The organism is Pseudoalteromonas sp. RB2-MNA-CIBAN-0110, assembly GCF_040309305.1.
GTDB classification, from domain to species: domain Bacteria; phylum Pseudomonadota; class Gammaproteobacteria; order Enterobacterales; family Alteromonadaceae; genus Pseudoalteromonas; species Pseudoalteromonas arctica.
In genome coordinates this window covers 1-57,424 of record NZ_JBEOOQ010000032.1, presented here as the reverse complement: position 1 = coordinate 57,424, position 57,424 = coordinate 1, and the positions used below count along the sequence as shown (strand labels likewise).

Here is a 57,424-nt window from a genome sequence, read left to right as displayed (position 1 = left end):
AGCGGGGGTCAATGTTTTATTTCAGCTTTTTGACAATTAAATGAATTTAGTATGAAAGCTATACAAATAAAGGGCTGTAGGATACTTTTAGTTTAAAAAACACTCATAATTTATGTATCAATTGATGATGTATTAGTAAGTTTTAAACTAAGCTGTATGTTAAACAAACAACACACAGCTTTATTTAAAATTAAAGATTTATTTAGATGCTATTTCCCATACGGCAATAGAGCCTGATATTTCATTTCCAACAATTAAGAGTGGATTTCTTGTTGCACTTTGCTCTGCTGAAACGAATACCATTCCCTCAGGCGCTAAATCGCCTGTAATATTAGCTCCTTTGATTAAGCCTCTATTATAGAAGTACTCTTCAAATTGCACATTGTATGGATTAGTAATGTCGTAAACCATAATGCCGCCCATACGTTCTAATCCAACAAAAGCAAATGTACGATCGTCAATTTTACCAATAGTCAGCGCTTCAGGCTCTGCGCCTTTATCATCTGAACGTGAGTCACCTTTGTTTTCATCTTCATTATTGTTAAATGATTCACCATGCACAGATGCTGTTATACGTGCTATATCGTCACCTGAATCAAAAACCACCAGCCCATTGCTATCCCAAATAGTAAAAGAACGTGCACCATAAGCATAAAGCGATTCGTATTGTCCGTCGTTGTTGGTATCGCCTTTTATTGTTGTTACTTTTAAGCGACCAATATCATCATCGTCATTATTTAAGTAATCAAAATTAGTAGCAAGAGTTAAGTCTTCAACGCGGCTTTCATCTATATAAGCTAAGCAGCCATCGTCTTTATCGTAATCAAGTCCGCCCTTTGCTATACAGTCTGCTTCATCCGTTGTATCAAAAAAGTATTCTCTTGCGTCACCTTCGTTGGCAGTAACTATAAAGTTAGCGCCTTTCCAACTAAAGCTTGAGATAGTATCGGGCTGGTACATACCATAGAGCCCTGGGTATGATTTAAAATTCACGCCGCCGTCTTTATCTGAGACATCAAGTTGTAAGCTTGACCAATCTTTAAAGCCGAAGCCCTTTAGCTCAAGACTGTTGTCTTGTAGGTTAACTATTGCAAGTGCATTGTTTTCTTGAATAGATACATAAGCATATTTGTTATCTTTAGAAATGCTAACGTACTCGGGTTCTAAATCCATAGCTACTGTAGTATTTATTAGATTACCGTTAATAGTACGACCATTTGGGTTTGCAAAAACTACCCCTTGCGCTTCTAGTTCGGTTTGTTTGTTGTTATAGGCTTTAAAATCAATATTTATTGCTGTATCGGCTATTACATTATTTGTTATATCGATAATACTAATAGAACCTTCAGGATCTACGCTGTAGTCGCCACTTGGTTCACCTTCGTTAGCAACCACTGCCTTTGCGCCATCATGGGTGAACGTCACCATGTCTGGTAAAAATCCGACTGTAACATTTTTAATAAATACAGGTGAGTCGCCGCTTATATCGTAAAAAGCAATTTGACCTGCATCACCCGTGCTTTCAGCAGCCATTGCCACTGCAAGTAGATTGTTATTTTCATCAATAGCAATGCTGTTTGCATCGCCTTGGGTAAACTCGTTTAAAGGCAACGTAATAACGGATGTTAAATTTGTGGCGTTTATAACCCCTTCGTTATCTTTAACGAGTGCGGCAGTATCAAAGGTGTCGGCGGGTAAAATATTAACAACAGCGTCATCACCTGAACTGTTAATAGCGTAAATCCATTTTTTAGATGCTTGATATGCAACTATTTCAGCTGCACCTTCTGGGCTTTGTGCATTTAATACACCTCTACCCACAAGGTTAATATTTAATGCTGAATTGGCATTTATACCATTTAACCCATTAGTCCCACCTGTGCCTTGTTCTCCCTGTAATCCTTGAGAGCCGTTTTGACCATCGTCACCATCAAGTGAGCAACCAGTAAGAACAGATATAAGTGACAGCGCAATAATTGATTTTTTAAACATGTGATTTTCCTTAGTATTGTATTTGCTAAATATCAACACACAGGCATGACAAGATTATGGCAGTTTTAATACAGCCCCTTAGCCTAAGTAATTAGCTTATACGCTAGCGGAGTTATTAAAATTAAAGCGGCCGTATAACCAAGAATTTTTACAGTAGGGGAATAATCTCGTTTAATTGCAACCCCTAGCAAAGGTCTAAGTACATCAATACGTGTAATACCCCATGTAATAACACCGCAAAAAGACCAAGTCCCTGTAATAATGATGAATGGTTCAGCAACAGGCCCTAAACTTAAAGGCTGTAGTAAAAAACACAAAATAATCAAAATGCTTTGATGCAATAAATAAAAGGGAAACACCCATACATTGAGCTGTTTTAAATAGTAAGTATTAAAATTTAAAAATCGGTGAGCGAACGCGAGTACAAAAAATACACCTACAACACGTTGAATATTGTAGCTAGCGCTTAAAATAAAATGAGGAAGAGTAAACACCTTCTGATAACTTAATATTATAAGTACAAACAAAACCGCAAAACTCAAAGCTAGTAATACCAAGTTTTTATCTAAGCAGTTCCAAAAGTAAGTGTTTTTAGCAAGTATGTATCCTGCGAGTAGCAGTATTAAGCCGTTAGTCTCTCTGATTGAATCGCCAGTTAAGTAATGGCTTGTAAATAGTGTGGCAATAGTGAGCAAGGTAATTAAAAACCCAAATGACATACCCCCCTTAACAAATGTTTTTAAAGGCGCAATAAAGGGCAAGCGTGCAAAAAGAGTTAAAACAATAATGATCAGCATAAATTGCCACAACGAACGCAAATACCATAAGTGATTTACATCCACATTCGGCCACACTCCAGACTGATAATTAATAAAAAGCGTATTGTTCGTCTCTATAAAAGCTAAATAAAATTGCCAATAGCTAATATCAATAACACCTTGCTGTGACATTTCTGCAAACAGCTGTAAAGGCACTATTAACCATAACCCCACCAGCAAGGGTAATAGTAAAAAAATAGAGCGGTATAAGGTGAAATGTAACCAAGACTTAAAGCTGCGTACTTTATCAATCATAAAACGCAGTGCTACGCCCGATATAAACCAAATGAGCAACATGCGCCAAGGTGAAAACACCAACATTAAATATTCAACATACTGTGATGTATAATTACTTTTAAAATGAAATCCCCAGTTTTCGCTATACAACATGCCAATGTGATAAAAAATTAGCGACGCAAATGCGATTACCCTAAGCCAATCAAGATAATATTTACGCGAATTAACTAATGAAGGTTGTTGTACTTGAGTGCTCATGCTTTTACTACTTTATGTATGTTATGCTTTATTCATACCTAAAGCTCTCGCTAAAACTATCTATAAGTGCTTATATTACAAGCAATAGTGATAAAAGGTGGTATACAGGGATAAGCGTGCCACGTCAGCAATAAGCATACATTTATGAACCTACAGCACTTTCAACGTTTTCAAAGCATTTACGCATCAGTATTACTGTGTGCTTACGTATTAATTAATAATACAGTAAACGCTACAACCCAAATAATGGAAGCCCAAAGAGAAGGGGCTTTAACTTTTTTAATGTGGGAGCCATTTGTTTGGGAGTATTCAAGTGCCTTGAGTACTTTGCTTATATTCCCTATTTTAATTTGGTTTTTAAGACACTTATCTTTTAATTGGCAAAATATTACGGCCTCATTAGGTATGTACTTTGGTGCCTCTATTATATTTAGCGTGTTACACGTTGGTATTATGGTAGGGGTTCGTAAATTCATATATTTGTTGAATGATGGGTCTTACAACTTTGGACTTAGCTGGTTTGAGCTTATTTATGAATACCAGAAAGACGCTATAAGCTTTGTGTTTTTCATCGTACTTATCAAAGTATATCAATATGTGGTGCAGCAGTTACTAGGTGAAGCCTCTTCAATTGAAGAAAGTGAGCAGCAAACAACATCGACCATAAACCGCCTATTAGTTAAAAAGCTCGGAAAAGAATTCATTATAAAAATAGAGGATGTTGATTGGCTTGAATCGTCGGGTAATTATGTAAACCTACATATAGGCTCACGTATATATCCGTTAAGGGCAACGCTTACAGCATTAAGTAAACAACTTGAAGTGCAGGGGTTTTGTAGAATTCACCGCAGCCATGGCGTAAAACTCGATAAAGTGGAGTCTATTACACCACTACCCAGTGGCGACAGTGAAATAAAATTAACTACAGGTAAAGTACTTAACTTGTCTAGACGCTATAAAGAGCAATTTAAACTTCAACTAAAATAAAAAAGGCTACCTAAGTAGCCTCTATTGTTATTTTTTAACTGGGCGTTTCCAACCCGTTAAATTACGCTGTTTAGAGCGTGCTATTGCTAATTGGTCATCTTCAACGGTACTGGTGATCACAGAGCCTGCACCAATTGTTGCAGTTGCACCTATATTTACTGGGGCAACGAGTGATGAATTAGAACCAATAAAGGCATTATCGCCAATAATAGTTTTTGCTTTGTTAACACCATCGTAGTTACAGGTAATAGTGCCAGCGCCAATATTCACTTTTTCGCCAATTTCAGCATCACCTAAATAACTTAAGTGGTTGGCTTTAGAGCCTTTACCTAGTCGGGTTTTTTTCATCTCAACAAAGTTACCAATGTGTGAGTCTTCTTCCATTACAGCGCCTGGGCGAAGGCGAGCATAAGGACCAAGCGTACACTTATCTGCAACTGTGGCATCTTCAATCAGCGTATTAGCTTTAATAATAACGTTATCGCCAATGCTACAATTTTTAAGGACACAGTTAGGACCTATTTGTACATTGTTACCAAGCGTGACCGTGCCTTCAAAAATAACGTTTACGTCGATAAGTACATCTTCACCGGTGGTAACTGTTCCTCGCACATCAATACGCGCAGGGTCAGCAAGTGTTGCGCCATTTAACATTAACTCTTCTGCTTGCCATGCTTGGTAAGCGCGCTCTAAGCCTGCAAGTTGTACGCGGTTATTTGCGCCCTCAACTTCCATTGCATGGTCTGGCTGAGCTGAAGTGATTTCTACGCCTTCACTGTGAGCCATTGCAACGATATCTGTTAAGTAGTACTCGCCTTGTGCATTATTGTTAGATAAGTTACCTAACCATGTTTTTAATAGCTTACCGTTAACAGCCATAATGCCTGTATTTACTTCGTTAATAAGTAACTGCTCTGGACTTGAATCTTTTTGCTCAACAATACCAACTAACTTACCACCGGCACGAAGCATTCGACCATAGCCATTTGGGTTTACCAAATTTACCGTTAATACAGCTAAACCATTTTTAGGTGTTGCGGCTAATAAGCGCTCTAGTGTTGATTGTTTTGTTAGTGGTACATCACCGTATAAAATTAATACTGTGTCTTCATCATTAACATAAGAGTTGGCTTGCGCTACTGCGTGGCCAGTACCAAGTTGTTCAGCTTGAAGTACCCAATTTACATTGTTATCGGCAAGTTGTTGTTGTAATAGTTCGCCGCCGTGTCCGTAAACTAGGTTTGTAGTCGTTGCACCTAATGCCATCGCATTATCAATAACGTGCTGCACCATTGGTTTACCTGCAACTTTGTGCAAAACTTTAGGCAGAGCAGAGCGCATACGAGTACCTTTACCCGCAGCAAGAATAATAGTTGTTAGAGCCATTAAAACAATTTCCTTTTTTCGTTGTTTTAGCTAAATAAGTCTTATGTTTGATCAGAAGATTACGTAAATCACTTCTTGTGCAAATACTCAGTAGGTTAGTTTATTAGTACTGAATCTTGACTGAAAAAACACACTTAATTGGATGACGTTATTGTAGCGAGGATTCCGGCAGGATATAAGTGTAAAAGTGTAGATAATAATCGGACTAAGGTATTTAGTGTAAATACAAAAGTAACAGGCACAAAAAAGCCCACTTAAAGTGGGCTTTTTACAAACCGGATAGGCTTACTTGTGACGTAATTGCTGAATTACGCGTAACTGAGCAACTGCTTCTGCCAGTCGCGTAGCCGCTTGCTGATAATCAAACTCAACAGCTGACGAATTCGCCATATGTTCTTCAGCTTCACGTTTAGCTTTTTGTACAGAATCTTCATCTAAATCTTCACCACGAACCGCAGTATCTGCAAGAATCGTGATGTGATTTGGTTGAACTTCTAATGTACCGCCAGCAACATATATCACATCTTCGTGACCAAATTGCTTAACTAAACGTACCATACCAGGTTTAAGGGCAGTTAGTAGTGGAGCATGGCCTAGGTTTACACCCAGCTCGCCTTCACTACCAGATACTTGAATCGATTCAACAAGACCAGAGAACAAACTCTGCTCAGCGCTTACTACGTCAAGATGTACAGTCATAGCTGTCATACTACCCTCCTAGTTACATGCCTTTGGCTTTTTCTTGAGCTTCTTCGATAGAGCCAACCATGTAGAACGCTTGCTCTGGCATATCATCAAATTCACCGTTTAAGATGCCTTTAAAGCCAGAAATTGTATCTTTTAGTGATACGTATTTACCAGACGCGCCTGTAAACACCTCTGCCACGAAGAATGGCTGAGATAGGAAACGTTGGATTTTACGTGCACGAGATACAAGTTGCTTATCTTCGTCAGAAAGCTCGTCCATACCTAGGATTGCAATGATGTCTTTAAGTTCTTTATAACGCTGAAGAACTGTTTGAACGCCACGTGCTGTATCGTAGTGCTCTTGACCAATTACTTGTGGGTCAAGTTGACGTGAAGATGAATCAAGTGGGTCTACCGCTGGGTAGATACCAAGTGACGCGATATCACGTGAAAGTACTACTGTTGCGTCTAAGTGAGCAAAGGTAGTTGCTGGAGATGGATCCGTTAAATCATCCGCAGGTACGTATACCGCTTGGATTGATGTAATTGAACCCGTCTTAGTAGAAGCGATACGCTCTTGAAGCACACCCATTTCTTCAGCAAGTGTAGGCTGGTAACCTACCGCTGATGGCATACGACCAAGTAGTGCAGATACTTCTGTACCAGCAAGAGTATAACGGTAGATGTTATCTACGAAGAAAAGTACATCGCGACCTTCATCACGGAACTTTTCAGCCATAGTAAGACCAGTTAACGCTACGCGTAAACGGTTACCAGGAGGCTCGTTCATCTGACCGTATACAAGCGATACTTTATCAAGTACGTTTGAATCGTTCATCTCATGGTAGAAATCGTTACCCTCACGTGTACGCTCACCAACACCTGCGAATACTGAGTAGCCGCTGTGCTCGATTGCGATGTTACGGATAAGTTCCATCATGTTTACAGTTTTACCAACACCGGCACCACCGAATAAACCAACTTTACCACCTTTAGCAAACGGACATACAAGGTCGATAACCTTGATACCAGTTTCTAAAAGTTCAACTGAACTTGATTGCTCTTCGTATGAAGGTGCTGCACGGTGAATAGACATACGGTCTTCTTCGCCGATTGGACCCGCTTCATCGATTGGCTCACCAAGTACGTTCATGATACGACCAAGTGTTGCTTTACCAACTGGAACTTGAATCGATTCACCTGTATTCATAACTAAAGCACTACGACGTAAACCATCAGTAGTACCCATAGCGATAGTACGCACTACACCGCCACCTAGCTGTTGTTGAACTTCTAGAGTCAAACCAGCTAAATCGCCATCTGTTACTCTTAGTGCGTGGTATACCGCTGGCACGCTATCTTGTGGAAATTCAATATCCACAACGGCGCCGATAATTTGGACGACCTTACCTAAACTCATGTCTATTCCTCTCGTTAATCTTTACCCGAAGCATTAAACTGCTGCTGAGCCAGAACAAATCTCACTAATTTCTTGTGTGATTGCTGCTTGGCGAGCCTTGTTATAAACAAGCTGTAGCTCGTCCATAAGGTCACCTGCGTTATCAGTTGCAGCTTTCATTGCAACCATACGAGCAGCCTGTTCAGAGGCAGCATTTTCTACCACACCTTGGTATGCTTGAGACTCAATAAAGCGTACTAACAAAGACTCTAAAATAGCCTCTGGATTTGGCTCGTATAAGTAATCCCATGTGTGAGCAGATACTTCTTCTTCAGCTTTTGGCAAAGGGAGTAACTGATCTATAATTGGCTCTTGCCTCATGGTATTAACGAATTTGTTATATACCAAGAATAAACGGTCTATTTTGCCTTCAGAAAATGCATCAAGCATAACTTTTACAGGACCAATAACGTCTTGTACTGAAGGTTTATCTCCTAGGCCCGCTTTTTTAGCGAGTAGTTGACCACCAAAACGTTGAAAGAAGCCAGCTGCTTTACTACCTAAAGTAGCAAATTCAGCATCAACACCTTTTTCTTTCCACGCTTTAACATCAAGTGCAACTTTCTTAAACTCGTTTGAGTTTAGACCGCCACACAGACCACGGTCTGTAGAGATAACAATATAACCAACTCGTTTCACTTCACGATCTTTTAAGAACGGGTGAGTAAAATCAAGATTTGCTTGAGCAACACGACCAATTACTTCACGTAATTTGTCAGCGTATGGACGGCTTGAAGCAACGCGTTCTTGCGCCCTTTTCATTTTAGACGCAGCAACCATTTCCATTGCGCTAGTGATCTTTTGAGTATTTTTAATACTCCCGATCTTGCTTTTAATCTCTTTTCCGCTGGCCATGACTCTCTCTCCGAATCAAGGTGTGCTTTAGTTTCCTAAAGCGCACCATTAATAACTAAATTACCAAGTTTGCGTAGACTTGAACTTCGTTAGAAGTTCTTTAAGCTGCGCTTCGATCTCGGCATTCAAGTTACCAGTTTCATTGATTTGAGCCACAAGCTCTGCGTATGTGCTATTTGCATACGAAAGTAAAGCTGCTTCAAAGTCACCGATTTTCGCGATTTCGATGTCTTGAAGGAAGCCTTTTTCAGCAGCAAATAACGACAAAGACATATCAGCAACAGACATTGGCGCGTACTGTTTCTGCTTCATTAGCTCTGTTACACGCTCACCATGCTCAAGTTGAGCACGAGTTGCATCATCAAGGTCAGACGCGAACTGCGAGAACGCAGCTAATTCACGGTACTGAGCTAGGGCTAGACGAATACCGCCACCTAGTTTCTTAACGATTTTAGTTTGTGCAGCACCACCAACACGCGATACCGAGATACCAGCATTTACTGCCGGACGGATACCTGAGTTGAATAAGTCAGTTTCTAAGAAGATCTGACCATCGGTGATAGAGATAACGTTAGTCGGTACGAACGCAGAAACGTCGCCGCCTTGAGTTTCAATGATTGGCAATGCCGTCAATGAACCAGTTTTACCTTTCACTTCACCATTAGTGAACTTTTCAACGTAATCTGCGTTTACACGCGATGCACGCTCTAAAAGACGAGAGTGAAGGTAGAATACGTCACCTGGGTATGCTTCACGGCCTGGTGGACGCTTAAGTAGTAATGAAATTTGACGGTAAGCAACTGCTTGCTTAGACAAATCATCATATACGATTAATGCGTTTTCACCACGGTCACGGAAGTATTCACCCATAGTACAGCCCGCGAACGGTGCTAAGTACTGAAGTGCCGCAGATTCAGAAGCAGATGCAACAACTACGATAGTATTTGCTAGTGCACCATGCTCTTCTAATTTACGAACTACGTTTGCAATAGTAGATGCTTTTTGACCAATCGCAACGTACACACACTTAACGCCTGTGTCTTTTTGATTGATGATTGCATCGATTGCTAGTGCAGTTTTACCTGTTTGGCGATCCCCAATGATAAGTTCACGTTGACCACGACCAACTGGAATCATCGCATCAATAGATTTATAACCAGTTTGAACTGGCTCATCTACAGATTTACGCTCGATTACACCTGGTGCAATTTTTTCTACAGGTTCAAACCCGTCGTTATCTAGAGCGCCTTTACCATCGATTGGAGCACCTAGTGTGTTTACAACACGACCAAGTAAACCAGGACCAACAGGAACTTCTAAAATACGACCAGTTGTATATACTTTTACGCCTTCAGTAAGGTCAGCGTACGGACCCATTACTACTGCACCAATTGAGTCGCGCTCAAGGTTTAGTGCGATAGCATAACGGCTGCCAGGAAGCTCAATCATTTCACCTTGCATACAGTCAGCAAGACCGTGGATGCGGATGATACCGTCAGTAACAGATACAATAGTACCTTCGTTACGAGCTTCACTTACAACTTCGAACTTCTCAATACGTTGTTTGATCAGATCTGAAATTTCAGTGGAATTAAGTTGCATGCTCTTTTTCCCAATTACGATTGTAGTGTTGTAGCTAAGCGGTTTAATTTACCGCGAATAGTACCGTCGATTACAGTGTCGCCAGACCTAATAATAAGTCCACCAACCACTGACGCGTCTTCACTACAATTCAGCTTAACTTTGCGTGCGAAACGTTTTTCAAGTGCCGCTACCAATGACTCTTGTTGCGCAGCAACAAGAGGAGTTGCAGAAATCACATCTACTTCGATTTCTTTATCGTATTCTGCTTTAAATTCAGCAAATAACTGTGCAACTTCAGGTAGAGCTGTCAAACGTCCATTTTCAGCCATCACCTTAACTAGGTTCTGACCTTGTTCGTTGAGCTGCTCAGCACAAAGTTGAATAAATAATTCAGCTTGTGCAGTAGCTGTAGGCATACTCGCTAAAACAGACGATGCTTGCTCATTGCTGGCTACATGGCCTGCAAAGAACAACATATCATTCCAGCTTTCTAGAGTGCCTTTCTCAACGGCAAGTTCAAAAGCCGCTTTAGCGTATGGGCGAGCGATAGTAGTCAAATTAGACATGCTCATACCCTCCTAATTACAGCTCAGCGACAAGTTTTTCAACGATGTCACTATGTGCGGCTTGATTAATTTCACGCTCTAAAATACGTTCTGCGCCAATCACTGCCAGAGTTGCTACTTGCTTACGTAGTTCTTCTGTTATGCGATTACGTTCAGACTCAACTTCAGAGTGCCCTTGAGCAATGATACTTTCACGCTCTTGTTGACCACGAAGTGTTTCTTCGTCAACAATTAGCACTGCACGCTTTTTAGCTTGATCAATGATATCAGCCGCTTGAGCTTTTGCATCTTTAAGCTGTTCAGCAGCTTTCTTTTGCGCAAGTTCTAAGTCTTTTTCGGCTCTATCAGAGGCAGCTAAACCATCTTCGATTTTTTTCTGGCGAGCTTCAATTGCACCGTTTAGTGGTGGCCATACGTATTTCATACAAAATAATACGAACACCGTAAACGCAATCAATTCACCGATAAGAGTGGCGTTTAAATTCACAACCGCTCCTCCTTAAATAGTAAGCTGTTCAAAGAATAAAATTAAAGTACGAACAACAATACCATAGCGATACCAACACCAATCATTGCTACAGCATCGATTAGACCAGCAAGAATAAACATCTTAACTTGTAGCGAAGGTGCAAGCTCAGGTTGACGCGCACATGCTTCAAGGAATTTACCGCCCATGTTACCAAAACCGATTGCTGTGCCGATTGCACCAAAACCGATTAGTAAAGCTACTGCGATGTATTTTAAGCCTGTTAATAATTCTAAAGCTTCCATTTATTTCTCCAAAGTTTCAATTGTAAAGTTAAAAGTAAAAGTAAAATTGTAAATCTAAAAATTAGTGATTATCTGAACTTGCCATGCTTAGGTATACAATCGTAAGCATCATGAATAAGAATGCTTGCAATGTAATAACTAGAATATGGAATACTGCCCAAACAAAGTGCAACGGTAGTTGCATAAAACCGATAGCGCCGATCAAGATGAAAATCAACTCACCAGCATATAAGTTACCAAACAAACGTAGTGCTAATGAAAACGGTTTAGAAACGAGTGCAATCAGTTCAAGTAATAGGTTAAATGGTATCAAAATAATTTGAACGAACACGTTATTTGAGTTGAACGGATGAAGCGTTAACTCTTTAATAAACCCGCCAATACCTTTTATTTTGATTGAAAAGCCAACCATTAGTATAAATACACCCAGCGCTAGCGCTGAAGTCATATTAATGTCAGTCGTTGGTACAATTTTCATGTACACATCGTGTGAATCCATACCAAATGCAGTCTCACCAACGAAACCTGCAAATGCTGGAAGGAAATCAACTGGTATTAAATCCATTAAGTTCATTAAGAACACCCAAACGAAAATCGTTAAGGCTAATGGTGCAATAAGCTTGCTTTTACCATGGAAAGTATCGCGTACGTTGTCGCCAACAAATTCTACGATTATTTCAATAAAACACTGAAATTTTCCAGGTACACCTAGTGTTGATTTTTTAGCGGCACTACGAAAGATCCATAAAAATATAAGACCTAAACCGATAGACCATGCAAGGGTATCTATATGCCATGTCCAGAATCCACTGTCCGTACATGCTTTATTGAAGGCGAGACCTGTATCGGTCGAACACATCTTAGCATTGGTCAAATGGTGCTGGATATGGCCAGATAGAGTAACTTCTTCTGCTGCCATGTTATATCCCAAAAGTTAATGTTTAAAAAAAACGGGTGCGAACAATCCAGTAAAGAGCGCCAGTATATAAGTACTAAAAAAGGGTAATAAAATTACCGGAAAATGCTTCAGTACTAGCGCAAACAATACAATTGTTAGCATAAACTTTAATCCGTTGCCGCGTTTCAACGAGGCATACGCTTGATTTGCTCGACTTGCACCCATATATCTGAATGCATAAAGTGCAAATACAAAGTGCGGAAGTACTGCTACAGCTCCACCAGCGAGTGATGAAAGCGAGGCATTGACTCCCGAACTAAAAAAAATAATTACAGCAGCAACTAATGCTACAACACCCTGAAGGCAAATTAACTTTAATACGGCAAGTCGATATGGACTCGCTAACTTATCAGTCACGTTTAGTTAACCTTTATTGCGTTCTAATTGTTAGGGTGTGAAAACTGGCGAAATTATACTTAATCCTGCCAGTTTTGCAACTTGAGTAGATGCTTTGTAACACGAAATAGCTACAAATGTCCCTTTTTAGACATGTAGAAAACTAATGGTGGGTATTGTCGTGATTGATACGATTTAAAATGCCGTCAAGTTCATCTAGGTTAGTATACGAAATAACCAGTTTACCTTTGCCTTTTTTATTGTAGTTAATCTCTACTTTAGCACCTAGATTTTCAGCGAGTTGTTGTTCTAACTGCTTAACATCTGGATCTTTTTCGGTTATTTCTTTAGCAGGTAAAGGTTCTAAAATTGAACGTACGAGCTTTTCAGTTTCTCGAACTGTTAATGCTTTAGCTACAGCTAAACGAGCAGCATCTGACTGCGCTTCACCTTCAAGGGCTAACAGGCAACGAGCATGGCCCATTTCAATATCGCCATGTTCTAACAGAATTTTTACATCACTATTTAAGTTATTTAAACGCAGTAAGTTAGTTACAGTCGTACGTGATTTACCCACTGCATCTGCTACTTGCTGATGTGTTAATTCAAATTCTATTAGTAAACGATTAAGTGCAACTGCTTCTTCCATGGCATTTAAATCTTCACGCTGAATATTTTCTATCAGTGCAATCGCAACAGCTGCTTCATCAGGTACATCTTTAATAATACAAGGCACTGTTTCAAGCTTAGCTATTTGCGCTGCGCGCCAACGACGCTCACCAGCAATAATTTCAAAGCTATTGTGTGCAATAGGGCGCACAACAATGGGTTGAATAATACCTTGTGAGCGAATAGAACTAGCAAGCTCTTCTAGCGCCTCTTCAGACATGTCTTTACGAGGTTGGTATTTACCAGAATGTAAAAACTCTATTGGGAGTTTTTGTAATTCACTATTATTAGCCGCGGCATTTTGCATAGCCTCAGAAACGTTTGATGTGTCTTGTTCCTTGCTTGGGCTTGGTGCAGGCTTTGACGAACTTAAAAGTGCATCGAGTCCTCGGCCTAAACCTCGTTTTTTAGCAGACATGTTATTTTTTTACCTCAAAGTTAGGCGACAACGGACGCTGTTTTTTCTTTTCTGCGTAACATTTCACCAGCGAGTGCTAAATACGCTTTAGCGCCACTTGATGCCCGGTCATAGTACATAGCAGGAGTACCAAAACTGGGTGCTTCAGCTAAACGAACATTACGCGGGATCACCGTACGGTATACTTTATCGCCAAAATGTTGTTTTAATTGTTCTGATACATCATTTGCCAAACGGTTACGCGGGTCGTACATAGTACGAAGTATGCCTTCAATTTGTAAGCTAGGATTCACTAACTTAGCAAGCTGCGTAATCGTATCCATTAATGCGGTTAACCCTTCAAGTGCATAATACTCACACTGCATTGGCACTAAAATAGAATCAGCTGCGGCCATTGCATTAACAGTTAACATATTTAGAGAGGGTGGGCAGTCGATAAAAATAAATTCGTACTGGTCCTGAATTTTTTCAAGTGCATTACGTAAACGCACTTCACGGGCAAATAATTCCATCAATTTAACTTCTGCAGCGGTTACATCACCGTTTGCAGCAATCATATGGTATTCACCAGACGTTTCTTTAATGATAACGTCTTCTATAGGTTTATCTTCAATAAGTAGGTCGTAAATAGTTGGCACGTCGCCATATTTATCTACGCCACTCCCCATAGTCGCATTACCTTGCGGATCGAGATCAATTAACAGCACTTTACGTTTCGTTGCAGCCATAGACGCAGCGAGGTTAACAGCGGTTGTAGTTTTACCCACTCCACCTTTTTGATTTGCTAATGCGATGACTTTTGCCACGGTGTCTCTGATCCCTAGTCTTTAGAAAGAATAATTAAATGTCGTTGTGCATCTAAATTAGGTACTTCTAATGCAATTTTTTGCTCAAACTTAACGCCTGCAGGTAGTGACTCTAGCTCTTCGCTAGGGAACACGCCTTTAAGTGCTATAAATTTACCCGAATGATCGATTAAGTGCGAACACCAGTCAACCATATCTTGTAATGAAGCAAAAGCACGACTTAGTACGCCGTCTAATTTAACACTTGGTTGATATTCTTCAACTCTTGACTGAACCGGGGTTACATTATCAAGACCAAGCTCATGTTTAACATGCATTAAAAATCGTACACGTTTACCTAAGCTATCTAATAACACAAAATGTGTATTAGGTAATGCAATTGCTAATACGATACCCGGTAATCCAGGACCCGTTCCAACATCGATATAATGATGACCGGGTAAGTGAGGCGCAACAACTAAGCTATCCATTATATGCTTAATCATCATTTCTTCAGGTAAGCGTACTGAGGTTAAGTTATAAGCCTTATTCCACTTATTCAATAACTCGACGTAACGAACTAGCTGTTGCTGTTGTTTTTCTGTTAGCGCAATATCAGTTTGCGCTAACAATGTAGTTAATTGTTGCTGTAACACTATGTACCCTTACCGTTACGCGGATTTGCGTAATAAGCCTTGCTTCTTCAGATACACTAATAATAGCGAAATCGCCGCTGGGGTGATACCAGAAATACGCGATGCTTGACCAATAGTGTCAGGACGCGACTCAATAAGCTTGGCAACTACCTCATTTGACAAACCAGATACGGTTTTATAATCAAACTCTTTTGGTAAAATTGTTTGCTCATGACGAAGCTGTTTGTTGATCTCATCTTGTTGACGCGCAATATAACCTGCGTACTTAGTATGGATCTCAACTTGTTCAAGTGCCGCTTTGTTTGTAAATTCAGATCCTAATCCTTCTATAGCCATAAGATCGTTATAACGAATCTCTGGGCGACGAAGTAATTCTTCTAAACTTGCTTCACGTGTAAGCGGTGTTTTCAGTAATGCATTTACTTGATCTACAACGGCGTGATCTTTATGAATCCACGTATCTTTAATGCGTTGCTTCTCTTTTTCGATTACTTCCATTTTTTCGTTAAATGCCTGCCAGCGTTCGTCATTAACTAAACCTAGTTCACGGCCTTTTTCAGTTAAACGAATATCAGCATTATCTTCACGAAGTAATAAACGGTATTCGGCACGACTGGTAAACATGCGGTATGGTTCTTTTGTACCCAGTGTTGCTAAGTCGTCGATTAATACACCAACGTAAGCTTCATCACGACGTGGTGTCCAAGAATCTTTGCCTTGTACTTTTAGTGCAGCATTCATACCTGCAATTAAGCCTTGTGCACCCGCTTCTTCATAGCCGGTAGTACCGTTAATTTGACCCGCAAAAAATAAACCTTCAATAAATTTAGTTTCTAAAGATTGTTTTAAATCACGTGGATCAAAGTAATCATATTCAATTGCGTAACCAGGTCGACAAATATGTGCATTTTCAAAACCTGTAATCGATTGCACAATTTCAAGTTGTACATCAAACGGTAAACTAGTCGAAATACCATTTGGGTATAATTCGTATGATGTTAAACCTTCAGGCTCAACAAATATTTGATGTTTATCTTTATCTGCAAAACGAACAATTTTATCTTCAATTGAAGGGCAGTATCGTGGACCAATACCTTCAATGACACCTGAGTACATAGGTGAGCGATGTAAGTTTTTACGAATAACATCATGTGTTTTTTCGTTTGTGTAAGTTATGTAACACGGTATCTGTTGTGGGTGATCTGATTGTTTACCCATAAACGAAAACACAGGAGTTGGTGTATCACCTGGCTGTGCTTCCATTTTTGTAAAATCAACAGTACGTGCATCAATACGTGGAGGTGTACCTGTTTTTAAACGATCAACTCTAAATGGATGTTCACGTAAGCGATCAGCTAAAGCGATTGAAGGAGGATCGCCTGCACGACCGCCTTTATAATTTTCTAAACCAATATGAATTAAGCCGCCTAAAAAAGTACCCACGGTTAAAACAACACTTGGTGCACTAAAACGTAAACCCATTTGAGTTACTACGCCAGTAACACGATCGTTTTCAACAATAAGATCGTCGCATGATTGTTGAAAAATCTTAAGGTTATCTTGGTTTTGTAATGTTGTTTGAATAGCCGCTTTGTACAAAGCGCGATCTGCTTGTGCTCGAGTAGCACGAACAGCAGGTCCTTTTGAAGAATTTAGTGTACGAAATTGGATCCCGCCTTTATCAATGGCCTGTGCCATTGCACCACCAAGCGCGTCGATCTCTTTTACCAAATGACCTTTGCCAATCCCACCAATTGCTGGGTTGCAAGACATTTGACCAAGGGTATCCATATTGTGAGTCAGTAGCAGGGTATTCATCCCCATACGGGCAGCTGCTAATGCGGCTTCAGTGCCAGCATGTCCACCACCTACTACGATAACGTCAAAATTTTCGTGAAAAATCATTTATGGGATCCTACTTAAATCAAACCGGTAAACTTCAAAAGGGAGCGTATTCTACCTAGAAATTGGCAGAAGATAAATGATTAAACAAAGGGCAAGATCTAAGTATGTGATCTCTAATAATATAAAGGATCTTTTAAAGAGATCTTTTATTACTATTACTACTACTGATCGACTTTTCTGTTGATAAGGTTTAGATCTTCATTTAAAACATGAAATTAGATCAGATCTAAAGGTGTTAATATGATCGGATCATCCAGCAAATAAGCTCTGATCAAAAAGGCACTTTATGCACAGGGTTGAATCAGTTGGATCTTATCCAATGGATAAGCATGCTTTAAAACGCAGTTTATTCAATCTTTATCCACAAAACCTATTAAATTATTAGTAAATTGTGGGTAACTTTATATATAACTTTTTACTTGATCTATCTATTTTATGCCTGTTTGAGCTATCCAAGAGTCTAACCATGTTAATGCAGTGTCTTCTGGTAGTGCTTCATCGAGAATATTAAGCTCTAAACGTTCTGCTACTTTTATAGCGCCTTTTTGAGTTAATAAGGCATCTATATTACGTCCTGCTAGGTTATAAGTGTCATAACTAGTGTCGCCTAAAGCGATTACTGAATATTTTAATTCAGATAAATCATCTGCTTGAGTTACATCTTCAACAAAACTAATAAGATTTTCAGGGTAATCACCTGCACCATAAGTTGATGTGCAGATTAACCAAATGGTATTTTGCTGATCAATATCGCTAAATTCAGGTTGATCATGTAGTTGCGTAGTAATACCAAGGTTATTAAGCGCGTCGCTTAATTGCTCTGCAACATACTCGGCTGATCCCATTTGGCTGCCGACAATAAGATTTACTGAACTCATGAATATTAGTGATCACATTGGTTATAATTGCCGCCTATGATAACTGAGTGAGGATAACAGTAAAGTTAAGAGTGCTTTTTTGTATAACTATTTTTGCGGTAATTTTACACTCATTCAAAATTGTGTCTTTAAGTTGTTGATAATATAGTGTTTAACAAATTATCTTTAAATGTAATCTTCTGATCAAGTTGTTGATAACAGTGGGGAAAACTCTGCTTAAACTGTTTTTTTAGGTTGTTTTATATTCGCTAAGTTATTGATATTACTTGTCAGTAAAAAATTAAATTGTAAATATCTCAATTAAAAATACATGTTGATCATAATGTGGATATAAAGCCTGTTGATAACCTTAAATTTAGATCGAAAATAATTTTTAAAAATGATCTAATAAAGCAGATCTAATGAAATTAATTAAAAATAAGTTCATAAATAGATAAATTACAATTGATCATGAGGTTTTTGCGACTGATTTACCTAGTTTTGGTATTTATTTGAGCTGAAAATTAGGTATTGTGGATAAGTGATCTCGGTATTTTTAATTTTATGCGAATTAAGAGCTGCTATTTTTATTAATTTTGCTGGTGGAGTTAGCAGATCAAAAGTTTTGAATACTTAACAGTTGAGTTATTTTATTTAGAATTCACAGTGATTATCAAATTATATGTTGTCAAAAGTAAGCTTTTTAGAGTACTAATCAGTGTTTTTTAGCTCTTTAATTGAGCTAATAGCATTATTTTTTGCGTGTATGAGGTGTGTTTTAGTGCATTTTTGTGCGCTAAAGTAAGTATAAGGAAGCCATTCATAACTACTTTTTGTATGACATATAACGCTATTAAAGCATGCGATTGTTTAAAAATGTATCGATTTTAACCTTAATAATAGGTGTGACTTGTGCTATTAATTCCTCAATAAGCACTCTCAGTATTGTCTACTCTATATAATCAGACCTCTCTTAGCACGTAATAAAGATAGTTTTGGATATGATTTTATTGGCAGTAATTTACAGGCATCAGGTGTATAAATACATATTTTACAGCAGAATATTTTACATAAAAAAAGAGCACCTAAGTGCTCTTATAATAAAAATATATCTGTAATAGGGTGTTTATTTACCAATACAAAACGAGCTAAATATTTTGCCAAGTAAGTCGTCTGAGGTAAATTCACCGGTTATTTCATTCAAATACTGCTGTGTTAAACGCAGTTCTTCAGCGAGTATTTCACCAGCAATGTGCATTTCTAACTGTGTTTTACCCGTTTCTAAATGATACGCAGCACTTTCTAGTGCATCCAAATGACGACGGCGCGCCATAAAGCCACCTTCTGTTGCACCTTGAAAGCCTATACAAGCTTTTAAATGCTCGCGAACAAGTTCAATACCGTCAGCATTTTTAGCACTTAAGCTGATAACCGGGTATTGTTGCTCTTGCTCCATTCCGACTATGTCGCCCGATAAATCAGCTTTATTTCTGATGACCGTAACCCCCATACCTTCTGGTAATTTTGCCATAAATTCAGGCCAAATTTTGTGCGGGTCAGTATCTATAGTATCAGTGCCATCAAGCATAAATAAAACGCGGTCGGCTTGGTTTATTTCATCCCATGCACGCTCAATACCTATTTGTTCTACTCTGTCTGGGCTTTCACGAAGGCCTGCTGTATCTATAATATGCAGTGGCATACCATCTATATGTATATGCTCTCGTAGTACGTCGCGAGTGGTACCGGCTATTTCTGTTACGATTGCGGCTTCACGACCGGCTAGAGCGTTAAGCAGGCTTGATTTACCCGCATTAGGGCGACCTGCAATAACAACACGCATACCTTCGCGCATGATGCTGCCCTGCTTGGCTTGGTTGGTTACAGTGTTAAGCTGAGTAATAATCGCGTCTAAGTCGCCTGACACTTTACCATCTGATAAAAAATCAATTTCTTCATCAGGAAAATCTATTGCCGCTTCTACATACATACGTAAGTGAATTACTTTTTCTACGAGTGTTTCTATGTGCTTAGAAAATTCACCTTGGAGAGACTGTAGGGCGCTTTTAGCGGCTTGCTCGCTCGTAGCATTAATTAAGTCGGCGATAGCTTCTGCTTGTGTTAAATCAAGCTTGTCATTCATAAATGCGCGTTCAGAGAACTCACCAGGCTTTGCTAAACGAACGCCCTCTATTTTACTAATTTCTTTAAGTAACATATCCAGTACTACAGGACCGCCGTGGCCTTGTAATTCAAGTACGTCTTCACCAGTAAATGAGTTAGGGCCTGCAAAGTAAATGGCAATACCTTGATCAAGTTGCTCGCCAGCAAGGCTTTTAAATGGCACATAATCGGCGTAGCGAACTTTAGGTATTTTACCTACTACTTTTTCGGCGACACTTTTAGCAAGGCTACCTGAAACGCGAATAATACCAACACCACCACGTCCTGGTGCTGTTGCTTGTGCTGCAATTGTATCTTGATTGATCATGCTATTAATTTGCCAACGATGAGTAACTTTATGCCCGTATTGTAACCTATCGATTTATTTGTAGCGAATAGCTGTGGTGAAAAACAGGCAATAAAAAAGGCGACCGAAGTCGCCTTTATATAAGTAGGAGCTTAGTTAGCCTCTTACTTTAATTCCTTTCTTTTCCATGCCACGGTAGATGATTAACATCTGGACAATAGAAATAAGGTTAGACACTAACCAGTAAAGAACTAAACCAGATGGGAACCATAAGAAGAATACAGAGAAGATAACCGGCATAAAGGTCATCATTTTTTGCTGCATTGGATCAGTAACCGTCATAGGTTGTAGCTTTTGCGTTACAAACATACTCGCACCAAATAATATTGGCAATACGTAGTACGGGTCTTTCGCAGAAAGGTCAGTTAACCAAAAGATGAATTCAGCATGGCGAAGTTCAGTAGACTCTAAGAATACGTAGAACAAGGCTAAGAAAATTGGCATTTGTAGCAAAATAGGGAAACAGCCACCCATTGGGTTAACTTTTTCTTTTTTGTACATTTCCATAGTTGCTTGGCCGAACTTTTGACGGTCATCACCAAACTTTTCTTTAAGGGCTGCCATTTTAGGCTGTAGGGCACGCATTTTTGCCATTGAAGTGTATTGCGCTTTAGTAAGTGGATACATTAACGATTTAACGATAATAGTGATGGCAATAATTGCTACACCCCAGTTACCTAAAATGCTGTGTAGCCATTTTAGTAATACAAATAAAGGTTGCGAGATAAAAAATAACCAACCGTAATCTACAGTTAGGTCTAGGTCTGGGTGAATCGCTTCAAGAATATCTGACTCTTTCGGGCCCATATAATAAGTAGCAGTTAGTGTTTGCTCACTACCAGCTTGAATATTTACAGCGGGATCTTTAGCACCAATAATAGCGGCATTACTTTTTGTAATTAAGCTATAAAGTGTATTTGATTGATCCTGCATTGGAACCCAAGCGCTTACAAAGTAATGTTGAATAAAGGCAACGTAACCACCTTGTGTGCTTTTATTTAGGTTTTTATCAGCCATATCTGAAAAACTATACTTTTCGTATTTTTCTTCATCAGTACCGTATGCAGCACCTAAATAGTTTTGATCAACCATGCTGCCTTTTTCTTGTACGGTACGCTTAATTTGCGTGTATAGCTGTACTTGAAGAGGTGCGCTGGTAGTGTTGTTAATTTTGTATTCTAAGCCTACGTCATACTGACCTTTTTTGAATACATACGTTTTAGTAAAACTAACACCATTACTATCAGTAAACTGAAGTGGAACGCGAAGCTCATCACCCGTTAAGGTATATGACTTTTGTTCGGTATTGTAAGTAGGGCGACCGTTAGCTGATGCGTCAGGGCCATTTAAGCCAATTAAGCCACTTTGTGAAAAGTATTGTTTGCCACCATCAAGCTGACCAAGAAGCATATAAGGCGTTTCACTGCCTTTTGTCTCTTCGTATTGAAGAAGGTCTGTTTCAACAATGTCACCGCCTTTGGTGTCAATTTTAACTTTAAAAACGTCAGTTGTAATTTCAATAACTGAACGCTTAGCTAAAGTTGCTGAAGCAGGTAACTCTGAATCTGACGATGAAGGAATATAATCATCCGACTCTGGTGAATTTGCTTGTAGTGTTTGTGTTGTGGCACTTGGATCGACTTTAGGCTTGTTGTAATCATTATCCCATTCTTGGAACAATAAAAACGACACTAGCATTAGGCCAATTAATAAAAACGTGCGTTGCGATTCCATAACAGCTCTTATTTCTCGTGTTGGTGGTTAATATGGGTTAATTTTTCAGGAACGGGGTCGTCTCCGCCTGAATGTAAAGGATGACATTTTAATATGCGTTTTAAAGCTAACCAACTACCTTTTACCGATCCATGCAATTTAATTGCTTGAATAGCATAACTAGAACAGGTTGGATTAAAACGACAATGCGGACCTAACAGCGGGCTAATCCACTTTTGATAACCGCGGATAAATAACACTAAACAAAAAGTTGGTAAAGCAACAAGTGGTTTAAGTAACCTCATGATGTTTATGCCCCTACTTAAGTTTAGTGAGATAGATATCATGTATTTAAAGACTCAATTAGAAAATTTAAATGCATGATTAAAAGGTGAGCTAAAGATACATTAATTAACCCTGCAATTCTATTGCAATTAGGTTTGTTTGTTAGATTTAGCTGATTTGTTTGGGCGTTTCTTAAAAGGTGGCGGTTTAGGTGCACCTGGTTTACAGCGTTCGTTAATTTTTCGCCATAATTTAGTAAGTTGTTTGGTTATTTCTTCATTAGACTGCTCATCAATACCATTTTTAACCATAAGCACAATATCAATATTATCGATGCTGTGTTGATTTAAACGAAAACTTTCGCGAGCGAGACGTTTAATACGGTTTCGTTGGCATGCCTTTTTTACACGTTTTTTAGCAACAGTAAGACCTAACCGAGGTTTTTCTTGGTCATTTGGTTTAGCTAATAGAGTAAAGAAAGGAGTTGCAGCCCGAGCGGGTTCATTAAATATGCGAGAGTAATGCGAGGGAGTTAACAGACGTAACTCCCTGCCAAAGCTAAAGTCTTCCACTTATAAATTAAGCAGAAAGAACTTTGCGGCCTTTAGCGCGGCGACGTGCTAATACTTTACGGCCATTTACAGTTGCCATGCGAGCACGGAAGCCGTGTGCACGTTTGCGTTTTAAAACGCTAGGTTGAAAAGTTCTTTTCATAACAATCTCATCCGATCGGTTAAAGTTAAAACATCCTATACAGGTCGCGATCCTGGCATAGGTGCCATTGCGAGCGCGAGATATTATAGAGTAAGTAATGTAAAGTCAATCATAATTACGTTAAGGGTATATAACCCACCTACTACTATATAAGAGATCATATAAGGCGATCTGTTAGGATCATCATAAATAAGAAGTTTTCCACAGCCCCTGTATAAAAAGTGAATAAAAGCGGGGGAAAAGTAAATTGGATCGTAAATTTGGTTCGCGATCTTGGTGTTATTTTGTTATGATCCCCTCTCAGGATCTAAAATAAAAACTGTTTTAAATCAGCTTGTTAATGATTTTATACATCGATATCAACAATTTTATAAAAATCAATCTTTTACTTGTGGATAAAGTGTCTTCATAATACGCGGTCTTGGGTCGCTTATTGGACCATTTGAACGCAATAAATGTATGATTTACAATCATTAATGATGTGCGGGAATAAAAATTATATCTCTGGGAGTTTAACTGTGTATCTGTCGGTTTGGCAAAGTTGTTTATATGTATTGCAAGATGAGCTGCCTTCGCAGCAATTCAGTATGTGGGTAAGACCGCTACAAGCAGAAAGTACCGAAGATACCTTGACGATTTATGCACCTAATCGCTTTGTGCTTGATTGGGTGAGAGAAAAGTACCTAAATAGAATTAACGAATTACTAGTAGAGATTTGTGGTGTTGAAGCACCAAAACTACGTTTTGATGTAGGTAGTAAACCTTTATTAAATGCACAAGCTGCACCGGTTATAGAAACTCAATCGGCACCAAGTGCACACGCTTCAGCAAAACAACAGCCTCGCGAGCAAAAGCCAGTTGTTGAACCTGCACCTAAGTCAGGTTACAAATCTAACATTAAAGAAAACTATACTTTTGATAGCTTTGTTGAAGGTAAATCAAACCAATTAGCAAAAGCTGCGGCCACACAGGTTGCCGACAATCCTGGCTCTGCTTTTAACCCTGTATTTATATACGGTGGCACTGGTTTAGGTAAAACTCACTTATTACATGCAGTAGGTAATGGCATTATGGCAAATAAGCCAGATGCTAAAATTGTTTACATGCATTCAGAACGCTTTGTTCAAGACATGGTAAAGGCACTTCAAAATAATGCGATAGAAGAATTTAAGCGTTATTACCGCAGTGTTGATGCATTAATGATTGATGATATTCAATTTTTTGCTAACAAAGAGCGTTCACAAGAAGAATTTTTTCATACCTTTAATGCATTGCTTGAAGGCAACCAACAAATTATTTTAACCTCTGACCGTTACCCTAAAGAGATTGAAGGCGTTGAAGACAGGCTAAAATCACGTTTTGGTTGGGGATTAACAATTGCGATTGAGCCACCAGAGCTTGAAACACGCGTTGCTATTTTAATGAAAAAAGCCCAGCAAAGTAAGATTAACTTACCACACGAAGTTGCTTTTTTTATTGCCAAAAAATTACGCTCAAATGTTCGTGAACTAGAGGGTGCACTTAACCGTGTAATCGCTAATGCGAACTTTACCGGTCGTCCTATTTCAATCGATTTTGTAAAAGAAGCGCTACGCGATTTACTTGCCTTGCAAGATAAACTGGTTACCATAGACAATATTCAGCGAACTGTTGCTGAGTACTATCGAATTCGTATATCAGACCTGTTATCTAAGCGCCGCAGTCGCTCTATAGCGAGGCCGCGCCAGGTAGCTATGGCATTGTCTAAAGAATTAACTAATCACAGCTTACCTGAGATTGGTGACGCATTTGGTGGGCGCGATCATACGACCGTATTACATGCATGTCGTAAGATAAAATCACTACGTGACGAAAGCCACGAAATTAAAGAAGATTACCAAAACTTAATAAGAACATTGTCATCTTAGGGCTGACTTTATTATGCAAATAACAATATCAAGACAACAATTTTTAAAGCCATTGGTGCAAGTGTCGGGCGCAATAGAGCGCAAACACACGTTGCCAATTTTATCTAACGTTTTGTTAGTGGTAGAAAACGGACAACTTTCAATGACGGGTACTGACCTTGAAATTGAACTAGTTTCTGGCGTATTTGTAGGTGATGATATTGCCGATACAAAACTAACGTTACCCGCTAAAAAGTTACTCGATATTTGTAAAAGTCTACCAGATGGTTCAGACATTACTTTAAGCTTGCAAGAGCATCAATTACTTTTAACCAGTGGTAAAAGCCGTTTTTCATTGACGACTTTATCTGCTGATGATTTTCCTAATTTAGAAGAGTGGGACGGAGAGGTTGAATTTCAACTAACTCGTTTAGAGCTTCGTAAGTTACTCGAAAGCACGCATTTTTCGATGGCAAATCAAGACGTACGTTATTACTTAAATGGTATGTCGTTTGAAGTAGATAATACCGATATAAAAACAGTAGCAACAGATGGACACCGTTTAGCTATAGCGCAAAAGCAATTAACGCAATCGCTTAATACGCAGCGCCAGCTAATTATACCTCGCAAAGGTGTGCAAGAAATTATGCGCCTTATGGTAGCTGACGATGAATTGGTAACAATTCAGTTTGGTGCTAACCATATCCGTATTATTGATATTGAGTTTACATTTACAAGTAAACTGGTTGATGGGCGTTTTCCAGATTACCGTCGTGTATTACCACGTGGTGGCGACAAAGTAATTACAGCTAACCGAGAATGGTTACGTAATGCGTTCCAACGAGTGTCTATTTTATCTAATGAAAAGTTTCGTGGCGTACGCTTAAACTTATCAAATGGTTTATTAAAAATTACGGCCAACAACCCAGAGCAAGAACAAGCTGAAGAAGTTGTTGAAGTAAGTTACGAAGGTGCTGACCTAGAAATAGGGTTTAACGTGTCTTACGTATTAGACGTACTAAACACATTAAAAACAGAAGACGTACTATTTACATTAGCCGACTCAAACAGCAGTGCATTAATTGAAGGTGCAGGCGATGAAGAAGCAATGTACGTTGTTATGCCTATGCGTTTATAAGACCATAAATACATAATGAGCTTAAGTCATTTGAGCCTCAAATATTTTCGTAATATTGAGGCGCTGACGCTAGAACCAGTTAACGGCGTTAATATAATATATGGTGAAAATGGCAGCGGAAAAACCAGCCTTTTAGAGGCTATCTATTACCTTTCTCACGGCAAATCTTTTCGTACTCCAAAACACAAAAGTATTATCGCGCATCAGCAAGAGCAGTTTGTAATTCACGGGCGCAAAACAATACACGACTTATCTATTCCAATTGGTATTAGTAAAACCCAAACGGGTGAAACTAATTTAAAAATTCAAGGTAAGGCGAGCCGTAAAATATCCGAACTAGCTCAACTCATGCCAGTGCAAATTATTACACCAGAGAGCTATTCTTTGTTTTTTGGTGGGCCTAAAGAGCGCAGAAAGTTTTTAGATTTAGGTTTGTTCCACGTGGAACATGAGTTCTTTTTTTTATGGCAATCGTTCAATAAAGTACTTAAACAACGTAATGCATTGTTAAAAACTAAGCCCAAGAATTATTTTGACCAAATTAAGTTTTGGGACAAAGAATTTGTTAGACTGGCTGAAGAAATAAATAAATTAAGATTGGCGTATATAAGTAGGTTTAAGCAGCAGTTTTTTGATAAAATGTGTGCAGAATTAACGCTTATACGTGATTTAGAAATGACCTTTAACGCAGGCTGGAAAGAGACCGAATCTCTTGCAGATGCGTTAGAGCAAAACTTTGAGCGAGATGCTCGCCAAGGATTTACAAGTAAAGGCCCTCATAAGGCCGATTTTAGTTTTAGTGTCGCTGGCAACAGTGTGGAGAATACATTCTCACGCGGTCAATTGAAGTTACTATTATATGCGTTAAAAGTTACGCAAAATAGCTTAATTGAGTCAGAGACAGATAAGCAATCTATATTGCTAATAGATGATCTACCTTCAGAGTTAGGCGAAGATACAAAAGAGAAAGTGGGACAATTACTTGCTCACTGCAGTTCTCAAATTTTTATCTCTTCAATTTTGTCTGAAAGTATTTCTGCTGTGGTGGAACCCATGCAACGAGAACTACAAATGTTCCACGTGAAACATGGCAACCTAATAACAAGATAAGTGGGATTAACCATGTCTGAGAATTATGACTCGTCGAGTATTAAAGTACTTAAAGGATTAGACGCAGTAAGAAAGCGTCCTGGAATGTATATTGGGGACACCGATGATGGCACAGGCTTACACCACATGGTGTTTGAGGTCGTTGATAACTCGATCGATGAAGCCTTAGCAGGTCATTGTGATGATATTTATGTAACGATTCACTTAGACGGTTCTGTCTCAGTACGAGATAACGGTCGTGGTATTCCAACTTCTATCCATGAAGAAGAAGGCGTATCAGCAGCCGAAGTTATTATGACGGTACTTCATGCCGGTGGTAAGTTTGATGATAACTCTTATAAAGTATCAGGTGGCTTACACGGTGTTGGTGTTTCTGTTGTAAATGCACTTTCAGAAAAGCTAAAACTTACAGTCCGCCGTGAAGGTAAACTTCATGAGCAGTTTTACACTATGGGTGTTCCAGATGCACCTCTAGCTGTTATTGGTGAATCGGACACGACTGGTACAGAACTACGTTTTTGGCCAAGTGGTGAAACATTCACAAACTTAGATTTTCATTACGAAATTTTAGCTAAGCGTTTACGCGAGCTTTCATTCCTAAATTCAGGTGTGAGCATCATTTTAAATGATGAACGTGAAGAAAATAAATCTGATCACTTTAAATACGAAGGCGGTATTCAAGCTTTCGTTGAATACTTAAACCGTAATAAAACACCTATACATAAAGGTGTATTCCATTTTACTCACGAACGTGAAGAAGATGGTATTAGCGTTGAAGTATCAATGCAGTGGAATGATGCATACCAAGAAAACATTTACTGTTTCACAAATAATATTCCACAACGTGATGGTGGTGCTCACTTAGCCGGTTTTAGATCAGCGCTAACACGTACACTTAATAACTACATGGAAAAAGAAGGCTTTAACAAAAAAGCTAAAACAACCAGCAACGCTACCGGTGATGATGCCCGTGAAGGCTTAACGGCTGTTGTAAGCGTTAAAGTTCCTGATCCTAAGTTCTCATCGCAAACTAAAGACAAACTCGTTTCAAGTGAAGTTAAGTCTGCAGTTGAACAAGCAATGGCTGAAAAATTCACTGAGTTTTTATTAGAAAACCCAACGGATGCCAAAATTGTCGTAGGTAAGATTATTGATGCCTCACGTGCTCGTGAAGCGGCGCGTAAAGCCCGTGAAATGACACGTCGTAAAGGTGCAATGGACTTAGCAGGCTTACCTGGCAAGCTAGCTGATTGCCAAGAAAAAGATCCTGCCCAATCTGAACTATATATAGTGGAAGGGGACTCTGCTGGCGGATCAGCCAAGCAGGGACGTAACCGTAAAAACCAAGCTATTCTTCCGCTTAAAGGTAAAATCTTAAACGTAGAAAAAGCACGTTTTGATAAAATGTTATCTTCGCAAGAAGTAGCAACACTAATTACTGCATTAGGGTGTGGTATTGGTCGTGACGAATATAATCCTGAGAAATTACGTTATCATCGCATTATAATCATGACCGATGCGGACGTGGATGGTTCTCACATTCGTACGTTACTATTAACATTCTTCTATCGCCAAATGCCTGAAATTGTAGAGCGCGGCTATATTTACATTGCTCAACCACCACTTTATAAAGTGAAAAAAGGTAAGCAAGAGCGTTATATTAAAGATGACCCTGCATTAGTTGAATACCTAACATCGCTTGCTCTTAATGGTGCAGCGTTGTATGCAAGTACAGATGCACCTGCTCTTGAAGGTGAAGCACTAGAGACAATAGTTCACGATTATCAAAACACAGTTAAAGTAATTGAGCGTTTAAAGCGTAAATACCCTAACACGGTAATGGAACGCTTAATTTATCAAACAGAATTGAAAACTGATGACCTTTCAGATGAAGCTAAAGTAATTGCTTGGACTAAAGTGTTGGTTGACGACCTGATTGCACGTGATGAAGATGCGACTATTTTCCATGCTGGTACAGAGCATGATGCTGAGCGTAATATGTATTACCCGGTTGTGAATATTCGTCAGCACGGTGTAGATAAAGCACACGTACTTCATTATGACTTTATTGCGTCACGTGACTACCAACGCATTGCTGTGACTGGTACTAACATCGCAAACATCCTTAGCGAAGGTGCATATATTCAACGTGGTGAGAAAACAAAACCTGTTGATAACTTTGTGGATGCTTTGGAATGGTTGATCACAGAATCGAAGCGCGGGATCTATATTCAACGCTATAAAGGACTGGGCGAAATGAACCCAAGCCAGCTTTGGGAGACCACAATGGATCCTAGTGCTCGCCGTATGTTACAAGTAACGATCGAAGATGCTGTTGGCGCGGATCAATTATTTGCGACCTTAATGGGTGACCAAGTAGAGCCTCGTCGTGAGTTTATTGAAAAGAACGCACTACGTGTAGTTAACTTAGACGTGTAAAAAATATTGCTTACATAGAAAAAGGAGCCTAATGGCTCCTTTTTTATTTTCTTCAATTACACAAACTGCTTAAAACCTGAGTGTACACACGGTATACTAAGGGTAATTTTCACGCTACTTCTTAGATAGTAAAAAGCCAAATATGCAAAAATATGACGTAAAAACCTTTCAAGGTTTGATCCTGGCTTTACAGGATTATTGGGCACAGCAAGGCTGTGTCATTATTCAACCACTTGATATGGAAGTGGGCGCAGGGACATTTCACCCGCAAACATTTTTAAAATCGATTGGTCCAGAGCCAATGGCGAGTGCATACGTGCAACCATGTCGTCGTCCTACAGACGGTCGCTACGGTGAAAATCCAAATCGCTTACAACACTACTACCAATTCCAGGTAGTTTTAAAGCCATCGCCAGATAACATCCAAGAGCTTTATTTAGGCTCTTTAGCGGCTATGGGTATCGATACACTTACTCACGAAGTTCGCTTTGTAGAAGACAACTGGGAATCACCTACGTTAGGTGCGTGGGGCCTAGGCTGGGAAATTTGGTTAAACGGTATGGAAGTATCGCAGTTTACCTACTTTCAACAAGTTGGCGGTATTGAGTGTTCACCAGTAACGGGTGAAATTACTTACGGCCTAGAGCGTCTAGCAATGTACATTCAAGGCGTAGATAGTATTTACGACTTAGTGTGGGCTGACGGTCCATTAGGGCGTGTAACATACGGCGACGTGTTCCATCAAAATGAAGTAGAGCAGTCTACTTACAACTTTGAACATGCAAACGTAGACGATTTATTCGCTCAGTTTGATAAATGTGAAGCAGAGAGCCAAAAGTTAATTGAAGTAAACTTACCATTACCGGCTTACGAGCAAGTAATGAAAGCATCGCATGCATTTAATTTACTAGACGCACGCCACGCAATTTCGGTAACCGAACGCCAACGTTATATTTTACGCGTTCGCGCATTATCAAAAGCGTGTGCACAAAGTTACTATGACAAACGCGAAGCGCTTGGTTTCCCGCTGTGTAAGGATAAGTAAGCATGTCAGCACAAAATTTATTAGTAGAAATTGGCACAGAAGAGTTACCACCAAAAGCACTGCGTAAATTAGCAGAAGCGTTTGCTGCAAACTTAACTGCAGAGCTAGAAACACTAGAATTAGCACACCAAGGCGTAAGCTGGTATGCATCGCCTCGTCGTTTAGGTTTACAAGTAAAAGCGCTTGAAGCTAAGCAACAAGACAAAGAAGTAGAAAAACGCGGCCCAGCAACTAAAGCCGCATTTGACGGTGACGGTAACCCAACAAAAGCAGCAATGGGTTGGGCACGTGGTTGTGGTATTGAAGTAAAAGACGCACAAACACTCGAAACAGATAAAGGCGCCTGGTTATTGCACATTGCTAAAGTAGCAGGGCAAGAAACTAAAACGCTAATGACAGGTGCAATTACTAAAGCGTTGGCTAAATTACCAATTTCTAAACCAATGCGTTGGGGCGCGAATAAAACACAATTTATTCGCCCTGTGCATACAGTAACTATTTTGTTTGGTGATGAGCTACTTGAAGGCGAAATTCTTGGTAAGCAAATAACTAACCAGCTTCAAGGCCATCGTTTTCATCACCCAGAAAAAATTAGCATAAACCATGCAGACGACGTTTTTGACGTACTTAAGTCTGCTTACGTTATTGCTGATTACGAACAACGTAAAGCACAAATTCGTACGCAAATAGAAGAGGCTGCAAAAGCAGTTAATGCTGTTGTTGCAATGGATGAAGATTTACTTGAAGAAGTAACATCACTTGTAGAGTGGCCAGTTACTTTAACGGCAACATTTGAAGAAGCATTTTTAGATGTACCAGCCGAAGCGTTAATTTACACCATGAAAGACGATCAAAAATATTTCCCGTTATTAGATCAAAACGGCAAACTTTTAAATAAGTTTCTGTTTGTATCTAACATAGAAAGTAAAGATCCAAGTGTGGTTATTTCTGGTAACGAAAAAGTAGTGCGCCCGCGTTTAGCCGATGCACAGTTCTTCTTTGAAACAGATAAAAAGAAAACTCTAGAAAGCCGATTAGAATCGCTTGATAGCGTATTGTTCCAAAAGCAACTTGGTACGCTTAAAGATAAGTCTCAGCGCATTAGTGAGCTTGCAGGTTATATTGCTGAGCAATTAGGTGCTGATAAAGTACTAGCACAGCGTGCAGGCTTATTAAGTAAAACTGACCTAATGACTGAAATGGTAATGGAATTTACCGACGTTCAAGGTGTAATGGGAATGCATTACGCTCGCCACGATGGTGAAGCCGAAGATGTAGCCTTAGCGCAAAACGAGCAGTACATGCCACGCTTTGCAGGCGACAACTTACCTACAAACTTAATTAGCTGTGCAGTAGCGATTGCTGATAAGTTTGATACGCTGGTGGGTATTTTTGGTATAGGCCAAGCACCTAAAGGTGACAAAGACCCATTTGCTCTTCGTCGTGCTGCTATTGGTGCACTTCGCATTATGGTAGAAAAAGAACTACCACTTGATATTTTAGACCTAGTAGCTAAATCGCAAACATTGTTTGGCGACAAGTTAACTAACTTAAATGTATCAACTGACGTATTTGAATTTATGCTAGGGCGCTTCCGTGCGTGGTATCAAGACGAAGGTATTGAAGTAGACGTAATTCAAGCAGTGCTTGCACGTCGTCCGACTAAACCAGTTGATTTTGACCGCCGTGTTAAAGCAGTAAGCCACTTCCGTACATTAGACGCAGCAGAAGCGCTTGCAGCAGCTAATAAGCGTGTAGGTAACATTCTGGCTAAAAACGACATTACCAGCCAAGGTAGTGTTGATGAGAGCTTATTAAGCGACGACGCTGAAAAAGTATTAGCATCACAAGTAGCAAAATTTGCCACTGACCTTGCACCACTTTACGCAGATGGAAACTACCAAGAAGCATTAAGCCAATTGGCAGGTATTCGCGAAAGTGTTGATAACTTTTTTGACAACGTAATGGTTATGGCCGACGATGAAGCTGTTAAGCAAAATCGTCTTGCGCTGCTAAGCCAGTTAAGCGGATTGTTTTTAGGTATTGCAGATATTTCTGTTTTACAAAAATAACACCGATTAACAATTTTAAAAGCCAGCGTTTTGCTGGCTTTTTAGTTTTCACTGTATGCAAAGGAAACCCCATTGATGATTTCTATGAAACGAATTTTAACCTTAGCAATTGCTGGTTTACTTACTGCCTGTACAAGCCAAATTTCGATTAACGATGTATTGCCTCAGCAAGAGCTTGACCGCACAATTTACTTACGTGGCGACTTTACATTGTGGGATGCAGAACCCCAGTATCAGTTTGCGCCAGTTGGTCCAGCGCTTTATCAAGCACAAGTTAAATTTTCGACGCCTGGTAAAGTGTACGAATTTAAAATAGCTGATGCCGATTTTAGTGAAGGCTACAACTGTGGTTACAGCGATGCACAACCAGCAGGGCAAAGCCTAACACTCGGCCAACCAGCTATCGCAGACTGTAATACTATTTATAACTACTTTAGTTTCACACCAGCAATAAAAGGCACATACATAGTAAGTATTGATTACAGTGACTACGACAAGCCACAAGTGACGATAACGAAGAAGTGATAGCTGTATTTTTAAAGCTGCCCGAGTGAATTAATGGATTTGTGACAAGGACGTTGTAGTGTTTATTCAGCATTAACACCAAGGGGATTTCGTAGGTTGGGTAGAGTGAAACGAAACCCAACATGTGTGGCGAATAAAACTATTTTGGTGGTTATTAAATACGTTGGGTTTCGTAAAACTCAACCCAACCTACGTTATTTTAAAGCCCTTTCTTAACCACATACCTGTACGGTGCTTCTTCTGCATCTTTAGCCACCAGCGTGTGATCCATAAACGTACAAAAGCTCGGAATGTCGCGAGTTGTTGATGGGTCATCAGCAGTTATTAATAACGTTTCACCATCATTCATTTTACGAATTGCAGCACGTACCATCATTACTGGCTCTGGGCAGCGAAGGCCTATGGCATCTAATTGGTGATCGGGATTATCAAAGCTCATAATAAATTGACCTGTTTAATTAAAGTGATTGCTGCGTACGCGAGTGCTTAGGTATAGCAATTAATAAGTTTGGCAGTTTAACGCAATTTTAAGTGTAATTTAACTATTTTACTTATCTTAATATGCCCATTTTATTTGAAACTTTATTGCTGCAAAACACGTTATTTAATAATACGCCCGATCACATAATTCCGTAGTACTACATACTGGTGTTATAGCTGATAATTTTCACTTAATTAAAGCTAATAAAAAAGGCGAACTGAATAAAATCAGTCCGCCTTTTTAATCACCAAGATGGTTTTACATGTTTAAAACTAATTAGTCTTGAACACGTTCAAATACAGTGGCAATGCCTTGGCCTAAACCAATACACATAGTTGCTAAACCGTATCGTACATTTTTGTCTTCCATTAAGTGAATAAGCGATGTGCTAATACGCGAACCCGAACAACCCAGTGGGTGACCAAGTGCGATTGCGCCGCCATTTAAATTCACTTTTTCGTCAACAACATCCATTAACCCTAAATCTTTCATTACAGGTAATGATTGTGCTGCAAAGGCTTCGTTAAGCTCTACTACGCCTAAGTCATCAATTGTAATACCGGCTTGAGCAAGTGCTTTTTTACTTGCTGGTACTGGGCCGTAACCCATAATTGATGGATCGCAACCAGCGACTGCCATTGCTTTAATACGCGCACGAATTGGTAAGCCAAGTTCTTTTGCTTTTTCTTCGCTCATTACTAACATTGCAGATGCGCCGTCAGAAAGTGCAGAAGACGTACCGGCTGTTACCGTACCCGATGCAGGATTAAATACAGGGCGAAGTTTTGATAGGCCTTCTACTGTTGTTTCTGGGCGAATTACTTCGTCGTCTTCAACTAATATAAGCGAACCATCTGCTGCGTGACCTTCCATTGCTAAAATTTCGCGACGGAAACGGCCTTCAACAGTTGCCGCTTGTGCACGTTGATGTGAACGGTAAGCAAATTCATCTTGTTGCTCACGGCTAATGCCATGAAGCGTTGCAAGGTATTCTGCTGTTAAACCCATTGAGCCCGATGCTTGTGCAATTGTTGTTGCAAGGCCTGGGTGAAAGTCGTTGCCGTGAGTCATAGGTACGTGACCCATGTGCTCAACACCACCAATTAGGTAAGTGTCGCCAGCGCCTGTCATTATTGCGCGTGCAGCGTCATGCAATGCTTGCATTGACGATCCACATAAACGATTAACCGTTACAGCAGGTACGCTGTGTGGGATACCGGCAAGTAATGCTGCGTTACGTGCTACGTTAAAGCCTTGCTCTAATGTTTGCTGTACACAACCCCAATAAATATCGTCAATTGATGCTGGATCAACTGCTGGGTTGCGATCAAGTAAGCCTTTCATTAAATGTGCGCTTAAGTCTTCAGCACGTTTATGTTTGAATACACCACTTTTAGAGCGACCCATTGGTGTGCGGATACAATCTACAATTACTGGATTATTCATGATATTAACCTTCCACCTTATAGAAAACACGACCTTCTTCGGCCCACTTGCGAGTTTGCTCAGATACTTGGTAAATCGCACCTAGGTGAGCGTATTTGTCTGCTGCTGCAACAAAGTTAGCTAAACCAGTTTGATCTAAGTAACGGAACGCGCCGCCTCTAAATGGAGGGAAACCAACACCGTAAACTAATGCCATATCTGCTTCTTGCGGCGAGGCAATAATGCCTTCTTGCAAACACAGTAGCACTTCGTTGATCATTGGAATCATACAACGGTCGATGATTTCTTGTTTATCAAATTCTTTTGGTGCGTCTGTAATTGGGCTTAGTAGCTCAACTGCTGTCTCGTCATGAGACTTTTTAAGACGACCGCGACGATCTGTTTCGTATTTGTAAAAACCGGCTTTGTTCTTTTGACCAAAACGTTTTTCGTTGGCAAAAATAGTCACTGGATCTTTATCAGCACGCGCCATACGCTCAGGGAAACCGTCAGCCATTACGCCAGTACAATGGAATGCTGTATCAATACCTACAACATCAAGTAAGTAAGCCGGACCCATAGGCCAGCCAAATACGTTTTCCATTACTTTATCTACTTTTGCAAAGTTAGCGCCTTCAACCACTAATTTGCTAAAACCTGCAAAGTAAGGGAATAAAACACGGTTTACAAAAAAGCCTGGACAATCGTTAACAACAATTGGCGATTTACCTAATTTAAGCGCGTAATCAACTACTGCATTAATCGTTTTATCTGAGGTTTTTGCGCCACGGATAATTTCTACTAATGGCATTTTTGGCACAGGGTTGAAAAAGTGCATACCACAGAAGTTTTCTGGCTTATCTAGCGCTTGTGCTAGTAAATCAATACAAATAGTTGATGTGTTTGAAGTAAGTACAGTGCCTTCTGGCATGGTCTTTTCAAGATCAGCGAGTACTGCTTGCTTAACTTTAGGGTTTTCTACAACGGCTTCAACAATGATGTTGGCACTTTGTAGGTCTGACGCGTTAAGTGTTGGTTTAATTTTGCTAAGTGTTGCCAACATTTTTTCCATTGGCATGTGGCCACGCTTAACTTTTGCACCTAATAACTTAGACGCTTCACCCATACCTAAATCAAGCGCATCTTGTTGGATGTCTTTCATTATAATAGGTGTGCCTTTATAAGCAGACTGGTATGCAATACCGCCACCCATAATACCAGCACCTAATACAGCGGCTTGTTTAATTTCTACATCGCTTTGTTTAGCAAATTTACGTGCTTTACCTTTAATGTATTGGTCAGCTAGGAATATACCTGTCTGTGCAGCTGCTTCAGGTGTACGTGCTAATTTAGCAAAGTTAGCGTTTTCGATTGCCATTGCTTCATCGCGAGTACAGTTTGCCGCTGCTTTAATAGTACGTACAGCCATAACCGGTGCAGGATAGTGGCCTTTGGTTTTACCCATTACCATACCTTCTGCCATAGCAAAGCTCATGCCTTGCTCAACACGGTTTAATTTAAGTGGCTGTAGTTTTACGTTACGTTTTGCTTGCCAATCTAGCTTGCCAGAAATCGCTAGCTCAAGTGTTGATACACTTGACTCTAAAAGTTTGTCAGCACTAACTACCGCGTCAAACGCACCTACTTTAAGGGCATCTGCTGCGCGGTTTTCTGCGCCTGAGGTAATCCACATCATCGCGTTATCGGCGCCAATGATACGTGGTAAGCGCACTGTGCCACCAAAACCAGGCATTATGCCAAGTTTAACTTCTGGTAAGCCCATTTTAGCTGTTTCGCTTGCCACACGATAATCGGTAGCAAGTGCCCACTCACAACCACCGCCAAGTGCCATACCGTTTATAGCGCTTAGAGTTGGGAATGGTAAATCTTCGATTGCATCAAAAACGTCGGTTGCGTTTTTGATCCACACTACTAATTCTTCTTCAGGTTTAGTAAATGTAGGTAAAAATTCGAAGATATCGGCACCAATAATAAAGTGGTCTTTATCACTGGTAAAAATCATGCCTTTGATATCAGTATTGGCAGCTAATTCTTTTAATGCTGCTGCGCAATCTGAAAGAGTTTTTTGAGATAATGTGTTTACAGAACCTGCAACACAAAACTTAAACTCGGCGATGTTTTCCTTTAGGAAGCTAACTTCAAAGGAATCGCTTTTATATAACATTATTATTCTCCCTAGTTGACGAACTAAGACTGGTACGATGAGTTTGCATTTCAATCAGTGTGCTTGCTTTAAATTAAAAATGCAACGAAAAATTTAACTCGGTTACAATCGACTGGTTAAAATATAGCTGGTTTGGTGCTAAGGTGGTTGAAAAGTTTTTATTCACTACTTTAATTTTTATTAAAGGACATTATGAAAAAATATTTACTAAGTGTTGCGGCAGCTGCATTCATTTTCCCTCTTCACTCTGCCGAGGCAAGTATCGATAACGATGCCTTTTTAGATGCCGAAAAAAAAGTAAGGTACGGAAGTTACCAAGACTTTAAACAAGCGGTTAGTAACCTAAATCATCCGTTAAAACCGTATGTTGAAAAAACATATTGGCAACGTCACCCGAGTATTAAGCATCAGGCAGAGATAGAAGACTATTTAAATATATATCAGCATACACCGCTTGAGTGGCCTGTGCGCAAAGCGTGGTTGGAGTATTTAAAAGAGAACAATGAAAAAGCGGCGTATATACGCAACTACCGTGAAACTTCTAATACTGGGCTTACCTGTACTTATTTAGATTTTCAGCTCGACTTGGGCGCGCCTGAAAAGGCGATTCTAAATCAGGTGACCGACTTATGGGCCGTTGGTAAATCGCAACCTAATGGCTGTGATAGTTTGTTTTCTACGTGGCGTAAAAAAGGCTACATGAAAGAAGAAACGGTTTGGAAGCGTGTAACACTTGCTGCACAAGGCGGGACGCAAAGCTTATTGCCTTACTTAAAAACTTTACTGCCAAGTAAGGAGCGTTACTTAGCTGATTTATACTTAAAAGTGCGAAAAGATCCAAGCACGGCAGCTGGATTATATCGATATAAAAATAAGTCGGCTAAAGAAGGCCAAATAGCAATTTATGGTGTTAAACGTTTGGTTTGGCGCGATAAAGAGCTTGCTTTAAAAGCATGGGAAAAACTAGAAAAAATATTTAAGTATAGTGATGAAGATAAAGCTGACGTGTATTACACCTTTGCGTTGTCACTTGCTTCAAGCGGGCATAAGCAAGCGAGCTTTTGGCTAAATAAAGTGCCGAAAGAGCGACTAGACAGCAAGCTTATTCAATGGCAACTGGGCAATATGCTCAAAACCCAAGATTGGGAAGGGATTGCTGCGTTTTTTACAGGAAAAGAGGATTTAAGCCTTGGCCAGCAATATTGGTTAGCTTATAGCTATGCTAAACGTGGCGAGCAACAAAAAGCAGACGATATTTGGAAAAAAGTAGCGGCTAATCGTGATTATTACGGCTTTTTAGCAGCAGCACGTTTAGGTTTGCCCGTTGATTTAAATAATCAACCTTTAGCAGTCGATAAGGTGCTTGTAGATAAAGTAAGTAATGCACCTGGCTTTAAGCGTGCAAAAGCACTTTATGATATTGAGCGCTTTACGTCGGCGCGCCGTGAGTGGAATTATTTAACGGATACGTCTAGCAATGAAGAAAAGCTAGCAGCATCACAACTATCTACCGATTTAGGTTGGCACGACAGTACTATTTTTACTTTAGCAAAAATTAAAGCGTGGGATAACGTAGAGCAACGTTTTCCGTTTGCGTTTCAAGATGTTTTTGAGCGCTACAGTAAACGTAGCAAGATAGATGTTGCCTGGAGTATTGCTATTGCAAGGCGCGAAAGCTCTTTTGCGCCAGATGCACGCTCGCATGCTAATGCACGTGGTTTAATGCAGTTATTACCTAGTACTGCTGAGTATGTAAATAAAGGCAGTGTGACAAGTAGTCGTTTATATCAACCTAAAACAAATATTAGGTTAGGTACTAGTTACTTACAGTACTTAAAAAAGAAAAACCATGGCAATGAGGTGCTGGCAACAGCTTCTTATAATGCGGGTTATCACCGTATAAAGCGTTGGTTACCTGATGACGCTATTCCGGCTGAGTTATGGGTAGAGCTTATTCCGTATCGCGAAACCCGCGATTACGTAAAAAATGTATTTGCGTACAGGCAGGTTTACCATACAAGAATGGGCCGAGAAGGTAATGTATTAGCGCCGCTACTAGATATGAAAATGGGCGGTTAGTAAATATAAGTTTAAAGTAGGGGGATATTTAATGCGTTTAGATATCCCCTTTTTTGAGCGCCCAGCGTATAAGTGGTAGACTCAAAGCAAGTTAAATTTAACAGATGGATTAACAATGGATAAATTAGCCGTTTTATACGCCGAACATATTGCAACACTGCAACAGCGTACTCGTACAATTTGTAATAGCGAAGGGTTAGAAGGATTAGTAATTCATTCAGGCCAAGCTAAGCGCCAGTTTTTAGATGATATGTATTATCCATTTAAAGTTAATCCACAGTTTAAAGCGTGGTTACCGGTTATTGATAATCCTCATTGCTGGATTGTGGTAAATGGCAGCGACAAACCAAAACTAATATTTTATCGTCCAGTAGATTTTTGGCATAAAGTACCAGACGAGCCTCGCGACTTTTGGGCTGAGTACTTTGATATAGAGCTATTACTTCAGCCTGATCAAGTTGAAAAGTTATTACCATACGACAAAGCTAAATACGCTTACATGGGCGAATATATTGAAGTAGCGCAAGCACTTGGTTTTAGTATTATGAACCCTGAGCCTGTACTTAACTATTTTCATTACCACCGCGCTTATAAAACGCAGTACGAACTTGAATGTTTACGCAACGCTAACCGCATTGCAGTAGATGGGCATAAAGCTGCACGCGACACATTCTTTAATGGTGGTAGCGAGTTCGATATTCAGCAAGCGTACTTAATGGCAACACGTCAAAGCGAAAATGAAATGCCGTACGGCAACATTGTTGCGCTTAACGAAAACTGCGCTATTTTGCACTACACGCACTTTGATCCAAAAGCGCCACACACTCATAACTCATTTTTAATTGATGCTGGTGCAAACTTTAATGGTTATGCTGCTGATATTACTCGTACGTATGATTTTAAAAAGCAGGGTGAGTTTGCTGAGCTTGTACAAGCTATGACAGTTCAACAAATAGAACTAGGTAAAGGTTTAAAGCCGGGTATGCTTTATGGTGATTTACATGTTGAATGTCATAACCGTATCGCACAAATACTCAGTGACTTTAAAATTGTTAACCTACCCGCTGAGGAAATTGTTGAGCGTAAAATTACCTCTACTTTCTTCCCACATGGGCTAGGGCATCATCTTGGTTTACAAGTGCATGATATGGGCGGTTTTATGAGTGACGAAAAGGGCGCACATCAACCATCGCCTGAAGGTCATCCATTTTTGCGTTGTACTCGCCTGATTGAAAAAAACCAAGTGTTTACCATTGAGCCAGGCTTATATTTTATTGATTCACTGCTTGGTGATTTAGCGCAAACCGATAATAAGCAATTTATTAATTGGGAAAAGGTTGAGTCATTTAAACCATTTGGCGGTATTCGTATTGAAGATAACATTATTGTTCACGAAGATAGCTTAGAGAACATGACACGAGATTTAGCGCTCGATTAATTCTAGTTAACACTAATTAGTTTATACACGTTAAAATACGTACATTATTTAAAGGGGCCTTTTGGCCCCCTTTTTACAAGTTTAAAATATGTCTGAATATAAATATCCCGCTACTGACGTTTTTCATCAAGAAGAAATTAAAAAAAGTACGTTTATAGTTCACATTGCACATACCCCCGATTTAAATTCAGCTAAAGCATTTATTAAAAGCATTGAAGAAAAGTATAGCGATGCGCGTCATAACTGCTGGGCACATGTGGCAGGCAACCCCGGTGGCAGCCATGTTTATGGTTTTTCGGACGATGGTGAACCAAATGGCACTGCAGGAAAACCTATGTTAAATGTGCTGGTGGGTTCAGGCCTTGGCGAAATCACAGCTGTTGTTACACGTTACTTTGGCGGCATAAAATTAGGCACGGGCGGGTTAGTACGTGCTTATGGTGGCTCATTAAATAATGCACTAGTAAAATTGCAAACGGTACTTAAAGTTCCCAGTGTTGAAATTACAGGGAGTAGTGAGTACAGCATGCAAGGTGCGATTGAGCAGTTATTAAAAACAAAGTATCAAGTGCTTAATATTGATAAGCAATTTACTGCTAATATTGAATGGGTGATTACAATAGATAGCCGCGAAGCTCAGCAAGCAATCAAAGATATTTTTGATTTAAGTCACGGCGCAGTTGAGTTAACTATTAAAGAGTAATAACCTACACAAATTGCATGTAATGCATACTGAGCCTATTTAATTTGGTTGATACTACTCAGCCTGAATTTACTAATAATAAAAGCGACAAGCTAAATGCAATTTCGTACCATCATAAAAATTCTTGGCCAACTTGTTGCGCTGTTTAGTATTACCATGGTGCCTCCGGCACTGGTGTCTTTAATATATAAAGACGGTGGTGGTGTTCCTTTTGTTTTAGCATTTATCTTTAGTGTTGTTATTGGCATGATGGCTTATTACCCAAACCGCCATGAAAACGGTGACTTAAAAGCACGTGAAGGCTTTTTAATTGTTGTTTTGTTTTGGCTGGTACTTGGGGCGTTTGCGTCCTTGCCGCTTATATTTTTACAAGAACCTAATTTATCGCTCGCCGATGCGGTGTTTGAAGCATTCTCTGGCTTAACAACCACCGGCGCTACAGTACTTACCGGTATTGAGTACTTACCTAAGTCGGTGTTGTTTTATCGCCAGCAACTCCAGTGGTTTGGCGGTATGGGTATAATCGTACTCGCTGTCGCTATACTCCCCATGCTAGGTGTTGGTGGTATGCAGTTATATCGCGCTGAAATACCTGGGCCTGTAAAAGATTCCAAAATGACCCCGCGAATTGCCGATACAGCAAAGCACCTTTGGTATATTTATGTGTCACTGACTATTGCTTGTATGCTGGCTTATTGGGCAGCCGGGATGGAGTGGTTTGATGCGATATGTCATGCATTCTCAACGGTCGCGATAGGTGGTTTTTCTACTTATGATGCTTCTATGGGGCACTTTGACAGCCCTGTAATTAACTTTATTTGTGTGTTCTTTTTAATTATTGCCGCTGTTAACTTCTCCCTGCATTACGCCGCAGTGGCCAGTCGTAACATACAAGTTTATATTCGAGACCCTGAGTTTAAGGTGTTTTTGTGTATTCAATTAGCGCTGGTGGTTATTTGTTTTACCGTACTTTCCTCTAACGAAATATTTGCTAATGGCGATGAAACCCTCGATCAGGCGTTATTTCAGGCTGTTTCTATGAGTACAACAGCAGGCTTTGCTACTGATAACTTTTCAACATGGCCTTTGTTTTTACCTATTTTACTTATATTTTCGAGCTTTATTGGTGGCTGTGCAGGCTCTACTGGTGGTGGTATGAAAGTAGTGCGCGTGTTCTTACTGTACTTGCAGGGTGTGCGTGAGCTTAATCGTTTGGTGCACCCACGGGCTATATATTCAATCAAGCTGGGTCGAAAGGCGTTGCCAGACAAAGTAGTAGAAGCCGTGTGGGGATTTTTCTCTGCATATGCGTTGGTGTTTATTATTATTATGTTAGCGCTTATGGGCACGGGTATGGATAACATAACTGCGTTCTCAGCCACTGCGGCTTGTTTAAATAACTTAGGTCCAGGTCTGGGAGATGTAGCATCGCATTATGGCGCTATAACCGATGGTGCTAAATGGTTGCTTACCATTGCAATGGTGTTTGGTCGTTTAGAAATATTTACTTTATTAGTGTTATTTACGCCTACTTTTTGGCGTGGATAAACGAGTGGCTTAAGTTTTAAATTACGAACTATTGGGAAAGGGATATGCCAACAAATTTAGAAAAGCTAAAGCATATAAGTGTAGGCAGCTTAGTCGACCTAGAAATATTAACACCTACAAGCAGTAAGCGTGTTAAAACTGAATTAGTTGGTTTACTCGATAAACAGTTTATTATTTTAAATTATCCCAATGCAAAGCGTTTACCTGCGGCGAGTGACTATTTACGTGATGGCGTAATGGTTGTTGTAAGAGCGCTTATTGAAGGTAGTGGTGGGCAAGTTATTGCGTTTCGCCAGCAAATTATGTCGGTAGCCTCTCATCCCGCTAAACTCGTGTTTATAAACTTTCCAAAGCAAGTGCAGTTATTTGCGCTACGCTCACAAACACGCATACCTACCTTATTACCTGCAAAGCTAAAACTAAGTGACGATAGGGTACTTGAAGGCCTTATTAAAGACATTTCACTCACTGGTGTAATGTTTGATATTAGAGGCGATCAGCAAGTTGAAAGTATTAAAGATATGCAATGCACTGTCGTACTTAATAGCAGTGATAAAGATTTTGAAGGTGAAATTTGCAGTGTTAAAGAGCATGCCGCAGGTGTGCACTGTGGAATTAAGCTACTAGCAAGCGAGGATGAAATGAAAGCCTTTATGAAAGAGCATTTTATAGACCCTTCTGCGCTTGAGCCTACCGTTGAATAAATAGGTTTTCGCTTATTTGCAACAAAAAGGCATTTTACGTCAGTATTTATAAAATGTTTTTTTCTCTTTCATAATTAAAATTATTATTTAAATAAAACAAATGATTACGTATTATTTTTTACAGCTTATTTTTTGTTATTAAAGCTTCCTCGTTAAAATTTATCTCAATTATTCTTTTAAATCCCTCCTTTTAAAACCATACATTTAAAAATGTATCTTTTTATATAAACATAACTATATGTTTTTAATGGTTTTAATGTAGACCCTTTAAAACGTGTTGCTAAAGGGCAACAATAATTATTCTAAAAACGCCTTCTTGTTATACGTTATATATTTAACTTATTGAAAATTAATAGCTTTTAAATGTTGGCATCTAAGTTGTAATAGTCTAAGTGTACTGAACGAAATCGTGATTCAAAGTGAAATACTTAATCGCACACACATAAATTTGAAGGATACATATTATGAAAAGCATTAATAAAACTTTAGCACTTATCGCTATTGCATCTTCTTCGGCCGCTTTTGCTGCAACAGATTTTGACACACTGGATGTAGACGGCAGTGGCACAATTAGCCAAGCAGAAGCATCAGTAGATGCAAAGCTAATGAGCATGTTTTCTGAGCTTGATACTGACCAAAATGGTGAGTTATCAAAAGAAGAATTTTCAGAAGCTTAATTAAAAAGTATTTATCCTGAGTTGCCAAAGACACCTAAGTAGGCAAGGGAGCTTACGAAAGAGGATAACAAGGAAGTGGAAAATTACGTTTTAAGTTAAACGAAGCAATTTTTTTGATAGAACATTGAAGGATTAAGTTATGAAACATTTAAATAAAGCATTAGCACTTATAGTACTAGCATCTTCTTCCGCTGCATTTGCAGCATCAGATTTTGACAGCCTTGATATCGATGGTAGCGGCACAATTAGCCCAAGCGAAGCGGCAGTCGATACAGATTTAATGGCTGAATTTATTGAGCTAGATACCGACGGTAGCGGCGAGCTTTCTAAAGAAGAATTCGCTAATTACTAATTACTAATTACTAATTACTAATTACTAATTACTAATTAATCTTTTCAGATTAAACATTTTTCACAGTCAGGGATCTTTGAAAAGGACTTCCCATATTACTAGGAATATTATTATGAAAACATTAAATACAACACTTGCAGTTATCGTTTTAGCATCTTCATCAGCAGCATATGCCGCAGTAGATTTTGCCTCTTTTGATGCAGATGGTAACGGTGCTATTACAATGGAAGAAGCAAAGGTTAACCCTCAGCTTGTAAAGATTTTTGATGATTTGGATACTGATGGTAATGGTGAAATCTCTAAAGAAGAGTTTTCAAAAGTACAGTAATCAATATTTAAGCATACTCCATTAAAGCCGCCTTAGTCAGCGGCTTTTTTGTGTATTAAATTAACTAATTAGAGTAACTAGTTAAAGGAATATAGCACTTACTTGGAATAGTTTTTCTACAACGGTAATGTGTTTTTTGTCGATTAAAAACATGATGACATGATCGCCCGACATAATAATTGTATCATCGTGAGCTATCAACACATCGTCATTACGTACTATTGCCCCAATGGTTGTACCTGCAGGAAGTTTTATGTCGGCAATCGCGCGCCCAACCACTTTAGATGTGTTTTCATCACCATGAGCAACCGCTTCAATGGCTTCTGCTGCGCCTTTACGCAGTGAATACACGTTAACAATATCACCACGGCGTACGTGCGTTAATAACGCTGATATAGTTGCTTGTTGTGGCGATATGGCAATATCTATTTCGCCGCCTTGTACCAAATCAACGTAAGCTCCACGTTGAATAAGTACCATGGTTTTTTGTGCGCCCATACGTTTTGCAAGCATGGCCGACATAATGTTTGCTTCATCGTCGTTGGTTACGGCAATAAATACATCGACTTGTTCAATATGCTCTTCTGAGAGCAGTTCTTGATCAGATGCGTCACCACAAAAAACGACCGTGTTATCGAGCATTTCTGAGAGTTGCTCGGCACGTTCTTTACTGCGTTCAATTAGTTTAACGGTGTGGTTTTTTTCAAGTGAGCGGGCAAGGCCTGCCCCAATGTTACCGCCACCAGCTATCATAATTTTTTTGTACGAACGCTCAAGTTTTTGTAGCTCGTTCATTACTGCGCGTATATGTTTTGTAGCGGCAATAAAGAATACTTCGTCATCGGCTTCAATAACGGTGGTACCCAGTGGTTTGATTGCTTTACCTTGACGATAAATAGCGGCAACACGAGTTTCTACATTAGGAATATGTTCTTTAAGTGCAGATAACGCATAACCTACTAATAAACCCCCATAGTAAGCTTTTACGGCCACTAACGACAGCATACCATCGGCAAACTGCAATACTTGCAAAGCACCAGGGTAGTCAATTAAACGGCGAATATACTTAGTGACCAGTGCTTCGGGAGCAATGTAATGATCGATTGGTAAATCATCGTTTTGAAATAGTTTTTCGCGGTATTTTAAATATTGCTCCGAGCGAATACGGGCAATTTTTGTGGGCGTTTTAAAAATACTGTACGCCACTTGGCATGCAACCATGTTCACTTCATCTGAACTGGTTACCGCTATAATCATATCGGCATCTTCAGCGCCTGCACGGCGTAATACATCAGGATGTGCACTGTGGCCCATAACCCCTTGTAAGTCGTACTTATCTTGAAGTTCACGTAATCGGTTACCGTCTATATCAACAACGGTAATTTCGTTTTGTTCGCCAACTAAGTTTTCAGCAAGCGTAGCACCAACTTGCCCGGCACCGAGTATAATTATTTTCATTATTTACCCGTGGTATTGATCATAATTTAATTAAAAAAATAGCCATTTAATGTTTCATAAATGGCTAACTATTTAGTGTACGGCTATTAGGCTTTTTTAACTAGCTTAGCGTAATAAAATCCATCACTTTCACCGGGCAGTAACTGCAAACCTGGAGTTGTTACGGTATCATTTTCGTGTAGAGGTATATGTTCTACATCATCGTTATTAGCTAAAAACTTAGCAACTTGCTGTTGGTTTTCTTGTGGAAGAACCGAACACGTAGCATATACCAATGTGCCACCTGGTTTTAACAGTGGCCAAATGCTATCAAGAATATCGTTTTGTAACTTAGATAAGTTTTCGATATCTGATGCGCGACGTAACCATTTTATATCAGGGTGACGGCGAATTACACCAGTGGCCGAACAAGGCACATCAAGCAAAATACGATCAAATAATTTTTCATCCCACCAGGTATGTGGTTGCGATGCATCGCCGCATTGTAGGTCTGCACCTAAGCCAATACGAGTTAAGTTTTGCTTAACACGTTCAAGGCGAGTTGAGTCGCTATCAAGTGCAAGTACATCAGCATCAGCAAGCTCTAATATATGACATGTTTTTCCGCCAGGGGCGGCACAGGCATCTAAAATATAGTCATCTGCTTTAGGTTCTAAAAAGCGAGCTGCAAGTTGTGCTGCAGCATCTTGTACTGAACATGCACCTGTATCAAACTCAGGCAACGAAAATACATCACGTGGTTTGGCAAGTTTAATCCCATCAATAAAATCAGGGTTTAAGGTGTGTTCAATATCGTTAGCGCTAAGCATTTCGCTGTATTCTTGCGTGCTAAATTGTGCTTGGTTTACACGAAGCCACATAGGTGCTTGTTGCTGGTTTTCTTCAAGTAGTGCTTCCCAGCTATCTGGGTAGGCTGTTTGCACCTGTTTAATAAACCAATTTGGATGGTTGTATAAACATACCGGAATAAGCTTCGCTTTTTCTTCAAGCTCTGCTTGTTGGCGCTGAAAACTACGTAAAATGGCGTTTATCAGCCCTTTTAATCCTAAAGCGCGTAGTTGAGCCAGTGCGTTTACAGTTTCTGAAATTGCAGCATGTGGTGGTACGCGCATATGCTGCAGTTGATAAATACCTACATATAATAAAAACTGAAATATTCTACGTTTACCTTTTAATGGCTGCTCTACTAAGTGTTGGCAGTAATTTTCAAGGCTCGGTAAGTAGCGTAAAACGCCATAACAAATTTGCTGTAGCAACGCTTTATCTTTAGGCGGCAAGCCTTGGCTTGCAAATGGAAGTTCTTGATTAAGCGATGCGCCTTTATCAACTACGTTATATAAAGTTTCAGCGGCCAGCGCTCGTACGTTTGGAACATTACTCATTGTTTTCGCCTAATATTGTGCCAGGGGTAACCCAGTCACTACGACCATTTAAAAAGTCGTTAATTGCCATTGGTTTTTTACCTTGCGGCTGTAATTGCGTAATACATAAAGCGTGTTCGCCACACGCCACTACTACGCCATTCTTATCGCTTGATAAAATTTGCCCAGGATCACCTGATTGCAGCACAACCTGCGCTTGATAAATCTTTACTGTTTGCCCACCCATTTGAGTAAAGCACACTGGCCATGGATTAAAAGAGCGAATGTTTCGCTCAATTTGCAGTGCACTCATTGACCAATCGATATTAGCTTCCTCTTTAGAAAGCTTTTTAGCGTAGTTAGCAAGTTCATCATTTTGAGGTTCAGGGGTGATCTCGCCATTAGCTAATTTATTAATGGTTTCAATTAACGCGTCTGGACCTAGCTCAGCAAGCTTTGTATATAAACTAGCGCTAGTTTCTGTCGTGCTAATAGGACAGCGACTTATATGTAGCATATCGCCGGTATCTAGCCCTTCATCCATTTGCATTATTGTTACGCCGGTTTGTTCATCACCTGCCCAAATTGCGCGTTGAATAGGTGCAGCGCCGCGCCAGCGCGGTAATATAGAGCCATGCACATTTAAACAACCCAAACGTGGGGCTTCTAATATAGCTTTAGGTAAGATTAAGCCATACGCTACAACAATCATAATGTCGGCATTTAAGCTTGTTAGCTCTGCTAGTGCTTCATCATTTTTTAATGACTGTGGCTGAAAAACCGGTAAGTTGTGCTCAAGCGCTAGCGCTTTCACTTCACTGGCTTTTAATTTTTTACCACGACCTGCAGGGCGATCTGGCTGGCTATATACACCCACTATTTGGTGTTCGCTTTGTATCAGCGCTTGTAAATGACGTGCTGCAAAGTCCGGCGTACCGGCAAATATAATGCGTAATGGTTGAGTCACTGAGTTTTCCTAAGGTACTTATTACTAATCTGCAAATTTAGCTTCTTTTTCAAGCTTTTTACGAATACGTTGGCGCTTTAATGGAGATAAGTAATCAATGAACAGCTTACCTTGAAGGTGATCTAGTTCGTGTTGAATACAAATAGCCAGTAATTCATCTGCATCTAGTACAAACTCTTCACCGTTTTCGTTAAGTGCAGCGACTGTTACTGTTTCAGCGCGGTCTACTTTTGCATACGAGTTAGGTACTGATAAACAGCCTTCTTCGCTAACGGTAGAGCCGTCTTTTTTAATGATTTGTGGATTAATTAATACCAGTGGCTCGTCGCGCTCTTCTGATACATCAATAACAACGATTCGTTGATGAATATCTACTTGCGTGGCCGCAAGTCCAATGCCATTTTCATCGTACATTGTCTCTAGCATGTCTTTTACAATTTGGCGTACTGTGTCGTCAACTTGTGCAACATCTTTTGCTATAGTACGTAAACGTTCATCTGGAAATCTTAAAACTTCTAACCTAGCCATAGTTACCTTTTTCACTTGTGCTTAATTTAGGGTATTGTATGCTCTTATTTTAGCCATTCGCGTTCACCTTTAACAGGTTTTGGGCAATAATAATGAAAAAACAATACAAGGAAGCTCAATGAAATCTCCATTACTTGCAATCATGCTTACGTTAAGTGCTGCGTTTCCCGCAATTGCTGACGTGCTTAAAATAAAAAAAGATGCACCAAAACAGTATGTTGTAAAAAAAGGCGATACACTTTGGGATATTTCTGGCATCTATTTAGATGAGCCTTGGCTATGGCCTGAACTTTGGCAAATGAATCCACAAATTGACAACCCGCACCTAATTTACCCCGGTGATGCATTAGCGCTGATATACGATGCAGATGGAAACCCACGTTTAGTGATTAATAAAGGATATAGAAAGCTATCTCCTCAGGGTCGTATTACACCAAAAGGGCGTAATGCTATTACTACTTTGCCGCTTGAAATGATCAAACCGTATATCAGTTACGAGCAAGCAATGAACAGTGACGATATTAAAGGCAAACCTTATATTTTAGGTGCTAACGAAAATACTAAAACACAAACGTTAGGCCATATTTTATATGTTAAAGGCGACTTACAAGTACATAAAGCATATGCCATTTACCATAAAGGTGACCCTTACACCGATTTAACCGGTGAAGTGTTAGCAACGCGTGCATCTTACGTGGGTATCGCACGTGCGTTTAGAGCGGGTGATGAACACAATGGCGTGCCTTCGTCATTACGTGTTGAATCTGTTAAACGAGAAATTCAGCAAGGCGATTTTTTAATGCCGGCAATGGAAGGTCAAATGCTTCCTGCGTACTTTAATATTCACCGTCCTTCTGAGCCTGTAACAGGGAATATTATTGCTTCCCCACGACAAGTTAGAGAATTCAGCACAATGGATGTTGTAGTGCTAAACTTAGGCAGTGAACAAAACATAGAAGCGGGTCATGTATTAGATCTAGAGCGTCAATCGCCAACGGTTATTGATGGTCCTCGTGGCCCTCGTTATCCAGAAGATTCTAGTAAATACGAGAAGCTTTTATCTGATGTGAGCCAATTATTTGGTGGTGAGTCTGACGAAGAGAGCACAACGTGGACTATGCCTAAAGAAAAAGTTGGTGAGCTAATTGTCTTTAAAGTGTATGACAAAATAAGTTATGCATTAATAACTAAAAACCAGCACCCAATTCGCATTGGAGATATTGCAGTTATTCATTAAGAAGTAGCGAGTCGGTGCTCTAGGAGAGAGCATGGATCAGTCATCTGGCAAGCTAGCCCACTGGCTTGCCTTTTATATGTGTAAAGGGTTGGGTATCAAAACCCTTTTAGCACTATCTACAAACTATTCCCTTGGGTCGTTATTCGACTTATCTCATGACAAGCTTTTACAGCTTGGATTAACCGCTAATCAAGCGAGTAATTTACTCAACACCAATTGGCAACAAGTCAGCCATTATGAGCAACTAATTGCGCAGCAGGGCATTACCGTTGTCTGTATTTTTGATGCGCTTTATCCAGAAGATCTCCGACAGATTGCCAGTGCGCCTTTATTACTATTTTGTAGGGGAGATGTCTCGTTATTATCTACTCCACAAATTGCAATTGTAGGGAGTCGTAATGCCACACCTACCGGGCTTGAAATAGCATCAGAATTTGCATACGAGTTAACTTTAGCGGGTATTACAGTTACCTCAGGTATGGCACGGGGAATAGATGGAGCAGCACATAAGGGCTCTCTTGCTGGTACGGGTAAAACCATAGCGGTGCTTGGTACTGGGGTTGATATTTACTATCCTAAACGCCATAAACTATTAACAGACCAAGTTTTAGAAAGCGGCCTGTTGGTGAGTGAGTTTTTACCAGGGGCAGCTGCTCATGCGCATAACTTTCCGCGCCGAAATCGTATTATTTCTGGGTTATCGTTGGGAGTGCTTATTGTTGAGGCTGAAATTAAAAGTGGTTCGTTAATTACAGTACGCTATGCGCTTGAACAAAATAAAGAGGTATTTGCAGTACCGGGTTCTATTAAAAACCCGTTAGCGCAGGCAAGTCACTTTTTAATAAAGCAAGGTGCTAAGCTGGTAGAAAACGTGGCTGACATTCTTGATGAGGTGAGTTTTACTTACGACAATAATGTATGTAACAAAGAGCAGCCTATTCAGGCAAATTCTCAATGCGAGGTTTTAAATAGTATTGGCTTTGAAGTAACCAGCGTAGACGACATTGTACGTCGCGCACAGTGGCCAATAGACAAAGTGCTCGCTAGGTTGCTCGATTTAGAATTAGACGATCAGATTGAGCGAGTGTTAGATGGTTATATTAAGTTAAGCGCAGGAAGGTAATATGTTTGATATTCTTTTATATCTTTTTGAAAATTACATTCATAGCGAAGCGGATATATTTGCAGAGCAAAATGAATTAACCGATGAGCTACTGCGGGCGGGCTTTAATAAGCCTGAGATATTTAAAGCACTCGATTGGTTAGAGCAACTCGCCGATTTACAACACAGTGACGAGTCTCCTTATCTTATTACTAACCCTAAAGATGCGGTGCGTATATTTACCGATAGTGAATGCCAAAGGCTCAGTGCTGAGTGTCGTGGCTTTTTAATGTTTATTGAGCAAATAGGCGTAATTAACAATGTAACTCGTGAGATGGTAATGGACTGTTTAGCCTCACTAGATAAACCAACCATAAGCCTAGAAGATTTAAAATGGATTGTACTTATGATTTTGTTTAATGTTCCTGGCTCTGAAGAGGCATATGAGCAAATGGAAGATTTGATTTTTGATGAACCCAGCGAACTTCTTCATTAGAGATAATTATCTTAATTGTACTCAAATTACTTAAACGGATAAGCACGGCATTGCTTGTATCTTTAAGTGGTTTGGGTATATTAGGCGAAAATTCACCAACCTATTAGGATCACCATGAGTAAAATCGACCATTCGCTTTTCTCGGCGAACAAGCACGCCCTCGAAAAAGAATACGAGATATGCCCACAGTGTGGTTCAGAGTTAGTGATCCGCAATAGTAAATCAGGCCCTTTTTTAGGATGCGCAAGTTACCCCGAATGCGATTTTATTAGACCATTGGCACATCACGATAGTAACGAAATTAAAGTTCTTGAAGATTCAGCATGCCCTGAGTGTAGCAAACCGCTGGTGGTTAAAAATGGTCGCTACGGCATGTTTATTGGGTGTACGGGTTATCCGCAGTGCCATTATATTGCTAATGAAAATGAAGAAAAACAAAATGAAGAAGTATTACCGAGTTGCCCTAAATGCAAAAAAGGTAATTTAGTAGCGCGTAGTAATAAGTTTGGTAAAGTATTTTATTCTTGTGATTGTTATCCTAGTTGTAAATACACACTAAATAACAAACCAATTGAACAACCTTGCCCTGAGTGTAAATGGCCAATAGTTATCGAAAGAAAAATGGCTAATAGCACACTATTGCAATGCCCACAAAAAAGTTGCATGCATAAACTAGCCCCAACTGACTAACATTTAATTATTTCTGGAGACTATTTTGTCAGACCTTCCAAATATGCCCACTGCAATAACGTGTTTAACGCAAGGCGAAGTTATTTTATATCCAACAGAAGCAGTATTTGGTTTAGGCTGCGATCCAGATAATCAACAAGCCGTTGAAAAGCTATTAGCAATTAAGCAGCGCCCGGTTGAAAAAGGGCTTATTTTAATTGCTGATAACTACGGGCAATTATTAAAATACGTAGATGATGCAAAAATACCAATGGATAAACGAGCCGATATTTTTTCGAGTTGGCCAGCAGCAATTACATGGGTTATGCCTGCATCTAAAGACACGCCAAAATGGCTAACAGGGCAGTTTGATACTATAGCCGTAAGAGTAACAAATCATCCAACAGTAAAGCGTTTGTGCCAAGAGTTTGGTAAGCCACTAGTATCAACCAGTGCAAACTTAACAGGACAAGAAACTGTTATTAGCATTGAGCAAGCTAAAGCACAATTTGCAGAACAAGTTGGCTTTTACGTTGATGAGCCATTAGGTGGCAATACTCAACCAAGCACAATAAAAGACGCCATGACGGGCAAAATATTTAGAGGTTAAAATGCAAAGCGAATTATTAGATCAAGTAAAAGCATACTTTATGGCTTTGCAAGACACTATTTGCCAAGGTTTGGAGGCTGCAGATGGCAGTGCTAAATTTATAGAAGATAACTGGCAGCGAACTGAAGGCGGTGGTGGTCGCACACGCGTAACCACTAATGGTACTGTAATAGAGCAAGGCGGAGTTAATTACTCTCATGTATTTGGCGCTTCAATGCCAGGTTCTGCAACAGCACACAGACCAGAGCTTGCAGGACGCAGCTTTCATGCATGTGGTGTGTCGTTAGTTATTCATCCTAAAAACCCTCACGTACCAACAAGTCATGCCAATGTGCGCTTTTTTATAGCCGAAAAAGAAGGCGAAGAGCCAATATGGTGGTTTGGTGGCGGGTTTGATCTCACTCCTTTTTACCCAGTATTAGAGGATGTACAACACTGGCATCAAGTTGCTCACGACATTTGTGCGCCATTTGGCAGCGAAGTTTATCCAAAATATAAAACATGGTGCGACGAGTACTTTTATTTAAAGCACAGAGATGAGACTCGCGGAGTGGGCGGTTTGTTCTTTGACGATTTAAACGAACTTGGTTTTGAAAAGAGCTTTGCGTTTATGCAATCGGTTGGTAACGGCTTTTTAGATGCTTATATACCTATTATTGAACGTCGTAAAAATGATGAATACACAGAGCAACAACGTGATTTTCAGCTTTATCGTCGCGGACGTTATGTAGAGTTTAATCTAGTATGGGACAGAGGTACTTTATTTGGATTACAAAGTGGCGGGCGCACTGAGTCTATATTAATGTCTATGCCACCACTTGCACGCTGGGAATATAACTATAAACCAGAGCCAAGTAGCCCAGAAGCTAACCTATATCAGTATTACTTACGCCCGCAAGAGTGGCTAACTAGTAAACCAAGTGAGCTGATAGCCAGAGAATGGCAATTATAACAATTACACAGTAATCAAAAAGGCGCTAATTAGCGCCTTTTTGCATTGTGGCTAAATACAAATTTAATGCTGATTGATCATGTGCGTTGCTAGTTGAGAGAATGATTGCTTTAATCCTTCACGTAACAACGGATTGTCTATTTCTATATCCAGCGTTTTATTCATGCAGTACATCCATTGATCGCGCAATGCTTTATCTACAGTAAAAGGCATATGTCTTTTACGTAGCATTGGCTGGCCATGTTTTTCAGTAAATAGGTTTGGCCCGCCTAACCAACCAGATAAAAATTCAAAAAATACTTGGCGAATTCGATCTAATGGCAGAGGATGCATATCATATAACGGTTTAGCGTATTCATCTGACTCCATTATGTCGTAGAATCGATTGGAGATAGCACGCGCCCCTTTCTCTCCACCTATTATTTCATACGGTGTTTTTTCAGGAGTAGGAGCCTGTTGCTCGGGAGCTGGCTTAGATTTAGAAAAAAGTCGTTTAATCATATTACTTATCATCGTTAATAGGCAGTATATAGCTGCGAAGAGGTTGCTTTAAAATGGACAAATATGCGGTTTTTGGAAATCCAATTAAACATTCAAAATCCCCCGCGATACATAAACAATTTGCTGTATCACTGGGTGAGCAAATCGACTATCGCGCAATATTAGCACCTATCGATAACTTTGAAAAAACAGTATTGTCTTTTTTTGAGCAAGGTGGTGTTGGTGCTAACGTTACAATGCCATTTAAAGAGCAAGCCTATGCAATGGCTGATGAGCTTACGGCATTAGCTAAAATTGTAGGGGCTGTTAATACATTAAAAAAACGAGATGATGGCACATTACTCGGTGATAACACCGATGGTGTGGGCTTTGTAAATGATTTACTCGCTAATGAAGTAGCCATAACTAATAAACGCATTTTAATCATAGGTGCGGGCGGTGCTGCTCGAGGGGTTATTTTACCTTTGTTAGAGCATAACCCTCAGGAAATAATAATAGTTAATCGCACAGCACAAAAAGCCAAAGAACTCGCAGAGCTGTTTACTCAATATGGACCAGTATCTGGCTTTGGCTTTGATGATTTACCAGTAAGCGATTACTCACTAATTATAAACTCTACATCTAGCAGTATGAATAATGAGCTTCCTGCTCTTGATGAAAAACACATAACTAACTGTGAAGTCGCTTATGACATGTTTTATTCACTGCAAAATACCATTTTTATGAATTGGGTTGCACAGCATAATATTAACGCTAAGCTTTTAGATGGCAGTGGAATGTTAGTTGGTCAAGCTGCTCAAGCATATTATGTATGGCGTAACAAAATGCCAAAAATACTTCCCGTAGTTGATGCGCTCAAACAAGGAATGCTTAAATGAATCAAGCAATACAGTTTATAGATAGGCTAGAGTTTAGAGAGCCCGATCATCAGTTAGTTTTTTTTGCACAAGTTAGTGGCATGCTGGTGGAATGTATAATAGAAGTAAATACACTTAAATTAACAGACGAAAGTCACGCAACAGAATATTTTGAAAAGTATCGTTTTGATTACGAAGAACGTGCCGAGGAGCTTATCGAAGAAGAGAGCTATAACTCGGCAGGCCAAATTGAAGTAAGCTTATTAACTTAAGTTAGCGATTTCAGCTAAGTATTCGTCTTTAAGTGATACATAGTTATCGGCAGATATTTTTAAGAAGGCAAGTTCTTGCTCTGTAAGAGGGCGGGCTTGCTTAGCCGGACTCCCTACATATAAGTAACCAGACTCCAAACGCTTATTTGGTGGTACCAAAGAGCCGCCGCCAATAATAACATCGTCTTCAACAACCACGTTATCCATAATAATAGCGCCCATACCTACAAGTATACGGTTTCCTAATACACATCCGTGCAGCATTACCTTATGACCAACAGTTACATCGTCACCTATAATAAGTGGGTAACCATCAGGATTGCTTTTAGTTGCGCGAGATAAATGCAATACACTGCCATCTTGTATATTTGTACGCTCACCAATACGTATATAGTTAACATCACCACGTGCAGCTACTAACGGCCACACACTACTATTATCACCTAAAGTAATGTTACCAACCAAAACCGATGACTCATCAATATAAACAGACGAATTAAATGAAGGAGTAACACCTTTATAAGAACGAATTGCCATAGTTAGTACCTTTTAGATAATAGTTATTAGCTTTGAGTGTATCAGCAAGGTGATTTTTGTACCATACAGTGCACTGTTTGGTTACAAAACTATCAGTTTTAGGGGGTTTAGTTCAGATACTAACCGAACAGTATCTTTTTTTACTTTTTCTTTAAAAAAGTGCTTGCGTAAAAATATGATCTCCCTATAATGCGACCCCACTGAGACGGGAAACGCCAACGCATAGCGAGGCACGAACAACTCAGAGAGTTAAATAAAACTTCGGTTTTAAATCTTCCAAAAAGAAAGTTTAAAACTAAGTGTTGACTCGAAAAAT

General features: G+C 39.7%; 55 protein-coding genes. 24 read left to right on the top strand and 31 right to left on the bottom strand.

Translation table 11 applies throughout. The features are described 5' to 3' along the window. Positions 1-198: 198 nt before the first annotated feature. Both AAEY68_RS15215 and AAEY68_RS15210 read right to left on the bottom strand, forming a co-directional pair. Entirely contained in the window at positions 199-1,992 is a 1,794-nt protein-coding gene (locus tag AAEY68_RS15215; RefSeq protein WP_024592265.1) for a choice-of-anchor I family protein, read from the bottom strand. A gap of 83 nt (positions 1,993-2,075) precedes the next feature. Then, positions 2,076-3,305 (bottom strand): acyltransferase family protein, encoded by a 1,230-nt coding sequence (locus tag AAEY68_RS15210; protein WP_024592266.1) that lies wholly within the window; start codon positions 3,303-3,305, stop codon positions 2,076-2,078. A gap of 144 nt (positions 3,306-3,449) precedes the next feature. Here AAEY68_RS15210 and AAEY68_RS15205 point away from each other — a divergent pair, with 144 nt between their 5' ends. Then, a complete protein-coding gene (locus tag AAEY68_RS15205) occupies positions 3,450-4,292 on the top strand; it encodes a LytR/AlgR family response regulator transcription factor (protein WP_007585965.1) in 843 nt (280 codons plus the stop codon). A gap of 27 nt (positions 4,293-4,319) precedes the next feature. Here AAEY68_RS15205 and glmU read toward each other — a convergent pair whose 3' ends face one another. The 20 genes from glmU to rpmH form a co-directional block, all read right to left on the bottom strand. Next, complete coding sequence (gene glmU / locus AAEY68_RS15200; protein ID WP_024592267.1) at positions 4,320-5,678, bottom strand: bifunctional UDP-N-acetylglucosamine diphosphorylase/glucosamine-1-phosphate N-acetyltransferase GlmU; 1,359 nt, start codon at positions 5,676-5,678, stop codon at positions 4,320-4,322. 285 nt (positions 5,679-5,963) lie between these two features. Further along, the gene (locus AAEY68_RS15195) at positions 5,964-6,386 is read right to left on the bottom strand and encodes a F0F1 ATP synthase subunit epsilon (protein ID WP_007377666.1); all 423 of its coding nucleotides are present in this window, start codon (positions 6,384-6,386) and stop codon (positions 5,964-5,966) included. Between the two features lie 13 nt (positions 6,387-6,399). Next, positions 6,400-7,785, bottom strand: coding sequence for a F0F1 ATP synthase subunit beta (gene atpD / locus AAEY68_RS15190; RefSeq protein ID WP_007585971.1), 1,386 nt, complete (start codon positions 7,783-7,785; stop codon positions 6,400-6,402). Positions 7,786-7,818: 33 nt separating this feature from the next. Further along, on the bottom strand, positions 7,819-8,679 hold the full coding sequence (gene atpG, locus AAEY68_RS15185; RefSeq protein ID WP_007585974.1) for a F0F1 ATP synthase subunit gamma: 861 nt from the start codon (positions 8,677-8,679) through the stop codon (positions 7,819-7,821). 60 nt (positions 8,680-8,739) lie between these two features. Beyond that, complete coding sequence (gene atpA / locus AAEY68_RS15180) at positions 8,740-10,281, bottom strand: F0F1 ATP synthase subunit alpha (RefSeq protein ID WP_007585976.1); 1,542 nt, start codon at positions 10,279-10,281, stop codon at positions 8,740-8,742. A 14-nt stretch (positions 10,282-10,295) separates the two neighbouring features. Next, on the bottom strand, positions 10,296-10,829 hold the full coding sequence (gene atpH / locus AAEY68_RS15175) for a F0F1 ATP synthase subunit delta (RefSeq protein WP_007585978.1): 534 nt from the start codon (positions 10,827-10,829) through the stop codon (positions 10,296-10,298). A 16-nt stretch (positions 10,830-10,845) separates the two neighbouring features. Next, a complete protein-coding gene (atpF, locus tag AAEY68_RS15170) occupies positions 10,846-11,316 on the bottom strand; it encodes a F0F1 ATP synthase subunit B (RefSeq protein WP_004335264.1) in 471 nt (156 codons plus the stop codon). Positions 11,317-11,357: 41 nt separating this feature from the next. Further along, the gene (atpE, locus tag AAEY68_RS15165) at positions 11,358-11,600 is read right to left on the bottom strand and encodes a F0F1 ATP synthase subunit C (RefSeq protein ID WP_007585980.1); all 243 of its coding nucleotides are present in this window, start codon (positions 11,598-11,600) and stop codon (positions 11,358-11,360) included. A 61-nt stretch (positions 11,601-11,661) separates the two neighbouring features. Further along, complete coding sequence (gene atpB / locus AAEY68_RS15160; RefSeq protein ID WP_024592268.1) at positions 11,662-12,519, bottom strand: F0F1 ATP synthase subunit A; 858 nt, start codon at positions 12,517-12,519, stop codon at positions 11,662-11,664. Positions 12,520-12,534: 15 nt separating this feature from the next. Continuing rightward, positions 12,535-12,915 (bottom strand): ATP synthase subunit I, encoded by a 381-nt coding sequence (locus tag AAEY68_RS15155; protein WP_007585983.1) that lies wholly within the window; start codon positions 12,913-12,915, stop codon positions 12,535-12,537. A 142-nt stretch (positions 12,916-13,057) separates the two neighbouring features. Continuing rightward, entirely contained in the window at positions 13,058-13,981 is a 924-nt protein-coding gene (locus AAEY68_RS15150; protein ID WP_024592269.1) for a ParB/RepB/Spo0J family partition protein, read from the bottom strand. Positions 13,982-14,001: 20 nt separating this feature from the next. Then, positions 14,002-14,787, bottom strand: a complete 786-nt coding sequence (locus AAEY68_RS15145) for a ParA family protein (RefSeq protein ID WP_004335235.1) — start codon at positions 14,785-14,787, stop codon at positions 14,002-14,004. 14 nt (positions 14,788-14,801) lie between these two features. Next, positions 14,802-15,422, bottom strand: a complete 621-nt coding sequence (gene rsmG, locus AAEY68_RS15140) for a 16S rRNA (guanine(527)-N(7))-methyltransferase RsmG (RefSeq protein ID WP_007585988.1) — start codon at positions 15,420-15,422, stop codon at positions 14,802-14,804. 15 nt (positions 15,423-15,437) lie between these two features. Continuing rightward, on the bottom strand, positions 15,438-17,327 hold the full coding sequence (gene mnmG / locus AAEY68_RS15135; RefSeq protein WP_007585991.1) for a tRNA uridine-5-carboxymethylaminomethyl(34) synthesis enzyme MnmG: 1,890 nt from the start codon (positions 17,325-17,327) through the stop codon (positions 15,438-15,440). Between the two features lie 428 nt (positions 17,328-17,755). Beyond that, entirely contained in the window at positions 17,756-18,205 is a 450-nt protein-coding gene (gene mioC, locus AAEY68_RS15130; RefSeq protein ID WP_024591277.1) for an FMN-binding protein MioC, read from the bottom strand. A 1,105-nt stretch (positions 18,206-19,310) separates the two neighbouring features. Beyond that, positions 19,311-20,675 (bottom strand): tRNA uridine-5-carboxymethylaminomethyl(34) synthesis GTPase MnmE, encoded by a 1,365-nt coding sequence (mnmE, locus tag AAEY68_RS15125; protein WP_007584209.1) that lies wholly within the window; start codon positions 20,673-20,675, stop codon positions 19,311-19,313. Between the two features lie 135 nt (positions 20,676-20,810). Then, a complete protein-coding gene (gene yidC / locus AAEY68_RS15120) occupies positions 20,811-22,448 on the bottom strand; it encodes a membrane protein insertase YidC (RefSeq protein ID WP_024592270.1) in 1,638 nt (545 codons plus the stop codon). 8 nt (positions 22,449-22,456) lie between these two features. Beyond that, positions 22,457-22,732 (bottom strand): membrane protein insertion efficiency factor YidD, encoded by a 276-nt coding sequence (gene yidD, locus AAEY68_RS15115; protein WP_008138026.1) that lies wholly within the window; start codon positions 22,730-22,732, stop codon positions 22,457-22,459. A gap of 129 nt (positions 22,733-22,861) precedes the next feature. Next, positions 22,862-23,284 carry a ribonuclease P protein component gene (rnpA, locus tag AAEY68_RS15110; RefSeq protein WP_007584204.1) on the bottom strand — a complete coding sequence of 141 codons (423 nt, stop codon included), beginning with the start codon at positions 23,282-23,284 and terminating at the stop codon, positions 22,862-22,864. A 7-nt stretch (positions 23,285-23,291) separates the two neighbouring features. After that, positions 23,292-23,426, bottom strand: a complete 135-nt coding sequence (gene rpmH / locus AAEY68_RS15105; protein WP_004335215.1) for a 50S ribosomal protein L34 — start codon at positions 23,424-23,426, stop codon at positions 23,292-23,294. Positions 23,427-23,944: 518 nt separating this feature from the next. On the opposite strand from rpmH, the gene dnaA reads away from it, so the two are divergent. The 7 genes from dnaA (at position 23,945) to AAEY68_RS15070 (ending at position 33,641) form a co-directional block, all read left to right on the top strand. Next, positions 23,945-25,333, top strand: a complete 1,389-nt coding sequence (dnaA, locus tag AAEY68_RS15100; RefSeq protein ID WP_010555148.1) for a chromosomal replication initiator protein DnaA — start codon at positions 23,945-23,947, stop codon at positions 25,331-25,333. A gap of 13 nt (positions 25,334-25,346) precedes the next feature. After that, positions 25,347-26,450, top strand: coding sequence for a DNA polymerase III subunit beta (gene dnaN, locus AAEY68_RS15095; RefSeq protein WP_010555149.1), 1,104 nt, complete (start codon positions 25,347-25,349; stop codon positions 26,448-26,450). 15 nt (positions 26,451-26,465) lie between these two features. Further along, a complete protein-coding gene (gene recF, locus AAEY68_RS15090) occupies positions 26,466-27,560 on the top strand; it encodes a DNA replication/repair protein RecF (RefSeq protein ID WP_024592271.1) in 1,095 nt (364 codons plus the stop codon). Between the two features lie 12 nt (positions 27,561-27,572). Continuing rightward, positions 27,573-29,999: a DNA topoisomerase (ATP-hydrolyzing) subunit B gene (gene gyrB, locus AAEY68_RS15085; protein WP_024592272.1), complete on the top strand. Its 2,427-nt coding sequence runs from the start codon at positions 27,573-27,575 to the stop codon at positions 29,997-29,999. A 142-nt stretch (positions 30,000-30,141) separates the two neighbouring features. Next, entirely contained in the window at positions 30,142-31,044 is a 903-nt protein-coding gene (glyQ, locus tag AAEY68_RS15080) for a glycine--tRNA ligase subunit alpha (RefSeq protein WP_024592273.1), read from the top strand. A gap of 2 nt (positions 31,045-31,046) precedes the next feature. Further along, entirely contained in the window at positions 31,047-33,116 is a 2,070-nt protein-coding gene (gene glyS, locus AAEY68_RS15075; RefSeq protein WP_350586270.1) for a glycine--tRNA ligase subunit beta, read from the top strand. Positions 33,117-33,191: 75 nt separating this feature from the next. Beyond that, positions 33,192-33,641, top strand: a complete 450-nt coding sequence (locus AAEY68_RS15070; RefSeq protein ID WP_010555151.1) for an early set domain-containing protein — start codon at positions 33,192-33,194, stop codon at positions 33,639-33,641. A gap of 199 nt (positions 33,642-33,840) precedes the next feature. Here the strand turns inward: AAEY68_RS15070 and tusA are convergent, their stop codons facing one another. The 3 genes from tusA to fadB form a co-directional block, all read right to left on the bottom strand. Further along, positions 33,841-34,080, bottom strand: coding sequence for a sulfurtransferase TusA (gene tusA / locus AAEY68_RS15065; protein WP_004335190.1), 240 nt, complete (start codon positions 34,078-34,080; stop codon positions 33,841-33,843). 318 nt (positions 34,081-34,398) lie between these two features. Continuing rightward, on the bottom strand, positions 34,399-35,568 hold the full coding sequence (fadA, locus tag AAEY68_RS15060; RefSeq protein ID WP_007584192.1) for an acetyl-CoA C-acyltransferase FadA: 1,170 nt from the start codon (positions 35,566-35,568) through the stop codon (positions 34,399-34,401). 4 nt (positions 35,569-35,572) lie between these two features. Beyond that, entirely contained in the window at positions 35,573-37,732 is a 2,160-nt protein-coding gene (gene fadB, locus AAEY68_RS15055; protein WP_350586267.1) for a fatty acid oxidation complex subunit alpha FadB, read from the bottom strand. A 192-nt stretch (positions 37,733-37,924) separates the two neighbouring features. On the opposite strand from fadB, the gene AAEY68_RS15050 reads away from it, so the two are divergent. From AAEY68_RS15050 to AAEY68_RS15015, 8 genes are all read left to right on the top strand, one after another. Then, positions 37,925-39,811 (top strand): transglycosylase SLT domain-containing protein, encoded by a 1,887-nt coding sequence (locus AAEY68_RS15050; protein ID WP_350586266.1) that lies wholly within the window; start codon positions 37,925-37,927, stop codon positions 39,809-39,811. 115 nt (positions 39,812-39,926) lie between these two features. Further along, complete coding sequence (pepQ, locus tag AAEY68_RS15045) at positions 39,927-41,249, top strand: Xaa-Pro dipeptidase (RefSeq protein ID WP_024592280.1); 1,323 nt, start codon at positions 39,927-39,929, stop codon at positions 41,247-41,249. 88 nt (positions 41,250-41,337) lie between these two features. Further along, positions 41,338-41,952, top strand: a complete 615-nt coding sequence (locus AAEY68_RS15040) for a YigZ family protein (protein ID WP_008171987.1) — start codon at positions 41,338-41,340, stop codon at positions 41,950-41,952. Between the two features lie 96 nt (positions 41,953-42,048). Then, positions 42,049-43,500: a TrkH family potassium uptake protein gene (locus AAEY68_RS15035; protein ID WP_007584186.1), complete on the top strand. Its 1,452-nt coding sequence runs from the start codon at positions 42,049-42,051 to the stop codon at positions 43,498-43,500. 44 nt (positions 43,501-43,544) lie between these two features. After that, the gene (locus AAEY68_RS15030) at positions 43,545-44,204 is read left to right on the top strand and encodes a flagellar brake domain-containing protein (protein WP_007584185.1); all 660 of its coding nucleotides are present in this window, start codon (positions 43,545-43,547) and stop codon (positions 44,202-44,204) included. 464 nt (positions 44,205-44,668) lie between these two features. Next, a complete protein-coding gene (locus AAEY68_RS15025) occupies positions 44,669-44,881 on the top strand; it encodes an EF-hand domain-containing protein (protein ID WP_004335175.1) in 213 nt (70 codons plus the stop codon). A 139-nt stretch (positions 44,882-45,020) separates the two neighbouring features. Continuing rightward, entirely contained in the window at positions 45,021-45,233 is a 213-nt protein-coding gene (locus AAEY68_RS15020; RefSeq protein WP_004335174.1) for an EF-hand domain-containing protein, read from the top strand. Between the two features lie 112 nt (positions 45,234-45,345). Then, entirely contained in the window at positions 45,346-45,561 is a 216-nt protein-coding gene (locus tag AAEY68_RS15015) for an EF-hand domain-containing protein (protein ID WP_007584177.1), read from the top strand. An 81-nt stretch (positions 45,562-45,642) separates the two neighbouring features. On the opposite strand, the gene trkA is transcribed toward AAEY68_RS15015, so the two are convergent. The 4 genes from trkA to def all read right to left on the bottom strand — a co-directional run bounded on the left by trkA (position 45,643) and on the right by def (position 49,875). Beyond that, entirely contained in the window at positions 45,643-47,019 is a 1,377-nt protein-coding gene (gene trkA / locus AAEY68_RS15010) for a Trk system potassium transporter TrkA (RefSeq protein ID WP_004335170.1), read from the bottom strand. Positions 47,020-47,105: 86 nt separating this feature from the next. After that, the gene (gene rsmB / locus AAEY68_RS15005; protein WP_350586263.1) at positions 47,106-48,401 is read right to left on the bottom strand and encodes a 16S rRNA (cytosine(967)-C(5))-methyltransferase RsmB; all 1,296 of its coding nucleotides are present in this window, start codon (positions 48,399-48,401) and stop codon (positions 47,106-47,108) included. Then, positions 48,394-49,347, bottom strand: a complete 954-nt coding sequence (gene fmt, locus AAEY68_RS15000; RefSeq protein WP_010555158.1) for a methionyl-tRNA formyltransferase — start codon at positions 49,345-49,347, stop codon at positions 48,394-48,396. Before fmt ends, rsmB begins: the two co-directional genes overlap by 8 nt. A gap of 24 nt (positions 49,348-49,371) precedes the next feature. Beyond that, on the bottom strand, positions 49,372-49,875 hold the full coding sequence (gene def, locus AAEY68_RS14995) for a peptide deformylase (RefSeq protein WP_007584168.1): 504 nt from the start codon (positions 49,873-49,875) through the stop codon (positions 49,372-49,374). A 118-nt stretch (positions 49,876-49,993) separates the two neighbouring features. Between def and AAEY68_RS14990 the strand changes: the two genes are divergently transcribed. The 6 genes from AAEY68_RS14990 to hemF all read left to right on the top strand — a co-directional run bounded on the left by AAEY68_RS14990 (position 49,994) and on the right by hemF (position 54,941). Further along, positions 49,994-51,112 carry a LysM peptidoglycan-binding domain-containing protein gene (locus tag AAEY68_RS14990; RefSeq protein ID WP_007584165.1) on the top strand — a complete coding sequence of 373 codons (1,119 nt, stop codon included), beginning with the start codon at positions 49,994-49,996 and terminating at the stop codon, positions 51,110-51,112. Between the two features lie 31 nt (positions 51,113-51,143). Further along, a complete protein-coding gene (gene dprA / locus AAEY68_RS14985; RefSeq protein ID WP_024591289.1) occupies positions 51,144-52,235 on the top strand; it encodes a DNA-processing protein DprA in 1,092 nt (363 codons plus the stop codon). Between the two features lies 1 nt (position 52,236). Beyond that, entirely contained in the window at positions 52,237-52,710 is a 474-nt protein-coding gene (locus AAEY68_RS14980; RefSeq protein ID WP_010555161.1) for a DUF494 family protein, read from the top strand. Between the two features lie 114 nt (positions 52,711-52,824). After that, positions 52,825-53,400 carry a DNA topoisomerase family protein gene (locus AAEY68_RS14975; RefSeq protein WP_197114099.1) on the top strand — a complete coding sequence of 192 codons (576 nt, stop codon included), beginning with the start codon at positions 52,825-52,827 and terminating at the stop codon, positions 53,398-53,400. Between the two features lie 25 nt (positions 53,401-53,425). After that, positions 53,426-53,989 carry an L-threonylcarbamoyladenylate synthase type 1 TsaC gene (gene tsaC / locus AAEY68_RS14970; RefSeq protein WP_024609632.1) on the top strand — a complete coding sequence of 188 codons (564 nt, stop codon included), beginning with the start codon at positions 53,426-53,428 and terminating at the stop codon, positions 53,987-53,989. 1 nt (position 53,990) lies between these two features. Next, the gene (hemF, locus tag AAEY68_RS14965) at positions 53,991-54,941 is read left to right on the top strand and encodes an oxygen-dependent coproporphyrinogen oxidase (protein ID WP_350586259.1); all 951 of its coding nucleotides are present in this window, start codon (positions 53,991-53,993) and stop codon (positions 54,939-54,941) included. 63 nt (positions 54,942-55,004) lie between these two features. Here the strand turns inward: hemF and AAEY68_RS14960 are convergent, their stop codons facing one another. Beyond that, complete coding sequence (locus AAEY68_RS14960) at positions 55,005-55,442, bottom strand: group II truncated hemoglobin (RefSeq protein WP_004335148.1); 438 nt, start codon at positions 55,440-55,442, stop codon at positions 55,005-55,007. A 53-nt stretch (positions 55,443-55,495) separates the two neighbouring features. On the opposite strand from AAEY68_RS14960, the gene aroE reads away from it, so the two are divergent. Beyond that, on the top strand, positions 55,496-56,320 hold the full coding sequence (aroE, locus tag AAEY68_RS14955) for a shikimate dehydrogenase (RefSeq protein ID WP_024593213.1): 825 nt from the start codon (positions 55,496-55,498) through the stop codon (positions 56,318-56,320). After that, positions 56,317-56,571 (top strand): DUF1488 family protein, encoded by a 255-nt coding sequence (locus AAEY68_RS14950; protein WP_007584142.1) that lies wholly within the window; start codon positions 56,317-56,319, stop codon positions 56,569-56,571. The genes aroE and AAEY68_RS14950 overlap by 4 nt, the downstream gene beginning before the upstream one ends. On the opposite strand, the gene AAEY68_RS14945 is transcribed toward AAEY68_RS14950, so the two are convergent. Beyond that, positions 56,563-57,108 carry a gamma carbonic anhydrase family protein gene (locus AAEY68_RS14945; protein WP_024593212.1) on the bottom strand — a complete coding sequence of 182 codons (546 nt, stop codon included), beginning with the start codon at positions 57,106-57,108 and terminating at the stop codon, positions 56,563-56,565. The genes AAEY68_RS14950 and AAEY68_RS14945 overlap by 9 nt on opposite strands. Positions 57,109-57,424 lie beyond the last annotated feature (316 nt).

What these genes read in the sequence shown, in the direction of transcription:
- AAEY68_RS15215 (WP_024592265.1), bottom strand. Translation starts at nt 1,992, where the DNA reads ATGTTTAAAAAATCAATTATTGCGCTGTCACTTATATCTGTTCTTACT.
- AAEY68_RS15210 (WP_024592266.1), bottom strand. Translation starts at nt 3,305, where the DNA reads ATGAGCACTCAAGTACAACAACCTTCATTAGTTAATTCGCGTAAATAT.
- AAEY68_RS15205 (WP_007585965.1), top strand. Translation starts at nt 3,450, where the DNA reads ATGAACCTACAGCACTTTCAACGTTTTCAAAGCATTTACGCATCAGTA.
- glmU (WP_024592267.1), bottom strand. Translation starts at nt 5,678, where the DNA reads ATGGCTCTAACAACTATTATTCTTGCTGCGGGTAAAGGTACTCGTATG.
- AAEY68_RS15195 (WP_007377666.1), bottom strand. Translation starts at nt 6,386, where the DNA reads ATGACAGCTATGACTGTACATCTTGACGTAGTAAGCGCTGAGCAGAGT.
- atpD (WP_007585971.1), bottom strand. Translation starts at nt 7,785, where the DNA reads ATGAGTTTAGGTAAGGTCGTCCAAATTATCGGCGCCGTTGTGGATATT.
- atpG (WP_007585974.1), bottom strand. Translation starts at nt 8,679, where the DNA reads ATGGCCAGCGGAAAAGAGATTAAAAGCAAGATCGGGAGTATTAAAAAT.
- atpA (WP_007585976.1), bottom strand. Translation starts at nt 10,281, where the DNA reads ATGCAACTTAATTCCACTGAAATTTCAGATCTGATCAAACAACGTATT.
- atpH (WP_007585978.1), bottom strand. Translation starts at nt 10,829, where the DNA reads ATGTCTAATTTGACTACTATCGCTCGCCCATACGCTAAAGCGGCTTTT.
- atpE (WP_007585980.1), bottom strand. Translation starts at nt 11,600, where the DNA reads ATGGAAGCTTTAGAATTATTAACAGGCTTAAAATACATCGCAGTAGCT.
- atpB (WP_024592268.1), bottom strand. Translation starts at nt 12,519, where the DNA reads ATGGCAGCAGAAGAAGTTACTCTATCTGGCCATATCCAGCACCATTTG.
- AAEY68_RS15150 (WP_024592269.1), bottom strand. Translation starts at nt 13,981, where the DNA reads ATGTCTGCTAAAAAACGAGGTTTAGGCCGAGGACTCGATGCACTTTTA.
- mnmG (WP_007585991.1), bottom strand. Translation starts at nt 17,327, where the DNA reads ATGATTTTTCACGAAAATTTTGACGTTATCGTAGTAGGTGGTGGACAT.
- mioC (WP_024591277.1), bottom strand. Translation starts at nt 18,205, where the DNA reads ATGAGTTCAGTAAATCTTATTGTCGGCAGCCAAATGGGATCAGCCGAG.
- mnmE (WP_007584209.1), bottom strand. Translation starts at nt 20,675, where the DNA reads ATGATCAATCAAGATACAATTGCAGCACAAGCAACAGCACCAGGACGT.
- yidC (WP_024592270.1), bottom strand. Translation starts at nt 22,448, where the DNA reads ATGGAATCGCAACGCACGTTTTTATTAATTGGCCTAATGCTAGTGTCG.
- yidD (WP_008138026.1), bottom strand. Translation starts at nt 22,732, where the DNA reads ATGAGGTTACTTAAACCACTTGTTGCTTTACCAACTTTTTGTTTAGTG.
- rpmH (WP_004335215.1), bottom strand. Translation starts at nt 23,426, where the DNA reads ATGAAAAGAACTTTTCAACCTAGCGTTTTAAAACGCAAACGTGCACAC.
- dnaN (WP_010555149.1), top strand. Translation starts at nt 25,347, where the DNA reads ATGCAAATAACAATATCAAGACAACAATTTTTAAAGCCATTGGTGCAA.
- recF (WP_024592271.1), top strand. Translation starts at nt 26,466, where the DNA reads ATGAGCTTAAGTCATTTGAGCCTCAAATATTTTCGTAATATTGAGGCG.
- gyrB (WP_024592272.1), top strand. Translation starts at nt 27,573, where the DNA reads ATGTCTGAGAATTATGACTCGTCGAGTATTAAAGTACTTAAAGGATTA.
- glyQ (WP_024592273.1), top strand. Translation starts at nt 30,142, where the DNA reads ATGCAAAAATATGACGTAAAAACCTTTCAAGGTTTGATCCTGGCTTTA.
- glyS (WP_350586270.1), top strand. Translation starts at nt 31,047, where the DNA reads ATGTCAGCACAAAATTTATTAGTAGAAATTGGCACAGAAGAGTTACCA.
- AAEY68_RS15070 (WP_010555151.1), top strand. Translation starts at nt 33,192, where the DNA reads ATGATTTCTATGAAACGAATTTTAACCTTAGCAATTGCTGGTTTACTT.
- tusA (WP_004335190.1), bottom strand. Translation starts at nt 34,080, where the DNA reads ATGAGCTTTGATAATCCCGATCACCAATTAGATGCCATAGGCCTTCGC.
- fadA (WP_007584192.1), bottom strand. Translation starts at nt 35,568, where the DNA reads ATGAATAATCCAGTAATTGTAGATTGTATCCGCACACCAATGGGTCGC.
- fadB (WP_350586267.1), bottom strand. Translation starts at nt 37,732, where the DNA reads ATGTTATATAAAAGCGATTCCTTTGAAGTTAGCTTCCTAAAGGAAAAC.
- AAEY68_RS15050 (WP_350586266.1), top strand. Translation starts at nt 37,925, where the DNA reads ATGAAAAAATATTTACTAAGTGTTGCGGCAGCTGCATTCATTTTCCCT.
- pepQ (WP_024592280.1), top strand. Translation starts at nt 39,927, where the DNA reads ATGGATAAATTAGCCGTTTTATACGCCGAACATATTGCAACACTGCAA.
- AAEY68_RS15040 (WP_008171987.1), top strand. Translation starts at nt 41,338, where the DNA reads ATGTCTGAATATAAATATCCCGCTACTGACGTTTTTCATCAAGAAGAA.
- AAEY68_RS15035 (WP_007584186.1), top strand. Translation starts at nt 42,049, where the DNA reads ATGCAATTTCGTACCATCATAAAAATTCTTGGCCAACTTGTTGCGCTG.
- AAEY68_RS15030 (WP_007584185.1), top strand. Translation starts at nt 43,545, where the DNA reads ATGCCAACAAATTTAGAAAAGCTAAAGCATATAAGTGTAGGCAGCTTA.
- AAEY68_RS15025 (WP_004335175.1), top strand. Translation starts at nt 44,669, where the DNA reads ATGAAAAGCATTAATAAAACTTTAGCACTTATCGCTATTGCATCTTCT.
- AAEY68_RS15020 (WP_004335174.1), top strand. Translation starts at nt 45,021, where the DNA reads ATGAAACATTTAAATAAAGCATTAGCACTTATAGTACTAGCATCTTCT.
- AAEY68_RS15015 (WP_007584177.1), top strand. Translation starts at nt 45,346, where the DNA reads ATGAAAACATTAAATACAACACTTGCAGTTATCGTTTTAGCATCTTCA.
- trkA (WP_004335170.1), bottom strand. Translation starts at nt 47,019, where the DNA reads ATGAAAATAATTATACTCGGTGCCGGGCAAGTTGGTGCTACGCTTGCT.
- rsmB (WP_350586263.1), bottom strand. Translation starts at nt 48,401, where the DNA reads ATGAGTAATGTTCCAAACGTACGAGCGCTGGCCGCTGAAACTTTATAT.
- def (WP_007584168.1), bottom strand. Translation starts at nt 49,875, where the DNA reads ATGGCTAGGTTAGAAGTTTTAAGATTTCCAGATGAACGTTTACGTACT.
- AAEY68_RS14990 (WP_007584165.1), top strand. Translation starts at nt 49,994, where the DNA reads ATGAAATCTCCATTACTTGCAATCATGCTTACGTTAAGTGCTGCGTTT.
- dprA (WP_024591289.1), top strand. Translation starts at nt 51,144, where the DNA reads ATGGATCAGTCATCTGGCAAGCTAGCCCACTGGCTTGCCTTTTATATG.
- AAEY68_RS14980 (WP_010555161.1), top strand. Translation starts at nt 52,237, where the DNA reads ATGTTTGATATTCTTTTATATCTTTTTGAAAATTACATTCATAGCGAA.
- AAEY68_RS14975 (WP_197114099.1), top strand. Translation starts at nt 52,825, where the DNA reads ATGAGTAAAATCGACCATTCGCTTTTCTCGGCGAACAAGCACGCCCTC.
- hemF (WP_350586259.1), top strand. Translation starts at nt 53,991, where the DNA reads ATGCAAAGCGAATTATTAGATCAAGTAAAAGCATACTTTATGGCTTTG.
- AAEY68_RS14960 (WP_004335148.1), bottom strand. Translation starts at nt 55,442, where the DNA reads ATGATTAAACGACTTTTTTCTAAATCTAAGCCAGCTCCCGAGCAACAG.
- aroE (WP_024593213.1), top strand. Translation starts at nt 55,496, where the DNA reads ATGGACAAATATGCGGTTTTTGGAAATCCAATTAAACATTCAAAATCC.
- AAEY68_RS14950 (WP_007584142.1), top strand. Translation starts at nt 56,317, where the DNA reads ATGAATCAAGCAATACAGTTTATAGATAGGCTAGAGTTTAGAGAGCCC.
- AAEY68_RS14945 (WP_024593212.1), bottom strand. Translation starts at nt 57,108, where the DNA reads ATGGCAATTCGTTCTTATAAAGGTGTTACTCCTTCATTTAATTCGTCT.